The organism is Achromobacter aegrifaciens (assembly GCF_902859735.1).
Classification (GTDB): domain Bacteria; phylum Pseudomonadota; class Gammaproteobacteria; order Burkholderiales; family Burkholderiaceae_B; genus Achromobacter; species Achromobacter aegrifaciens.
Map to the genome: position 1 here is coordinate 397324 of NZ_CADIJY010000005.1, position 55954 is coordinate 453277.

Below are 55954 nucleotides of genomic sequence, written 5' to 3' on the forward strand. Positions count from 1 at the left end.
CCGCCCACCGCCACCGCGGCCAGTGCGCCCAGATATAGCTGGCCCTCGGCGCCGATGTTGTAGAAGCGCGCGCGGAATGCCACTGCACAGGCCAGGCCGGTCAGCATCAGCGGAGTGGCGCGGGTCAGTGTTTCGGACAGCGCAAAGCGCGAGCCGAACGCGCCTTCGAATAGCAAGGCATAGGTGCGGCCCACGGGGGCGCCAGCCCAGGCCACCAGCAGGGTGCAGACCGCCAGAGTGAAGGCGATGGCCGCGAAGGGCGCCAGGGCCAGCGCCAGGCGGCTGGGCTCCGGGCGGCGTTCCAGGATCAGTTTCATGCGAGTAATGCTCGATAGGTAGTGGAGACGCGCGGGACGCAGCGGGTTTTCATCCCTGCGTGCCCGTCATGGCCAGGCCCACCGTGGCGGGCGTCCATTCGGACACCGGCTTCACGGCGATCAGCTTGCCGCCGCACAGCACGGCGATGCGGTCGGCCAGCGCGAAGATCTCTTCCAGGTCTTCGGATACCAGCAGGACGCCTGCGCCACGGGTGCGCGCCGCCAATAACTGCTCACGCACATAGGCGACCGCGCCGATGTCCAGGCCCCAGGTGGGCTGGTCGGCCACGATGAAGCGCGGTTCGCGCGCCAGCGTGCGGCCCAGGATCAGCTTCTGCATATTGCCGCCGGACAGGCTGCGGGTACGCACGTCCAGCGACGCGGCGCGCACGTCGAACTGCTTGGCCAGGGCCTGGGCATAGGCTTTGCCCGCGCCCGCCCGGATCAGGCCCCAGCGCGCGAAGCGCGGGTCCTTCAGGTCTTCGACGATGGCGTTTTCCCACAAGGGGCTGTCGCCGATCACGCCTTCGCCGTGGCGGTCTTCGGGAATGCGGCCGACGTGGGCCGCGGTCCAGCCGGCCGGCGTGGTGGGCGCCGCCGCATGTTCGGGACCCAGGCGGATGGTGCCGTCGGTGGGTTGGCGCAGGCCGGTCAGCACCGACACCAGTGCTTGCTGGCCGTTGCCGGCCACGCCCGCGATCGCCACGATCTCGTGCTTGTGGACAACCAGGTCGAGGCTGTCCAGGCGCGTCGCGCCGTCGCGACCGTCGCGCACCGTCACCTGCGACAAGGTCACTACGGGCGCGGCCTGCTCGGCCGCGGCCACGGCTTCGGCGTGCGGCATGACGACCTTGCGGCCCACCATCAGCTCGGCCAATTCGGCCGGGCTGGTGCTGGCGGTTTCCCGCTCGGCCACCAGCTTGCCCTGGCGCAGCACCGCCACGCGGCCCGACACCGCCATGACTTCGTCGAGCTTGTGCGAGATGAAGATCACGGCCAGGCCTTCATCGACGAAGCCGCGCAGGGTGGCGAAGAGGTCCTGCACTTCCTGCGGCGTGAGCACCGCGGTGGGCTCGTCCAGGATCAGGACGCGCGCGCCGCGATACAGCGCCTTCAGGATCTCGACTCGCTGCTTCTCGCCGACTGACAGCGTGCCGACGCGCGCGTCCGGATCCACGCCCAGGCCGAAGCGTTGGCCGAGTTCAACCAGGCGCTGGCGCGCCTTGCCGCGGCCGGACGCCAGCTTCCACAGCGATTCCGTGCCGACCATGATGTTGTCCAGCACGGTCAGGTTGTCGGCCAGCGTGAAGTGCTGATGCACCATGCCGACCCCGGCCGCCAGCGCGGCGTCGGGCCGGCCGGCCGGCAAGGCCTGGCCAAAGACTTCGATGTTGCCGGCGTCGGCCACGTAATGGCCGAACAGGATCGACACCAGGGTCGATTTGCCGGCGCCGTTCTCGCCCAGCAAGGCCAACACTTCGCCCTGGCGCAGCGTGAGCGATATGTCGTCGTTGGCCGTGAGGCTGCCAAAGCGTTTGGTGATCCCCGTCAGTTGCAGGGCGAGAGGCGCGTGGTTCATCGTGCCGAGGACTTGGGTTCTTTGTCGTTGACCTTGACGCTGAAGCTGCCGTCCAGGATGGCCTTCTGCTTGGCCTGGACCTTGGCCATCAGGTCGGCGGGAATCTTGCTTTCGAAGGTGCCCAGCGGCGCCAGCGAGGAACCCTTGTGCTTCATCAGAGAATACTGGCCGTAGTCGTCGGCCTTGAACGTGCCGGCGCGCACCTGCTTGAGCGCTTCCTCGATGGTGGGTTCCATGCTCCACAGCGCCGAGGCGACCACGGTCTCCGGATACTGCTGCTGCGTGTCGATGACGTTGCCGATGGCCAGCTTGCCGCGTTCCTTGGCGGCGTCCGACACGCCGAAGCGCTCGGCGTAGAGCACGTCCGCGCCCTTGTCGATCATGGCGAAGGCGGCTTCCTTGGCCTTCGGGGGATCGAACCAGGAACCGATGAAGGTCACGGTGAACTCGGCCTGTGGATTCACTTCCTTGGCGCCTTCGATGAAGGCGTGCATCAGGCGGTTCACTTCAGGAATGGGGTAGCCGCCCACCAGGCCGATCTTGCCCGTCTTGCTCATGCCGCCGGCGATCATGCCGGTCAGGTAGGCGGGTTCCTGGATGTAGTTGTCGAACACCGAGAAGTTGGGCTGCTGCGGCTTGCCCGAGGAGCCCATCAGGAAAGCGGTCTGCGGATAGTCCTTGGCCACCTTGCGGGCGGCGGCTTCCACGGCGAAGGCCTCGCCCACCACCAGCTTGTTGCCTTGTTCCGCGTACTGGCGCATCACGCGCTCGTAGTCGGCGTTGGTGACGTTTTCCGAGAACGTGTATTCGATCTCGCCGCGATCGCGGGCCGCGACCAGCGCCTTGTGGATGCGCGACACCCATTGCTGTTCGACCGGCACCGTGTAGATGGCGGCGACCTTGGTCTTGGCGGGCGCCTGGGCCAGGGCGGCGCCCGAGAACATCAGCGCGCCGGCGGCGGCCGCGGCCAGCTTGAGCAGGCCGCGGCGGGCGATGCCGGCGACGGACGGGGTGGAAGAGGCTTTCATGCGGGTGACTCCTGCGAAGGGAGGGAAAGGGATGGGAATTGGAGGCGATGCGCGCTGGCCCGCGCGCGGCTGGCGCGCGCGCGGCCGCGGCCCCGTTCCATATGGCCGCCGCCGGCAGGCGTGCCGGGACTAGCGTACGGAAACGAGGGCGTGGGATCGGTCATCGGATGGGGAGCGCCAGGCGACGCGCCCCATCCGAATGGTCGGGTTCGCAGCCAGCCCTGGCGAAGCAAGTTGTATGCCATGGGGCATTCCCGCGACAAGTCGGGGAAACCTGATGGCCGGGCAGGATTATAGGCACCCTGGCGGGGATTGGTGGCACCAGAGCGGTGCGTGTCTGCCAAGGGGTGGACAGAGTGCGTAACCAGGTCAAAGTTCAGGGAGTCTGAAATTTCATCTGGGCAGGGGGCAAGAATCCTGGCGACGCTTCATTATTGTGCCTTGAACTCTGTTTGCACACTGGCGAAGGAAACAGAGCGGGCAGGTACACGCCAGTCTGAGAGAGTGGCGGCGGTGCGGTCCGACTTGACGTATCGGTCGCACAAATAGGGAGGCCCCACCGAAGTGGGGCCATCGTTCGGACCTAGTTGCATCACCAGCATTCACATCTGGGAGTGGCTTTTCTAGGGCAGCGCGTTGACTGTACCGTTTTTGAGCATGACTTTCAACCAAGCTTTCGGCGATGTGTGCAGGAGCGCCCTGCTTGGAAGGGGAGAATAGGACTAATGGAATGGAAACTGCGGGAAACGGTGTTCTCCGCCCCGCGAATGGGGCGCTATCTGAACAGCTATGGCGGAGACGCGTTGCGGGCGGCCGTTGCCTACGATCACAATGTCCGGTTGGCGCAGGCGCTGATGCCCGCCTTGCAGACAATGGAGATCGTTCTTCGCAACGCCGTCCATCGAAGCCTGAGCAGGTCGATGGGAAGCGCCGACTGGTGGAATGGTCTGCCCTCCCCTGAGTTCGAGTGGCTGCACGTGGCGGTGGGAGACGCGGGGATCAAGATCCGGCGACGCCGGGAACGCGTCACTACTGACAAGATCGTTGCCGAATTGACTTTTGGATCGTGGACGCGGCTGTTCAATGCCCAGCATGGGCGCACGTTATGGGGGCGCCTCCTCCTGGCCTTTCCCACCTGTCCGAAAGCCAAGCGCCGACGTGGCCCGATCAGTTCGTCCCTGAACCGCATTCGGGATTTGCGCAACCGGGTCATGCACCATGAACCGCTGCTGTGGGTAGAGCCTTCGGTGAAGGATATCCATGGCGATATCCAGGAGGTCCTGGATTGGATCGATCCGGGCATCAACCGCTGGCTCGTCCATCACGACTCCTTGCCAGCGAGATGGGCTGAATGCGCGGCGATTTGAACCGTCCAGCCCAGACTGAACGAAATTCGATGCATGGAACGGGCCGTTGCGGCTGCCCACACCCCGATCCAGGGCCCGCGCGCCTAAAATCCCAGGCATGAGCCGCGCGCGTGGCGCGGCAAGCTGGAAGACCCATGCAAGATATACAACTGCTGCTGGAACAGTACGGCGGGTGGCTGGTGTTCGCCAACGTGCTGGTCGAGCAGGCCGGCCTGCCGGTGCCCGCCTATCCCATGCTGATTGCCGCCGGCGCGCTGGCCGGCGCGGGTGGGTGGCTCGTGCCCTGGATGGCGGCTACGGTTGCCTGCCTGCTGGCCGACAGCCTCTGGTACGTGGCCGGCCAGCGCTACGGCTCGCGCCTGTTGGGCGTGATCTGCAAGATGTCGCTGTCGCAGGACTCCTGCATCCGGCAGACGCAGCGCCTGTACCTGCGCATCGGCGTGCGCGCGCTGCTGGTGTGCAAGTTCCTGCCTGGCGCGGGGGCGTTGTCCACCGTGATGGCGGGCCTGACGGGTACGCCCTACCGCCGTTTCCTGGGCTACGACATCGTGGGCTCCCTGATCTGGTCGGGTTCGGCCCTGCTGCTGGGCGGCCTGTTCCACAACGTGGTCAACGATGTGCTGGAAATCCTCGGCACCTACGGTGCGATGGGGCTGGGCGTGCTGGCGGCGGTGCTGGCGCTGTACATCCTGGCGCGCTTCCTGCGGCGCCGGATCCTGCTGCGCAGCCTGCGCGTGATTCCGCGCCTGTCGGTGGACGAGCTGATGCAGTGGCGCCAGGACGGCCGCAATGCGCTGGTGTTCGACGTGCGCCCCGAGGCGGTGCGCGAAGAGCAGCGCATCCCCGGCGCCATCGCCGTGGACCTGAAAGCGCCCTTGCCCCGGCTGGATGCCCAGGCGCTGGAATCCGACATCGTCGTGTACTGCGCCTGCCCCAACGAGGTGTCGGCCGCGCTGCTGGCGTCGCGGCTGCGCGCCGCGGGCTACCCCAAGACCTGGGCCTTGCGCGGCGGTTACCAAGCCTGGCAGGAGCACGAACACCCGCTCCCCCCGCAAGGCGCATAATTCCGCCATGAGCCCGCGCAGACGGCGGGCGGCCTACAAGGAGAGACAGGCATGCGGATTTTGTTCTTGGGCGCCGGCGGCACCGGCGGCTACTTTGGCGGACGGGCGGCCCAGGCGGGCGCGGACGTGACCTTCCTGGTGCGCGAGCCGCGCGCCGCGCGGATCCGCGAACAGGGCCTGCGCATCAAGAGCCCGCTGGGCGATGCCACGCTGCAGCCGCAGCTGGTCACGCAACAGACCTTGCAAGGCAGCTACGACGTGGTGGTGCTGAGCTGCAAGGCCTATGACCTGGCCAGCGCCATCGAGGCCATCCGTCCCGCGGTCGGGCCCGATACCGCCGTGCTGCCCATCATGAACGGCGTGCTGCAGTACGACGTGCTGGACCGCGAATTCGAACCGCATCGTGTGCTGGGCGGACTGTGCCAGATCAACGCCACCCTGGGCCCCGAGGGCGAAGTGGTGCATCTGGGCAAGTACGCCAACATCGTCTTCGGCGAGCGCGCCGGCCCCGCCCGCAGCGAACGCTGCGTCGCGCTGGAACAGGCCCTGGCCGGCGGCGAATACGTCAGCCGCCTGAGCACCGACATCTACCAGGACATCTGGGAAAAATACGTGTTCCTGACCACGCTGGCCGCAGCCACCTGCCTGATGCGCGGCTCGGTCGGGCAGATTGCCTCTACCGACGACGGCATCGACATCATGAGCGGGCTGCTGCAGGAATCGCAGGCCGTTGCCGCCGCGTCGGGCCACGCCGTGCGGCCGGAGGCTGACGCCTCGGCGCGCAAGCTGATTACCGACCGTACCCAGCCCGTCACCGCGTCGATGTTCCGCGACCTGAGCCAGGGACTGCCGGTGGAGGCCGACCACATCGTCGGCGACATGGTGCGGCGTGCCCGCACCCTGGGCGTGGACGCGACCTACCTGCGCACGGCTTACGCGCATCTGCAGGTCTATCAGGCGCAGCGCGCCGCGGCCTGAACGCCGCCCTGTCTGGCGGCCCCCTGTTCAAGCGGGCCCGCCGGGAGCACACTGGCCTGACGGCGGCGAAGACGCCGGCAGGGCTGCCTCTTCGGTTCGTTCCGGGCGGGTTTGCCAGGTATTGGTGCATAAATTGCAAAAAACTCATCCGGCTTTACGGGTTTTTTGATCGGATTTGTACGAATAGTATGGCTTTGCCTGAGCCGGAGCGTTGCGCCGCAAGTTGCGGCGGCTCTGGCTCCCCTACCCAAGGAGCAAGACCATGAAAGTTGCATTGATCGGAATCACCGGCCGCGTGGGTTCGCGCGTGGCGGACGAATTGCTCAAGCGCGGCCACCAGGTCACGGGCATCGCCCGCAACCTGTCCGACGTGAATCCGCAGCTCGGCCTGACCATCAAGCAGGGCGACGCCACCGATCCCGAAGCGCTGACCTCGTTGCTGAAGGGCCACGACGCCGTGATCAGCGCGTCGCGCTTCGTATCGTCGGACGCCAAGCCGCTCCTGAGCGCCGTGAAGGACGCGGGCGTGCCGCGCCTGCTCGTGGTCGGCGGCGCGGGCAGCCTGCTGGTTGCCCCCGGCAAGATGCTGATCGACACCCCCGAATTCCCCGATGCCTACAAGCCCGAGGCGCGCGCCGGCGTGGTGTTCCTGGACACGCTGCGCCATGAAAAAGTGCTGAACTGGACCTTCCTGTCGCCTTCGGCGCTGTTCGAGCCGGGCGAGCGCACTGGCCAGTTCCGTTTGGGCGATGACACCCTGCTGGCCGATGACGAAGGCAAGAGCTGGATCTCGATGGAAGACTATGCCATTGCGCTGGTCGATGAACTCGAGACGCCCAAGCATTCGCGCCGCCGCTATACCGTCGGCTATTGATCCTGGCCGTCCGCGGATCACGAAGGGCCTCGGCAAGAGGCCCTTTTCCATTGGGGGCCTAGGCCCGGAATCCATGTTTTTGTTTGTAAACTGGCGCACCGCCAGCCGGCGTTCCGACACCTGAGTTTGCCCCGTATGCGTATGAAGTTGAAATCGTTGGCCCTATGTCTGCTGGTTGCCGCCACCTGTCTGGCAGCCGCGCCGGCTAGCGCGGCCGCACCCCAGTCCAACAAGGACCTCGTGGTGGCGTTCTTTCGCATGATGTTCCAGGACCGCGACGTCGACGAGGCGGTGCGCCTGTACGTCAGCCCGAACTACGTCCAGCACAACCCCTACATGCAGGATGGCGTTGGTCCGCTGGTGGATTTCTTTCCCGCCTATTTCGAGCAGCATCCGCAGTCCATCGTTGAAATCAAGCGCGTGATCGCCGAGGGCGACCTGGTGCTGATCCACAACCTGTGGCGCGATTCGCCGGAAGACCGGGGTCAGGCCGTCATGGACATCTTCCGCGTGGAAGACGGCAAGATCGTGGAACACTGGGACGTGAGCCAGGAAATCCCCGAGAACCCCGCCAACAAGAACGGCATGTTCTAGGAAGCGCCGCATGTCCAGCATCGAACCCGTAGACCTGTCCCGCGCCTATCTACTGCTGAACCACGGCCCCACGGTGCTGGTGACCAGCGCCCATGGCGATGCGCGCAACGTCATGGCGGCCGCCTGGGCCATGCCCCTGGACTTCAGTCCGCCCAAGATGCTGGTGGTGGTGGACAAGAACACCTACACGCGCGGTCTGATCGAGGCGTCGGGCGAATTCGCGCTGTGCATCCCGTCGCGCGCGCAGGCCCGCGCCACGCTGCGGGTGGGCACCGATTCCGGGCGCGACGAAGACAAATTCCAGGCCAGCGGCCTGACGACCTTCCCCGCCAGCAAGATCGGCGCGCCGCTCATCAGCGGTTGCCTGGGCTGGCTGGAATGCCGCGTCGTGCCCGAACCGCACAACCAGCAGGCCTACGACCTCTTCATCGGCGAAGTCGTGGCCGCGTGGGCCGCGCCTGAAGTGTTTTCCGGCAATCGCTGGCATTTCCCCGACGACGAGCGCCGTTCGGTCCATTACGTGGCGGGCGGCTCCTTCTTCGCCACCGGCGAAGCCTTCAACGTTTCCGATCCGGAGTAACCATGATGCGCAGCGTATATCTGGCGGGTTTCGACGTGTTCCTGCCTGATGCGGCGGCGCACGGCAAACGCTTGAAGGCGCTGTGCGCCACCTACGGTTTCGACGGCCTGTTTCCGCTGGACAATGAAGCGCCGCAGGGCTTGTCCGGCCAGGCGCTGGCCCAATGGATCTATCGCGAGAACGTCGCGCTCATCCGGCGCGCGGACATGGTGATGGCGAACCTCAATCCGTTTCGCGGCGCCGAACCCGATTCGGGCACGGCATTTGAAGTCGGCTACGCCATCGCCTGCGGCAAGCCGGTATGGGCTTACACCGGCCAGGCAGGCTCGTTGATCGATCAGGTGGCGGTGGGGGCTGCGGCAGACGACGGCGCATCGCGCATGGTCGATGCCGAGGGCTACACCGTGGAAGACTTCGGCCTGAACCTGAATCTGATGCTGGCGTGCAGCGCCCGCATCGTCACGGGCAGCGCCGCCGACTGCCTGGCGCAGATGGCCCGCGAACCGGGACGCTGACCGTCCCGAACCATGGCGCGGCTAGCTGCGCGCCGTTTTCGCTGCCTTTGCTGCCTTCGGCGGCGCGCGGCGCGCGGCGGGTTCGCCCAGGTATCCCATCACCGCGTTGACCACGGCCTGTTCCAACTGCTGCGTCGAGAATCCCGCGGGCGGTTCCAGCGCCGCGGCATGCACCAGTGACTCCATGATGCGCAACACCACATAGGTCGCCAGATCCCGGTCCTGCTGCGCGATTTCGGCGCGATGCAGTTCCAGAAGATGGCGCATGCGCCTGTGGATATCCTGGTCCGCGCGGCTGTGTTCGTGCGGCTGGTCGAACAGCGGAAACTCCCTTTCCAGCACGCGGTGCAGCGCGGGTTCCAGCAGGTGGGCGTGCAGCATCGCCTCGACGATGGCCGCGACGCGCTCGCGCAGCGTGGCCGCGGGATTGCTGTCCAGGACCGAGTCGATGACGTCCAGCATCTGGTTGTCGTGGCGGTTGTGCAGCGCCGCGATCAGGGCGTTCTTGTTGGGGAAGTACTGATACAGCGAGCCGACGCTGACGCCGGCTGTTTCCGCGATCAGATTGGTATTGGTGCCCGCATAGCCGTGGGTGGCCAGAACGCGAGCCGTGGCTTGCAAAATCGTCTCTACGGTGTGCTGGGATCTGAGCTGGCGCGGCGATTTCCGGGGCTGTGGAATGGCGGTCATGGGTACTGTGAAAGGCGAGTATCGAATATGAGCAATGGCTCATAAAATTTCCAGCAGGCAATCCGGTTCATCGCCCGCACACGGGGATTATGCCATCGGCGGTTTTCAAACTGGTTCCGGTTTGCGCATCTCTCACTTAAGGAAATTCAATGTCGCATTCATCGACGGCCGGGGCCATGCCCGCGGCCCAGGGGCCCGTGCGCTCTGTCTTCGCGCAAGTGCTGCCGCTCGCGCTGGCGGTATTCGTCGGGTTCTTCATGATTGGCCTGCCCATGCCGGTGCTGCCTCTGTATGTGGACGGCACGCTGGCGCTGGGCGCGCTGGTGGTCGGGGTGGTGGCCGGCCTGCAGTTCGCCGCCGCCCTGTTGTCGCGCGCCTATGCGGGCTCGCTTGCCGACCGCCGCGGCGCCAAGCGCGCGGTGGTGGGCGGTTTTGTGCTGGGCTCCATCGCGGGCCTGTTCTATCTGCTGGCCGATGACCTGTCGGCGCGGCCGCAGGCGGCGCTGGCCGCGCTCTTGGCCGGACGCGCGCTGATGGGCTGCGCCGAAAGCCTGATCGTCACCGGCGCCCTGAGTTGGGGCGTGGGCCGCGTGGGGCCGCAGAACGCGGGCCGCGTGATGGCCTGGGTCGGCGTGGCGATCTACGCCGCCTATGCGCTGGGCGCGCCCGCCGGCATGCGGCTCTACGGCGTCACGGGCTTTGCCGGCATCGCCTGGGCCACGGCGCTGATTCCCCTGGCGGCCCTGGCGCTGGTGCTGCCTTTGCGCGGGGTGCGTGCGGCAGGCGGCGTGCGTACGCCTTTCTACCAAGTGCTGGGTCTGGTGCTGCTGCCCGGCGCGGGCCTGGCGCTGGCCAGCGTCGGCTTCGGCGTGATCACTGCGTTCGTCAGCCTGCTGTTTTCGCAGCGTGGTTGGGATGGCGCAGCGTGGATGTTCACTGCGTTCGGCGTGGGCTTCATCCTGGCGCGGGTGTTCTTTGCCGGCCTGCCGGACAAGCTGGGCGGCGCGCGCGTGGCGCTGGTGTGCGTGCTGATTGAAGCGGCGGGGCAGTGGCTGATCTGGACCGGAACCACGCCGGCATGGGCCTATGCCGGCGCGCTGCTGACGGGCGCGGGCTATTCGCTGGCATTCCCCGCTTTTGGCGTGGAAGCCGTGCGCCGCGTGCCGGCGGCCAGCCGGGGCGCTGCCATGGGGGCGTATGTGGCCTTCCTGGACGTGGCTTTGGGACTGAGCAGCCCGGCGGCGGGCTGGCTGGCCGGCGAGCAAGGCTATGGCGCGGTGTATGCGATGGGCGGCGCGTGCGCGCTGGCGGCGATGGTCGTCGCCATGGCGCTCAGGACGCGTAGGTAAAAAAGGCGGCCGCCGGTTCCGGCGCCGCCTGCTCAAGATCAGACCGTCGCGGCCATCTCCAGCACTTCGTCGTCGATCGCCTCGGCCTGGCCGTCCTTCAGCTGTTGCAGATGGTCGGCCAGTTCCGCGATGGTCAGCGCCACCAGTCCGTGCTGCGCGGCATAGCGCTCAAGCGCGGCGCCGCGCATCATCGTGCCGTCGGCATTCATCAGTTCGCACAGTACGCCGGCCGGGCGCAGGCCGGCCAGCACGGCCAGGTCCACCGAGCCTTCGGTGTGGCCGCGGCGGGTCAGCACGCCGCCCGGCTGGGCGCGCAGCGGGAACACATGGCCCGGGCTGACGATGTCATCGCTTTGCGCCGACGGCGAAATGGCGGCGCGGATGGTGGTGACGCGGTCCACGGCCGACACGCCGGTGCTGACTCCTTCGCGCGCTTCGATGGAAACGGTGAAGGCGGTGGCAAAGCGGCTCTGGTTGCGCTGGACCATGGGGGGCAATTCAAGCCGGTCCAGGGTTTCGCCGGGCAGGCACAGGCAGACGATGCCGCTGCCGTCGCGAATCAGCTGCGCCATCACAGGCACGGTCAGCTTGTCGGCGGCCACGATCAGGTCGGCTTCGTTCTCGCGGTCGAAATCGTCCATGAGAATGACGGGACGGCCCAGGCGCAGATGATGCAGGGCGCGCTGCAAGCGGGCGGCAAAAGGCTGCGAAGCCAGGCTGGGGATTGGGGACTGCGGGGTAAGGGTAACGTTGGACATTTGAAACGCTCTCGCAAGTTGAAAGGGGCGAAAAACGTTTCAGGGCTACTCGACAGCCGAACGCAATACGGCAGTCCGGGCGCGGGTGCGCCCGGTGCTACCGTTGTGCCGGCACATCTTCTCTCATCCGGACTATGACCGTCGGCCCTGGCATCTCACCAGATCTGCTGACCCCGGTGTCCGTGAAGGACGCCGGGCGCTCGCGGGCTCGCCATATTGCATGGCATACCGCCGGTGGGGAATTACACCCCGCCCTGAAGACGTACTGCATGTCGTGTTAACGACCTTGAGGATTGTACGCCTGTCCGGGGCTGGGGCCGGAATACGCTTGCTGCGCCTGGGGTCTTCGGCGGGGCGGGGTCGGACCCCGCTGATGCTCAGGCGCCGGCTTCGACGGCCTCGGGCTCGTCGGCTTTCTTTTTCTTCTTGGCCGGCAGCGCCAGCATGGTGCCGCGGCACGGCGGCGTGCCGCAGAGGCAGCGGTAGCCTTCCTTCAGTTTCTTGGTGATGCGGCCGTCCAGCACCAGGCCGTAGTCATACGACAGCTCGGTGCCGCGCGGAATGTCCTGCAGCGCGACGATGTAGACGCGCTTGCCGTGCTTGCCTTCCTGGGCTTCGCAGTTGGGCTGGCAGGAATGGTTGATCCAGCGCGCATCATTGCCCTGGTCGCCGCCGTCGATCACGCGGCCGGAGCTCAGTGCGAAGAAGAAAGTGTGGAAGGGATCGTCCGGATTGGTCGGATGACGGCGGTCGGCTTCCTTGGCGCTGATGCGTTCGCCGCCGTACTCGATGATGCGCGTGCCCGCGGGAATCTTGCGCGCGGCGAAGACGCCGTTGCCGTGCAGCTTGGAGCGGCGGACGGCATACCAGGGCTTGATCGGGGTGTCTTCGTTGGTCATTGCTCGATGGAAGTGGCGGTGAGACGAAACAGAATTATATCGGCGCGTTTTTGACAGCTTGATGGGCGTATAGTGTGCGCCGCCTTGTTCCTCCGGTTAGCACCATGATTGTCCGTCCGCGTCCTTCCGCGCTGGCTTTGTTCTTTGTCTTGCGCGGGTCCATCATCCCGCGGATCCTCAGCCGCATCCTCGTCATCACGGCGCTGTCCTGCTTCGTGGTGTGGATGTACCACCAGGCATGGTTCTCGCCCGCCCATCTGTCGGCGGTGCCGTTCTCGCTGTTCGGCCTGGCCCTGTCCGTGTTCATGGGCTTTCGCAACAACGTCTGCTACGACCGCTGGTGGGAAGCGCGCAAGCAATGGGGCGAACTGATCGTGCAGGCGCGCAGCCTGGCGCGCGAAAGCGCGGTGCTGCTGGCGGCCAGCACCGCCAATCCGGTGCAGGAACGCATCGTGCGCCGTTGCATCGGCTTCGGCTACGCGCTGGCGGCGCGGCTGCGTCAGGAAGACATGGCTTCTGCCGCGCGCCCCTGGGTGCAGCAGGACGAGGCCGAGACCCTCAACGGCTGCCGCAACGTGCCTGACGCCCTGCTCATGGCCATCAACCGCGACCTGGCGGCCTGTCTGCGGCGCGGGGAGCTGAGCGACATCCTGTACCAGGCCCTGACCCAGCGCGTGGCCGCCTGCGCCGCCATCCAGGCGGCTTGCGAGCGCATCAAGTTCACGCCCTCGCCCTTCGCCTATTCGCTGCTGCTGCATCGCACGGCCTGGCTGTTCTGCCTGTTGCTGCCCTTCGGCCTGGTGGGCACGCTGGAATACATGATGCCGGCGGCCGTCACCATCGTGGCCTACACCTTCTTCGGCCTGGACGCGGTGGGTGATGAACTGGAAGACCCCTTCGGCTCCGACGAGAACGACCTGCCGCTGTCGGCGCTGGCCCGGGTGATCGAGATCGACCTCCTGGAAGGCCTGGGCGTGCGGCCTCTGCCCGAGCCCGCCGTGCCGGTGGATTTCGTGCTGCGCTAGGGCGGAGCCTATTCCGCCAATCCCGTCAACGGCAGCTTGGTTTCCTTCAACCGGCGCAGCACAAAGCAGGATTTGCTGTGCCGGATGCCCGGGATGCGGTAGAGCTGTTCGCGCAGCAGCCGTTCGTAGTCGCGGGTGTCGCGCACGGCGATGCGGATGTAATAGTCGTAGTCGCCCGAGACCAGGAAGGCTTCGAGGACCTCGGGTATCTGCGCCAGCGCCCGGCCGAACTCGTACAGCGTTTCCTCGCTGTGGCTCTCCAGGGTGACGTGGACAATGACCGTGTCCATGAAACCCAGACTGGCCGGATCGATGTCCACCGTATAGCCGCGGATGACGCCTGCGCTTTCCATGCGCTTGATGCGGTTCCAGCACGGCGTGGACGACAGGCCCACCGCCGCGCCGATGTCGTTCAGGCTGGCGCGCGCGTTGTCCTGCAGCACCTTGAGTATGGCGAGATCAAATTTGTCCAGGTTCATTTTCTTTGATTCCTTAAAATCAAAGATAAATTTACTCCGTTCATCGGTTATCCGTGGAAAAGAAGATAAATATTCTTCCGATCTACGAATAAGATAGATAGCATGAACGATCGCCTGCACCCCACCGCCGCCGCCGCGCTTGCCGCCACTGAACGCCCCGCTGACAACGGGGCGAAAATTCTGCTCGATACGCTGATCGCGTGTGGCGTGGATACCATTTTCGGGTACCCCGGCGGCGCGGTGCTGCCGCTGTACGACGCCCTGTACGCCGAGCCGCGCCTGCGCCACGTGCTGGTACGGCACGAACAGGCCGCCGTGCATGCTGCCGAAGGCTATGCTCGCAGCACCGGCCGCACCGGCGTGGTCTTCGTCACTTCCGGTCCGGGCATGGCCAACACCACGTCCGGCCTGCTGGATGCCATGTGCGATTCGATCCCGGTGCTCTGTATCAGCGGCCAGGTTGCCACGGCCGCCATCGGCACGGACGCCTTCCAGGAGTGCGACGCCATCGGCATCTCTCGCTCCGTGACCAAATGGAATACGCAGGTCCGTTCGGTGGACGACGTGGCAGCGGTGACGGCCCGCGCTTTTGAGCTGACCCGCCAGGGCCGCCCCGGCCCGGTGCTGCTGGACTTCCCCAAGGACGTGCAGCTGGCCGTGCCTCGCGACGCGGACGATGATGCCGTGCCCTCGCAACAGAAGCTGGCCGCGCTGCGCGCACGCCGCCAGGCGGGCAAGCTGGCACCCAAGCTGCCGCAGTCGGCCGTGCGCCGCGCCGCCGCCTTGATCGCGCAGGCCAAGCGCCCCATCTTCTACGGCGGCGGCGGGCTGGTGAACGCCGGCCCCGAGGCCTGCGAGGCCTTTACCGACCTGGTGCGCCACACCGGCGCGCCCTGCACCCTGACCCTCATGGGCCTGGGCGCATTCCCCGCATCCGACGCGCAGTTCGTCGGCATGCTGGGCATGCACGGCACGGTCGAGGCCAACCTGGCCATGCATAACGCCGACCTGGTGGTCTGCATCGGCGCCCGCTTCGACGACCGCATCACAGGCAAGCTGTCGGAGTTCTGCCCGCATGCGCGCAAGATCCACATCGACATCGACCCGGCTTCCATCAACAAGGTGGTGCGCGTGGACGTGGCGCTGGTGGGCGACTGCCTGCCGCTGGTGCGCGCGCTGCGCGCCGAACTCGGCGAGGAACCCATGGACGCGGCGCGGCTGGCGCCCTGGTACAAGCGTATCGACGCCTGGCGCGCCCAGGACTGCCTGGGCTATACCCCGGCGGCCGACGCGATCCTGCCGCAGCATCTGATGGCGCGCCTGAACGACGCGCTGTCCGACCGCGATGCCATCGTTTCCACCGACGTGGGCCAGCACCAGATGTGGGCCGCGCAATACCTGCGCTTCGACAAGCCCAACCGCTGGCTGACCTCCGGCGGCGCCGGCACCATGGGCTATGGCGTGCCCGCCGCCATCGGCGCGCAGGTCGCCCATCCGGACAAGACCGTGGTCTGCGTCAGCGGTGACGCGTCGGTGCTGATGAACATCCAGGAACTGTCCACCGCCATGCAGCACCAGACGCCCGTCAAGGTCGTGTTGTGCAACAACGGCTACATGGGCATGGTGCGGCAATGGCAGGAGCTGATCCACGGCGGGCGCTACAGCCACAGCTACAACGCCTCGCTGCCCGACTTCGTGGCGTTGGCCCGCGCCTTCGGCTGGGGCGCGGCCCGCGTGGACGATCCGGCAAAGCTGGATGCCGCGCTCGCCGAATGCCTGGCGCATGACGGCCCCTACTTCCTGGACGTGGCGGTCGCGGCGCAGGAGAACTGCTTCCCGATGATGCCTGCGGGGCACGGGCATCAGAAGATGATGCTGGCCGAAGGCGTCTGGTATCAGGACGAGACGACCTGATCGCCGCAGGGCGGCATGCGCAGCCCAGCGCCCTGCTTCAAAACTGGATCGACAAACCGCCGTCCACCACCAGCACGTGCCCGTTCACATATGACGCCGCGGGCGACGCCAGGAATACGGCGGCGCCCGCGATTTCCTCCGGTTCGCCCCAGCGTCCCATGGGATTGCGCGTGGCGATGCGCGGGCCCACATCGGGGTCCGCCACCATGGCGGCATTGGTCTCGGTGGCGAAGGTGCCGGGCGCGATGGCGTTGCTGGTGATGCCGTGGCCCCCGAACTCTGCCGCCAGCGCGCGCACCATGCCCGTCAACCCCTGCTTGGCCGCGGGATAGACCGCATCGCCCGAGCGCGCCAGCTCGCCCACCACCGAGGTGATGGCGATCAGGCGGCCGCTGCCCTGGCGCACCATGCGCTCGGCGGCAAACTTGGCCAGCAGCATGCCGGCGACCATGTCGGTGTCGATGAGTTCGCGGATCTCGGCGGGACTGGTGTCGCGCAGCGTCTTGCGGTTGCGCGCGCCGACGTTGTTCACCAGGATGTCCAGGCGGCGGTGGTCGCGGTCTATGTCCTGGAAAGCGCGTTCCATGGCGGCGTCGTCGCTGATGTCAAAAGGCAGCGCATGCGCATCCAGGCCGGCGGCGGTCAATTCAGCCGCCGCGGCTGCGACGGCTTCTGCGTTGCGGCCGTTGATCAGTACGCGCGCGCCGCAGCCGGCCAATGCGCGTGCGATACAGAAGCCCAGCCCGCGGGCGGAGCCGGTCACCAGGGCGACTTGTCCCGTCAGGTCGAAGTTGCGCAGATACGGCAGCGTGTTCATGTCAGTCGTCCAAAGTGCTCTATCTCAATCAGGGCCGCGCGGATCCGGCTCCGCCGGTCCGCAGCGGCGCCCCCTGGGGGGAAGCGCGCAGCGCTGCGGGGGGGATTTATCTATTCTCGGAATTCCGGCGCCCAGTGCAGCAGCCGGCGTTCCAGCCAGGTCACACAATAAACCAGCGCGATGCCGACGATGGACAGCAGCGTCACCGCCGCGAACATGTCGGTGGCGTTCAGCGTCGCCAGCGCGGTGATCATCAGATAGCCCATGCCCGTGGTGGATCCGACGAACTCCGCCAGCACCACGCCGATCAGCGCAAAGCTGATGGCATTCGGCAAGGCCGCGAAGGTCCACGCGGCCGCGGTCGGGATGCGCACGCGCCACAGGATCTGGCGCGGCGAGCCGCCCAGCGTGCGGCAGAAATCCACCAGTTCGCGTTCTACTGCGCGTCCGCCCTTGTAGGTGTTGAAGAACACCAGGAAGAACACCACGAACCATGACGTCACCACCTTGGAGGCAAGGCCCAGGCCGAAGAACATGGTGATGAGCGGCACGAAGGCGATGCGCGGCATCGAGTTGAAGGCCACGATGAAGGGATTGAACACGTCGGCCAGGAAGCGGCTGCGGCTGAGCGTCATGCCCACCACGAAGCCGCTGCCCACGCCCACCAGCAGTCCCACCATGGTGGCCTGCAAGGTCAGCCACAGGTGCGGCCAGACCGAACGCGGGCCGGGCTGCAGCCATTCCCACAGGCGCACGGCCACCCGCGAGGGCTGGCTGATGAAGAAGGGATCGAACAGTGTGTTCTGGGCGAACCAGGGGATGCGCGTGAGTATCTCCCAGGAGCCCAGGATGACGGCAAGTATCAGCACCTGCCACAGGGTGATGCGCAGCCGGCGCGCGATGCTGGCGCGGCGGTCCAGCCGCAGCTGGTCCTGCAGGGAATCGGCGGAGTAAGTGGTGGTCATGACGCGTAGGGATTCAGGCGGCGGCGCGGAACTGCTGTCCCAGCACACTCCAGAGGCTTTGCACATGGGTCACGAACTGCGGTGTTTCGCGCAGCGTGAAGACATCGCGCGGATGCGGGATCTCGATGCGCTCGTCCAGCAGCACGCGGCTGGGCGGGCCGGACAGCACCACCACGCGATCGGACAGCAGGATAGCTTCGTCGAGGTCGTGCGTGACCATGACGATGGTCTGGCCCAGCTTGCGCCAGATCTCGATCAATTCGCGATGCAGGTGGGTCTTGGTGTGCGTGTCCAGCGCGCCGAAGGGCTCGTCCAGCAGCAGGATGCGCGGTTCGACCGCCAGGCTCATCAAGAGCGCCACGCGCCGCCGCATGCCGCCCGACAACTGGTGCGGAAAGGCGTCGGCGAACTGGCTCAGGTGGCCCATTTCCAGTAGTTCCGCCACGCGGCGCTCGATCTTGTCGGCGGCCACGCCCTGGAACTTCAGGCCCAGCGCCACGTTCTTCCTCACGCTGAACCAGGGCAGCAGCGTGTCCTTCTGGAAGATGTAGCCCAGGGCCGGCGGCACCTGCCCGTCCACGATCCGCCCGTCCACGTGGATCGTGCCGGTGGTCGGGCGCAGGAAACCCGCGATCATGTTCAGCAAGGTGCTCTTGCCGCAGCCGGACGGCCCGACGATGGAGACGAACTCGCCTTCCGGGATCGTCAGGCTGACCTCGCCCACCGCGTGTGTGGTGGCCTGGCGCGTCTGGTAGGCCTTGCCCACCTTGTCCAGCGTGATCATCAGAGGCCCCGGGCGCGGCGCACGAAGCTCATGTTCACGCAACGGTCGTAGGGCACGGTCTTGATCTCGTCATTGGAGAACTGGCGGCCGTCGCCCATGATGGCCGTCATGCGGTCATAGGCGTCCTGGGTGATGATGTTGTCCTTCAGGAACACCGTTTCCTTGTAGACGCCCAGCGTCTTCTCGATGGCGGCGCGCGGAAAGGCGTTCAGGTAATCGTCGTAGATCGCGTCAGTGACGGCGGCGGCGCTGTTGGCGCTGATGAAGTCCTGCGCGCGGACCAGGGCGGTCACGAAGGCCTGCACCACTTCCGGGCGCTTCTGGATGGTGTCCTGCAGGGTCAGGGCCGCGATGCCGGGCACGTCGCCGCCCATGAATTCGTTCCACGAACTCTCGGTCGTGGCGTCGAAGATGGGCACGCCCCAGCCTTCCTGTTGCGCCTGTTCCATCATGGACATGGTGGCCATGCTGGCGGACACGGAGCCGGTCTTGAGCGCGCCCAGCATGGTGGCCAGGTCGCCCAGCGGGCGGATGTCAACCTTGTCGGCCACGCCGGCCTTCTGCATCAGGTACAGCGCCATCAGCCAGGTGCTGGACTGCGGCTGGGTCGCGCCCACGCGCTTGCCGGCCAGGTCCTTCAGCGATTTGATCTTGCCGCTTTCAAAGTCCTCGCGGCGCACGATGACGTTGGCGTAGGTGAGCTTGCGGTCAAAGCCGAACACCAGCGTGGCGGGCTTGCCGGCCAAGGTGAGCGCGGGGGCGGCCGTGGCGGCGGTGGCGCCGAACGCGATCTGGCCCGCGGCCAGCAGCTGGTTGGTGCGCGGGCCGCTTTGCGAATTCAGGTATTCGACTTCCAGCCCGCCTTCGCCGAAGTAGCCCTTTTTCAGAGCCACATAACCCGCGGCAAAGAACGGGTCGATGCTGCCCTGGCCGTAGACGACGCGGCCCAGCTTGGGCTGGGCGAACGCGACGCGGCCATTGACCAGGCTGATGCTGGCCAACGCGCCTGCGGCGGCCAGCACGCGGCGGCGGGTGGTGAAGTCGGGGCTGTTGCTCATGTCGTCCTCGGAATAGGTCTGGTTGCAGCGGTTTGGCGTAGACAATACCCCAGCAACTGGCGTCCAACAATGGAAAACGCCCGGTTGCCCGGGCGTCGTGCGCGATGGTCGGGAGGCGGCGGCGCCAGGCGCCGCGCCCGTTTTACGCGGCGGTCTTTTTCGGCGCCGCCTTCTTCACCGCTTTCTTGGCGGCCGTTTTCGTGGCCGTCTTGGTGGCGGTCTTCTTCACCGCGGCCTTCTTGGCCGGCGCTTTCTTTGCGGCGGTCTTGGTCGCGGTCTTGGCGGCCGTCTTGGCCGGTGCGCGGCCGGGCTTTTCAGGACGCGGCTCGAACTCGAAGCCGATCTTGCCGTCCGGCTGGCGGACGAGGAAGGCCTTGAACTTGCGGTTGGTGCGGCTGGAGACGAAGCCGTCGAGCAGGTCGGTGCGGCCGTTGGTCAGCAACTTTTCCATTTGTTCGCGCGAGATCTCCTGCTGCAGGATGACCTTGCCCGAACGGAAATCGCAGCTCTTTTCGGGGCCGACGGATTTCTCGCAGACGTAGCTCATGCCGTGCTCGAACACGCGCGACTGGCACTTGGGGCAGGAGCCCACCGGCGTGTGGCCGGAGAAGTCCACGGCCTCGGAGTCGTCCTCGTCGTTCTGGCCGAAGTCGAATTCCAGCTTGTACTCGTCGCTGATGCGCAGGATGGCGGCGAACGGTCGGCCCATCTTGCTGATGAAGCCTTGCAGCGGACCGATTTCGCGCTTGGCCAGCAGCTCTTCCACTTCGGGCAGTTCGAAGGTGCGGCCGCCCGGGTGCTTGCCGATGGAAAAGTCGCAGGCGGTGCAGGCAAAGCGGCGATAGTTTTCCTTCACTACGGCGCCGCACTTGGGGCACGGCGTCTGCAGCGTGGCGTAGTCGCCCGGCACCGTGTCGCGCTCGTATTCCTTGGCGCGCTTGACGATGACCTGCGTCATCTGCGCGATCTCGCGCATGAAGGCCTCGCGGCCCAGTCCGCCCTGCTCGATCTGCTTGAGCTTGTGCTCCCATTCGCCGGTGAGTTCCGGCGAGGTCAGTTCGGTCACGTCCAGGCCGGACAAGAGCGTCATCAGCTGGCGCGCCTTGGCGGTGGGCACCAGGTCGCGGCCTTCGCGGCGCAGGTAGCTTTCGTTGAGCAGGCCTTCGATGATGGCGGCGCGCGTGGCCGGCGTGCCCAGGCCGCGCTCGGACATCGCTTCGCGCAGTTCCTCGTCGTCCACCAGCTTGCCCGCGCCTTCCATGGCCGACAGCAGCGTGCCTTCGTTAAAGCGCGCCGGCGGTTTGGTGGTCAGGCCGACGGCTTCCACGTCCTCGGTGCGCACGGTCTCGCCGTCCGCCACGGGCACCAGGTTGGCGTCTTCGCCTTGGGCTTCCTTGCCGTAGACGGCCAGCCATCCCGGGCTGACCAGCACCTTGCCGTCGGTGCGGAAGCGATGCCCCTGCACTTCGGTCATGCGGGTGGTGACGCGGTATTCCGCGGCGGGGAAGAACACCGCCAGGAAGCGCTTGAGCACCAGGTCGTACAGCTTGGCCTCGGCCTCGCTCAGGTCGTGCGGGATCTGCAGCGTGGGGATGATGGCAAAGTGATCCGACACCTTCTTGTTGTCGAAGATGCGGCGGTTGGGCTTGACCCAGTTCTCGCTGACCACCGTGCCGGCGTGGCGGGCCAGGCCGCCCACCGCGTTGGAGCCGCCCTGCGCCAATGCACGCATCGTCTCCTTGACGGTGTTGATGTAGTCCTCGGGCAGGTAGCGCGAGTCGGTACGCGGGTAGGTCAGCGCCTTGTGGCGTTCGTACAGGGTCTGCGCCAGCGCCAGCGTGGTCTTGGCCGAAAAGCCGAAACGGCCGTTGGCCTCGCGCTGCAGCGAAGTCAGGTCATACAGGGCCGGCGACATCTGGGTCGACGGCTTGGACTCTTCCGTGACGCTGCCGGGCTGTTCGCGGCAGGCGGCCACCACGCTCTGGGCGGCGGCCTGCGACCACAGGCGCGATTCGCGCTTTTCGGGGTCGCGGTCGTCTTTCTTGAATTCCGGGTCGATCCAGCGGCCTTCGTACAGGCCGGCGGCCGCCACGAAGGTGGCGCGCACTTCCCAGTAGTCGCGCGGCACGAAGCGGCGGATGCGCTCCTCGCGTTCGGCCACGATGGCCAGCGTGGGCGTCTGCACCCGGCCGACCGGGGTCTTGAAGAAGCCGCCGTCCTTGCTGTTGAAGGCGGTCATGGCGCGGGTGCCGTTGATGCCCACCAGCCAGTCGGCTTCGGCGCGCGAGCGGGCGGCCGCTTCCAGCGGCTTGAGCTGGACGTCGTCGCGCAGGTTGGCGAAGGCTTCGCGGATGGCGGCTTGGGTCATCGACTGCAGCCAGAGGCGCTGGATCGGCTTCTTCACGCCCGCGTACTGAATGATGTAGCGGAAGATCAGTTCGCCTTCGCGCCCGGCGTCACAGGCGTTGATGATGGCATCGACGTCCTTGCGCTTGGCCAGGCGGACCAGCAGCTTGAGCCGTTCGGCCGATTTCTTGTCGGTGGGGCCCAGTTCGAATTCGGGCGGAATCACGGGCAGGTGCGTAAAGCTCCACTTTCCCTTGACCGGATCGTTGGGCGCGACCAAGCTGAGCAAGTGGCCGATGCTCGACGCGAGTACGTAACGTTCGCTTTCAAAATAGTCGCCCTCGCGCGCAAAGCCTCCCAAGGCGCGTGATATATCGAGGGCTACCGAGGGCTTCTCGGCAATAATCAGCGTTTTATTCATGTGTATCCAGTGGCGGCAGTCCCGCCGTAGTAGCGCGGATAATAAGATCGGAGATTCGCCAGATGCAAGTCGGCACTGAAAGACAAGCGGGATCCGAACTACACGCCTGGCGTCAATTTCTGGCGCGCAGCACCCTCTGGCTAGGTGTTTTGCTGCTGGGCAGCGCCGCGGTTTGCTGGGTTGCCGCCAATTGGCAGGACATGACAAAAGTGCAGCGCTTCGCCGGCGTTCAGGGCCTTCTGGCGGTTTGCGCGCTGGCCGCTGCCTGGACCGGATTGCGCCTGCGGGCCAGTCCAGGGGTGCGGCGCACCATACCGGGCGCCCTGCTCGCCCTGGCTGGCATCCTCCTGGGAGCGCTGCTCGCATTACTAGGCCAAACTTACCAGACTGGCGCCGATACCTGGGAACTGTTCGCCTGGTGGGCGTTGCTGCTGCTGCCCTGGGCGCTGGCCGCCGGCAGCCAGGCCGTCTGGCTGCTGTGGGCGCTGGTGCTGAACGTGGCCGTGGCCTTGTGGCTGGGCGAGCGCGTGTTTTCCTGGATGCTGATATTGGGCGGCCCGGGCGTGCCCGGCCTGATGATGGCCGGCCTGAACCTGCTGCTGCTGCTGGGCTGGGAGCTGGCTGCCCGCCGCTGGCGCGCCAGCACCCTGGTCGGTCCGCGGGTCCTGGCTGCCCTGGCGATCAGCGTGCTGGTGCTGACCCAGATGCTTGGCGACTTCCTGGGCCGCGGCCTGGGCCTCTATAACGGCATCGCCTGGGTCGCGGTGACCCTGGGCCTGGGCTTCTATTATCAGAAGGGCCGGCGCGACCTGATCATCCTGGCCATGTTGGCTGCCGGTGTCATTTGCGTGTCGTTGCGGGTGGCGGGCGAATGGCTGCTGCGCCTGGAGCCCGGTGTCTGGGCCGCGCTGCCGCTGGCGGCGCTGCTCATGGCCGAGGCCGTCTGGGCCGCGCGCTGGCTGCGGCGCCTGGCGGGCGATCCGCAGGCGGCCGTCGCGGCGAGCGCGGACGCGGAGCCGGCCGCCGCCTCGGCCGGCAACTCGGTGGACCCGGCGGACAGCGGGGCGCCCGTGGCGCAGCTGGCGGCCGCTCCGGCGCCTCAGTCGGATCCGCCCTGGTACGTGCAGTGCCTGCTGGGCCTGAGCGCCTGGTTGGCGACCTTGCTGCTACTGGTGTTCATTGCCTTCTCGGGCTTTATCACCACGGAAGGCGGCGCACTGGTGGCCGGGCTGGTGCTGTGCGCGGCCGGCGTGGCGGTGCTGCGCAGCGACGCCGGTCCGTTCTGGCGCCAGTGCGGCACGGCCATGGCTTTCGCCGGGCAGATCCTGATCATCTTCGGGCTGTCCAGTTCGACCTCGTTCGCCAGCGCCTGCGTCTTCGTGCTGCTGATGGCGGCCACGGTCTACGCGGTGGGGCCCGACGTCATCCTGCGTTTTCTCAGCGGCCTGCTGATCGCGGCGGCGGGCGCGGGCCTGATCTGGCGCGTGTTGTCGCCCGACCTGGGGCAAGAGGACCTGCTGGACGCCTGGATGGCGTTCGACGCCCTGCGCGCCACTTTCCTGTGGCTGCCCATTGCCGTGACCGGGGCCTGGGCCACGGCCGTCATCTTTACCGTCAGCCATCGCCTGGGCGGCAAGCGCGCCCATGCCCTGCAGCCGCTGGGCTGGGCCTTCCTGCTGTCGGTGCAAGGCATGGTGTGGCTGGCCAGCGGCATCTCCATCAAGCAGTTGCCCGCCATGTGGCAGCTGAATCCGCATACGGCCGTGCTGGTCGCGGCCGGCGCGCTGCTGCCCGTGGCGGCGGCCTTCGCGGTGCTCTGGCCGCGCCGCCACATGCTGACGGCGGGCGTCACCTGGGGCGTGCCCATCGGCCTGCTGATCCTGGCGCTGTTCTGGCTGCCCAGCCCCGGCGTGGGCTTCGCGCTGGCCTGGCTGCTGCTGGGCTTCGGCTTGAACCAGTCACGCGTGGTGGTGTTCGGCGTGATCAGCCTGTTGGCGTATCTGGGCGTCTATTACTACCAATTGGACGTGGCGCTGCTGCAAAAAGCCTTGTGGCTGGGCGGCGCCGCGCTGCTGCTGTTCGTGCTGCGCGCCCTGGTCTGGCTGGTGCCGCGCCTGATGCGCACCATTGCGCCCAAGCAGCGCGGGGCTCTGCCGCCGGTATCGGCGCCCTTGCGCTGGCGCACGCTGGCCATCCTGGGCGGCCTGGTGCTGGTGCTGGCGGTCACCAACGGCGGCATCTGGCAGCGTGAAAAACTGCTGGCGTCGGGCAAGGTGGTCATCCTGGAACTGGCGCCGGTGGATCCCCGTTCGCTCATGCAGGGCGACTACATGGCGCTGAACTTCGCGGCCAGCCGGGAAGTCACGCGCCTGCGGCTGGGCGGCGAGCGTCCCGAAGCCGAGGACTCCGTCATGGGTTACGAGCCGGACGGCTATGTAATGTTGCAGACCGACGCGCGCGGCGTCGGGCAGCCGCTACGCATCCAGCCCGACACGCACCCGCATACCGATGCCGAAGTGCCGCTGCGCTACCGCATCCGCGACAACAGCGTGCGCATCGTGACCAACGCCTATTTCTTCCCGGAAGGCCAGGCCGAGCGCTATCAGGTCGCCAAGTACGGCGAGCTGCGCGTGGCGGAAAACGGCGAGGCCCTGCTCGTCCGGATGCTGGACCAGGACCTCAAGCCGCTGTAGCGGCGGGCAGCGGGAAACGCCGCGCCCATTGCGCGGTGGCTTCCCGCAGGAAATGGCCGCGGTCCGCGGCATCGATGGGGTCGAAGCCCAAGGCTCGCCAGGCGGCCATCAGCGCCGCCAGGGGCGCCCCGGTGTCGATGGGCGGGGCGCCGTTCTGCTTGGACAGTTTCAGGCCGCTGGAAGCGTCCAGGATCAGCGGTACGTGCAGGTAGCGCACGGGCGGCAGCCCAAGCAGCCGGCCCAGCACGCGCTGGCGCGCGGTGGAACTGAGCAGGTCCGCGCCACGCACCACATCGGTCACGCCTTGCGCGGCGTCGTCCACCACCACCGCCAATTGGTAGGCCCACAGGCCGTCGGCCCGCCGCAGGGCGATGTCGCCCACGGCTTGCGCCACGTTTTGTTCCTGCGGCCCCAGCCAACGGTCAACGAAATGTTCCACGCCTTCCGGCATGACCACGCGCCAGGCGCGGGCCTCGCGGCCTGGTGGCAAGCCGTGGCGGCAGGTGCCGGGATACGGCCGCTCGCCGTCGGCGCCGGGCACGGTCTGGCCGCGCAGCGCCGAATCGGCGATTTCGCGTCGCGTGCAGCCGCAGCCGTAGATCAGCCCGCGCGCGGCCAGCGAGTCGAAGACGGCTTGATAGGCGTCGCCGCGGCGCGACTGCCACATGATGTCGCCGTCCCAATCCAGGCCCAGCGCGCTCAATTGGCCCATGATGACCTCGGCAGCGCCGGGCACCGTGCGCGGCGTGTCCACGTCTTCGATGCGCAGCAGCCAGCGCCCGCCATGGGCGCGCGCGTCCAGCCAGCTGGCCAGCGCGGCAACCAGCGAGCCCGCATGCAGCGGGCCGCTGGGACTGGGGGCGAAGCGGCCGACGTAATTCACGATGGGACGCCCGCGCGGCCATGCGCGCGGGTAAGGAGTAACGGCATCAAGCGACGCGGATGCCGTTCAATGCAGCAAGCGCGTGCCGTCTTCGTCCAGCAGCTCTTCCAGGACCAGGTTGTCGATCTCGGCTTCCTGGCTCCAGAGAACCATGAGGGCGATGATCTTGATCTTGGACAGCGGCACGGGCGTTTCCGGCGACGCCAGGCCCCGGTCGATGACGATTTCGCGCAGCGGCGCGGGCAGCACGCCAGCCGATTCCAGGAAGGCGATGAAGCCGATGGATTCGGTACCGAGCTGCTGGTATTCGTTGTCGGTGTAGATCCGGGTGCCGGTGGCGGGGGCCTGGGCGAGATCGACGCAGCGTTCGGTGGTTTCGGCCAGGCCGTACAGCCAGCCCAGGGCGTCGTCGATGTCTTCGTGCTCGAAACCGGCGGCGGCAAGCCGCTTTGCGAGCACGTCCGCCGCAGGACAGGCTTGCGGCGTGTAGTAATTCTCGTACAGATAAACCAGGATATCGAACATATGGCGCAGTTTTGTGCCTGTTTGCACAGTCGGCCCGCATATCGGCAGACCAGCAAACATGAATTTTACTTTACGCTGATTTATAGGGGTGGGCAACCGGCCGGAGGGTGGAATGTTGTATGAAGTCACCTTGCCTCAAAACGCGCACATTTTTACCCTAAATGCTGCCAATATTCATGATTCGAGGCAAAAAGGGGCAGACCGATAAGGTCCGCCCCTTTTTGTTTTCGGGTGGCTGATCAGGCCGCTTTGGGCGCGTTTTCCAGCTTGAGCTGAGCGATCTGGCGCATGAACACCGGGATGCAGATTGCCAGCCCGATCAGGCCGCTGGTCAGGCCCGGCAGGATGGTCAGCAAGGCGCCGATGGTGCACAGCCAGCGCTCCCAGCTCTTCATGCCCACCAGCATGTAACGCGAGAACGCCGCCGACAGCAGTACCAGGCCGACCATGCAGCCGAACAGCGTCACGAAGAAGTCATACCAGGTGAAGCCCTGCACCGAGATCAGCAGCGACGGCGAAAACACGAACACGAAGGGCACGATGAGCTTGGTGATGCCCAGCCTGAAGGCGGTGTTGCCGGTCTTGAATGGATCGCTGCCCGCCATGCCCGCCGCCGCATAGGCCGCCAGCGCCACGGGCGGTGTAATGTCCGCCAGGATGCCGAAATAGAACACGAAGAAGTGCGCCGCGATGGGCTGCACGCCCAGCTGCACCAGCGTGGGGGCGGCCACCGCCACCATGATCAGGTAGTTCGCCGTGGTGGGGATGCCGCAGCCCATCAGGATGCAAACCAGGCCGGTCATGATGAGCGCGGCGATCAGCGTGAGCGTCTGGGTATTGGCGATGGCATCGGGGATGACCGTTGCCGCGCCGCCGGCGATCGCCTGGGCCGCCGAGATGACGATGTACGAGATCTTGAAGCCCACGCCTGTCAGCGTGACCACGCCGATCACGATACCCACGGTACCCGCCGCGGCGCCCACTGCCAGCGCGTACTTGGCGCCGGTCTCGAAGGCTTCGTACAGGTCGCGCAGGCGCAGCCGCTGGAATGGATTCAGCAGGCCCACAATGATGCAGCCGGTAATGCCCGCGAACGCCGCCAGGTAAGGCGTGCGGCCGCTGGCCAGCACGCCGATCAGCAGGATCAGCGGGATCAGGGTGGGCCAGCGCATCTTGAACGACTGCTTGAGCTTGGGCATTTCTGCTTCGGTCAGCCCGCGCAGACCTTCGCGCTTGGCCTCGAAGTGCACCTGCATGAACATGCCGAAGAAATACAGGAAAGCCGGGAAAATGCCCGCGATCGCGATCTGCTGGTACGGAATGCCCAGGAATTCGATCATCAGGAAGGCCGCCGCGCCCATGATGGGCGGCGTGATCTGCCCGCCTGTGCTGCTGGCGGCTTCCACACCGGCCGCGAAGTGCCGCGGGTAGCCGATGCGGATCATGGCCGGGATGGTCAGCGAACCCACCGTCACCGCATTGGCGACCGAGGAACCCGACAGCATGCCGAACATGGCCGAGCCGAACACCGACACCTTGGCCGGCCCGCCGGCATAGCGGCCGGCGATGGTGGAAGCGACGTCCAGGAACAGCTGGCCCAGGCCGATACGGGTGGCCAGCACGCCGAACAGCACGAAGTGGAACACATAGGTCGCCACCACGCCCACCGCCACGCCGTACACGCCCTGGCTGGTCAGGTACATGTGGTTGACGATCTGGGGCCAGGTGTTGCCCGCGTGTTGCAGCAGTCCGGGGAAATACGGACCGAACATGGCGTAGGCCATGAACACCAGCGCGATGATGGGCAGCGGCCAGCCCATGGCGCGCCGCGTGGCTTCCAACAGGCCGATCAGCAGGATCGAGCCCATGAACACGTCTATGGGCAGCGGATTGCCCACGCGGAAGGCCAGGTCCTCGAAGATATAGGGGATGTACAGCACCGACAGGGCCAGTGCGATCGCGATGATCCAGTCGTACAGCGGAATGCCGCCGGGCGCGTACCAGGTGGACTTGGGCTCGCGCGTGTAGTGCGACTTGGAAAAGCCGAACACCAGGAAGATCAGGCTGAGCACGAAAGCCAGATGCACCCCGCGGTGCGTGGCTTCGCGCAGCAGGCCGAAGCCGGCCGTGTAGTAGTGGAAGATGGAGAGCGTTACCAGCAGGCCGGAGACGATCCAGGTCGCCGTCTTGTCCAGCGGCCGGAAGCGGATTTCCGAATCGTACTTCTCCGCCAGCTGCTGGGTTTTTTCGTGATCAATTTCCATCGCAGTAATTCTCTGGGTGATTCAGCAAGCAGGGCCGCTCGTGGCGGCCCTACTCAAGCGCGGCGCATTGCGCCGCGGACATGCACTGCCATCCCTGCGCCCCATGGCCGCGCGGCACGCTAGTCGCATGACCTCGTCGCCACTGATCGGGGCCGCGTGGATCCGGCTCCGCCGGTCCACTGCGGCGCCCCTGGGGGAAGCGCCGAAGGCGCTCGGGGGGGCCTACTTCAGCAGCCCGATTTCCTTGTAGAACTTTTCAGCGCCCGGGTGGAACGGAATGCCGGCGCCCTTGACCGCGTTGTCGCGGGTGATGAGCTTGCCCTTGGCGTGGCCGTTGTCCAGGGTCTTGCGGGTGGCGTCGCTGTACAGCGCCTTGGTGACGTCGTACACCACCTGCTCCGGCAGCTTGGCCGAGGTGACCATCTGGGCGTTGACCGAAATCGTCTTCACTTCACCCACGTTCTGGTAGGTGTTGGCGGCAATGGTGTCCGGCGTGAAGAATTCCTGCTTGGCGCGCAGCGCGTCGATCTCCGGGCCAACCAAGGGCACGATCTCGATGCCGGCGCCGCTGGACGCCAGTTCCGCGATGGCGCCTGCGGGGGCGCCGCCCACGAAGAAGAAGGCGTCCAGCCCGCCATCCTTGAGCTTGTCGCCGGCTTGGTTGGGCTTCAGGTATTCGGCCTTGATGTCCTTGTCGGTCATGCCGTAGGCGCCCAGGATCAGACGCACGTCCACCAGGGTGCCGGAACCCGGCTCATCCATCGACACGCGCTTGCCCTTCAGGTCGGCCACGCTCTTGATGCCTGCGCCCTTGCGGGCCACCAGGTGGATGCTTTCCGGGTACAGCGTGGCGATCAGGCGCAGGTCTTGCGCCTTGGGCTTGCCTTCGAAGGTGCCGGTGCCGCTATAGGCCCAGAAAGCGACGTCGGACTGCGTGAAGCCCGCTTCGAAGGAACCGCCCAGAATGCCGTTGATGTTGGCCACCGACCCGTTGGAGGCGACCGCCGTGGCGACCAGCTTGCCGGGTTGGGACACCGCGTTGGCGATGATGCCGCCGATGGGGTAGTAGGTGCCGGCCGTGCCGCCCGTGCCGATGCGGAAGAATTGTTGCGCTTGCGCGGTGCCGGCGGCGCCGACTGCGGCGGCCGCGATGGTCAGGGCGGTGATCCAGGTCTTGAGTTTCATGCGAGCTTCTCCGAATTCTTGCTGACGGGTATCAGTAATGTGATTTCTGCCGATGGGCGAATTCCCCCGGCAAAATCTGCCTCCCCTCGGGGGCTTTCTTTATGATGAAATTCTGTCATGCCCGTCCCCTGTAGCCAATGATTACAGGGCTATGGTTTTCCAGGGGGTCGCATCGCCCAAGGTTATGGGCGGTCCCGCTTTGGTTATGGTGTGCGCTTACATCCCAGCAGTGCTGATAACGGAGTTTCCAATATGTCCCAGGAAGTCATACGCGGCATTGCGCTGCCCCCCGCCGCCCAGCCGGGCGATCCCCTCGCCCGCGTCGATACCCCCAGCCTGGCGCTGGACCTGACCGCCTTCGAAGCCAACCTGCGCGCCATGCAGGCCTGGGCCGACCGCCACGAAGTCGCCCTGCGGCCGCACGCCAAGGCCCACAAGTGCCCGCAGATCGCGCTGCGGCAGGTGGCATTGGGCGCGCGCGGCATCTGCTGCCAGAAGGTCAGCGAAGCCCTGCCCTTCGTGGCCGCCGGCATCCGCGACGTCCACATCAGCAACGAAGTCGTCGGCCCGGCCAAGATGGCGTTGCTGGGCCAGCTGGCGCGCGCGGCCAAGATCAGCGTCTGCGTCGACAACGCCCAGAACCTGGCGCAGCTGTCCGCCGCCATGGTGCAGGCCGGCGCCCAGATCGACGTGCTGGTGGAAGTGGACGTGGGCCAGGGCCGCTGCGGCGTGTCCGACGACGCCACCGTCCTGGCGCTGGCGCAGCAGGCGCGCGCGCTGCCAGGCCTGAATTTCGCGGGCCTGCAGGCCTATCACGGGTCGGTGCAGCACTACCGCACCCGCGAAGAACGCGCCACCGTCTCCCGCCAGGCCGCGCGCATCGCCGCGTCCTACGCGCAGCTGCTCCGTGAAAGCGGCATCGCCTGCGACACCATCACCGGCGGCGGCACCGGCAGCGCGGAGTTCGACGCCGCCAGCGGCGTCTATACAGAACTGCAGGCCGGCTCCTATGCCTTCATGGACGGCGACTATGGCGCCAACGAATGGGGTGGCCCGCTCAATTTCCAGAACAGCCTGTTCCTGCTGTCCACCGTGATGAGCACGCCCACGCCCGACCGCGTGGTGCTGGACGCCGGCCTCAAATCGGCCTCCGCCGAATGCGGCCCGCCCGCCGTCTATGGCGAATCCGGCCTGACCTGCACCGCCATCAACGACGAGCACAGCGTGGTGCGCGTCGAACCCGGCGCCACGGCGCCCGCGCTGGGCAGCGTGCTGCGCCTGGTGCCCGCGCACGTGGACCCCACCTTCAACCTGCACGACGGCCTGGTGGTATTCAAGGACGGCGTGGTGCAGGACATCTGGGAAATCTCCGCGCGCGGTTTCTCGCGCTGAATCGTGATGCAGCAGCCCGTCTCCTTCGATTGGAAGATTCCCCTGTCCGACGTGCTGGACACGCTCAGGCAAATCTATTCGACCCGCCACCCGGCGCTTGCATCCGCGCGCCTGGACCTGCTTCGGTCCGTCATGAGCGACGACCGGGCCGACGACTTCCTGCCGGCGCTGGGCCAGGAGCTGGAGTCGTTGGGGCTGGCGCTCATCGAGCAGCGCGAAGAGGATGACGCGATTCGTCTGCTGATCGTGCCGCAGGCCGAGGCAGACAATCTCAAGACGCACATACAGGCGCGGGGTTGGGAGGCCGTTGCACATCGCCAGGAAGGGGCCGCGGCTGGCGCCCAGGCGGCCCTGCCCAAGCCGGCTTCGGGCCCGCTGTGCGGCGCCGAGGACTATCTGGACATTCCCTACGCCGTAGCGGTGGCTCCGGGATGGGCCTGCGCCGCAATGGAGGACTGGGAAGGCCCGATGCTCACCGACCTGCGTGCATGGCCGGCATTGCGCGCGATTGACGGCAAGTTTCCGGCGCGGCGCGGGCTGCTCGCCTCCTGCGTAAGCCTCAGCGGGGTACATGCCTGGATCGAACAGGGTCCGGACGGACTGTCCAGCACGCCTTATGCGCGTCTGCTGCATTCCGGCCAGGTCGAGCTGCCTTCTTCAAACCGGCCCGGCATGCCCCTGCCGCCGCGCGCCGCGCAAGTGCAACGCCGGACGCCGGAATTCAGCCTGGGGTTTGCGGGCGATGATCTGCTGCTGGTGGACCGTGGCATGGTTTTTCTTTATCCCGCCTACGGACGCCAGGAAGGGGACTGCGCCGCGGAGCCGACGCTGCTGCACACGGCGCCCGCGCAACGCCGTCCCGTCAGTGACAGGTCCGCCGTCATTCTTACGCCCGACGGCCGTACCTGCGTGCTGTGCCGCGGCCAACTGCTGGAGTTTCGCGAAGGGCGGCTGCATCCCTTGCCGCTCTCTTATGCCGTGCCATTGTCGGGCGACATCTCGCATCCCGTGGCCTTGGGCGACAGTGCCATTGCGTGGCTGGAGGACGACATGCTTTGCCATGCAGGCCTGGATGCCGGCGCCGTTCATCAACACGAAGTGGGGCATCTGCCTGCCGGCGGCATGACGCTGCAAGCGCTGCAGGGCGGCTGGCTGTTGCTGGGCCACTGGCATGCGCCGCATCGAAGCATGGACCTGGGCCAGCTCTGGCATCCGGCGTCGGGCCAGTTGCTTCGAATCCGCCATGGTGCGCTGGACCTGGATGGCGGGATACAACAGTGGGTCGGCCTGCCAGGCGGCGAGGTCGTGGCGGGCGGTCAGACGCGCTACGCGCGGCTAGGCCGTTTCGACGCCCTGCTGGGCCGCCTGGACGCAAAAGCGCCATAGGACGCAACGCGTAAGCGCAAAAAGGCCGGCGCGCCTTCAGCGCGCCAGCCGTCCAGGCAGGCTACCGGTTCAGGACTTACTGGGCTTTCTGCTGGATCTTCTCCCCGCCACGTTCGATGTCCTTGCCGGCGCCTTCCATCGTGTTGCAACCGGCCGTGATGGCGGTGATTGCCAGCAGCAGCGCAAGCCAGATTCGATGCGTCATTTTTTTCTCCTTTCGGCGTTCATGGGCGTAGCGGGTCATGCCGACAGGCAGCCGCGCTATTTCTTGTTCAGCAAGTCTCGTGCCTGATCCTTGGCTTCGCCCACGTTGCGCTGCACCTTGCCCACGGTTTTCTCCGCTTTCCCTTCGGCTTCGGTCTCGCGGTTGCCGGTCAGCTTGCCTGCCGTTTCCTTGATCGAGCCTTTGACTTCCTTGGCTGCGCCCTTGATGCGGTCGTTATCCATGTTGTCGCTCCTAATTCCAGGTTGCGTGAAACCGCGCTGGAGAGGCCTGTGAAGCCTGGCTCCGGCTGCGGACGAACCCACTATAGGAAGCGCATGGCACGCGCGTAAGAAGCGCGCGCATCAGATCGACTGGTACTTTTCTACCGAATCTTGTGGACCCGTTTTTGAGCCTGCTTGTCAGGCGCTTTCTGCGCCTGCTTGCGCGCCGGCTTTTCATATCCCACGATGCCGCGTTGCCGCGCCCAGATGATGGCGGCGCTGCGCCGGTGCACGTCCAGCTTGCTGTATAGCGCCGCCACATGATTGCGCACCGTGTTGCGCGACAAGTGCAGGCTGGCCGCGATCTCCGGATCCGTGTGGCCCTGGCACATCAGGCCCAGGATCTCGCGTTCGCGCGGCGTCAGGTCGGCCAGTTCGCCTTGCCCCTGCGGCGCGCCCTGGGGCGTGCGGATCTGCGCCAGTTTCTCGATGACGGTGCGGCTGAACCACGAGGTGTCCTGCATCACCGTCTCGATCGCCTCCATCAGTTCCACCTCGTTGCGCTTGCGTTCGGTGATGTCCTGGATCGCGGCCAGCACGCAGGGCTGGTCCTGGATCGACACCGGCGCGGCCGACACCAGGCAGTCCAGCAGTGCGCCGTCGCGCGTGCGCAACGCCATTTCCTGGCTGCGCACGCTGGCGCCCTGCTCAAGCGAGGCCATGGCGCGGTCATAGGCCTGCGGGTCCGTCCATAGTTGCGCCAGCGCATCCTCGTCGCGCGCCAAAGTCTTGGCATCGTAGCCGGTGGTCGCAACGAAGGCATCGTTGACCTCCAGCAGCTTGCCTTCCGTGGTGCTCAGCGTCATGGGCACGGGCGCCAGACGGAACGCCGTGGCGAAGCGTTGTTCGCTATCGCGCAGCGCCGTCTCGGCCTTGCGGCGCGGCTCCAGGTCGTTGAAGGTGAATAGCATGCAGGGCTGCTCCGCGACTTCGATGGGCTGGCCCGCCACGATCACCAGCTTGCTGCCGCCGCCCTGCACCGCGATGATGGTTTCCGTCTGCGGAATCGTCGTCCCTTCCGCCAGCCGGTGCAGCGCATCCTCGCGTTGCGGCGTATCGCCCAGCACGTCCAGCTGGCGCAGCGTCTTGCCCAGCACCTGTTCGCGCGTGTAGCCCGTCATCGCCAGAAAACCGTCATTGACCTTGATGTGCCGCAGATCCGCCAGCGAGCAGATCACGGCCGGCGCGGGGTTGGCGTTGAAGGTGCGTTCGAAACGCTCTTCCGCGCTATAGCGTTCGGTCACGTCCAGCAGCACCAGCACCATGCCTTCGGCAGCGCCCTGCGCATCGCGCAGCTCCAGATTTCGTACCTGATGCATGCGGCTGAAGTCCGGATCGCGGCGGCTGGTCACTTCCACCACCACGTCCTTGTAGGTCTCGCCCGCCAGCGCGCGGTCCAGCGGATACTGCGCCGCGCGCAGCGCGCGGTGATTGCGGTAGCGCAGCACAAACGCCTTGCGGTAGCCGGCGGCGGTGCCGCCCAGCGCGGCCAGATCCGTCACGCCATGCATGGCCAACGCAGTGTCGTTGGCCCAGACGATGCGCCGGTCCTGGTCCAGCAGGATGATGCCTTCGATCAGGCCGTCGATGATTTCCAGCAGATGGCGGCGCTCCGTAGTGAACGCCGTGGCAGTCTTCTTCATTCCGGCTCCTGGTTGAGCAAGAGATAAGAAGAAAGTACTAGATAAAGTCGTCCTGCGTGATCTGGGCGAGCGCGAACCTGGCTTCTATCGTGGACTTGCACGATACGCGTGCCGCTGCGCGTGAGCGCTACACGTGAATCTTCAGGAGACATCCATGAACACGAACCAGAAGCCCGGTGATCCCGCCAACCAGACCGGCATCGATCCGTCCCAGCGTCCCGGACAGGAGCCGGGCGGTGCGCCCGAAAAGCAGGCTCCCGGCCGGGTACCGGGCCAGCCCGGCCCCGATGATACTGATCCGGGCCGCATGCCGCCGGAAGTGCCCGGCAACCCCGGACAGCCCGCAGAAAAGCCCAGGCAGCCTGGCGAGCCCGGACGGCCGGGCCAGCCGGGTGATCCGGCCTAAGCCGCCATAGCTTTACCTCAGCCCTTCATGCAAACCGCCCCGGCGATGCGGGGCGGTTTGCTGGGAGCATGACGTCTTGCGCGTCCGTCAGTCGACCTGAGCGCCCGACTGCTTCACCGCCTCGCCCCACTTCTTCACTTCGCCGGCAATGAAAGTGCCGGTCGCATCAGGCGTCAGCGGCATCGGCTCTGCGCCGCGGTCGCGGAAGAACTTCTGCATGTCCGGCGAATTCAGCACCTGGCCGATCTGCTTGCTCAGATAACCCGTCACCTCTGCCGGCGTATCGCGCGGCGCCAACACCGCCGCCCAGCCGATCGCCTCGAAACCCGGATACCCCGATTCCGCCACGGTCGGCACGTCCGGCAGCTGCGGCAGCCGCTTGGCCGTCGTCACCGCCAGCGCCACCGCCTTCTTGCTCTGCACATGTGGCAGGCCGGCAGTCACCGAGTCCACCATCAACGGCACCTGATGCCCCAGGAAATCCGCCTGCGCCGGGCCGCTGCCCTTGTACGGAATGTGGCGGATGTCGATGTTCGCCGCCGCCTTGAACATCTCGGCCGACAAATGCTGCGTGCCGCCGATACCCGCGCTGGCATAGGCCAGCTCGCCCGGATTGGCGCGCGCCTGCGTCACCAACTGCTTGAGCGAGGTAATGCCCGAAGCCGGCGTCGCCAGGAACATCAGCGGCACCGAGAAAACCCCCGACACCGGCGCGAAATCCTTGGTCAGGCTGTAATTGATGGTCTTGTACAGCGTCTGGTTAACTGCCGCGGCAGAGCCCGCGATCACCAGCGTATAGCCGTCCGGCGTCGCGCGCGCCGCCTGCTCCATCCCGATATTGCTGCCCGCGCCCGCGCGGTTCTCCACCACGATGGGCTGCTTCACGGCTGCGCCCAGCTTTTCGGCCAGCGCGCGCGCAAAGATGTCGGTCGCCTGTCCGGGCGGGAACGGCACGATCAGGCGGATGGGGCGCTCGGGATAATCGGCATGCGCGGTCGCCGTGGCCGCCGCCAGCGCCAGGCCGGCGGCAAGACTGGAAAGAATACGTTTCATGATTGGTCAGTAAAAAGCGACAAAGGGCTGCGCGCGGGGGCGCGCCTGTTGCATAAAATAGAGCGCCCGCGTTGTCTGCCCTTTTGAGGCGGCCCGGGGCGGATCGGCTGGGGGTACGTCACAATAGCATCCCCCCGTCGGTGCTAAATTCGCCTATTGGCATCGTCCAATTACTTTCTCACCCCCTGTTCTCTCATTCCGCAGGAACCGCCATGGAATTCAGCCAGTTCAAGACCAACGCCCTCATGGAGATCACCTCCCGCCCGGACCTCGTGTTCGTGCGCGGCCAGGGATCCTGGCTGGAGGATCACGCGGGCAAGCGATACCTGGACTTCGTCCAGGGCTGGGCCGTCAACACCCTGGGCCACAGCGCCCCGGAAATGCAGAAAGCCCTGCTTGACCAGTCCAAGCTGCTGATGAACCCCTCGCCGGCGTTCTACAACCTGCCCTCCATCGAACTGGCCGAGCGCCTCACCGGCGCCTCGGTCTTCGACCGCGTCTTCTTCGCCAACAGCGGCGGCGAAGCCAACGAAGGCGCCATCAAGCTGGCGCGCAAATGGGGCCAGGTGAACAAGAACGGCGCCTACAAGATCATCACCATGAACCACGGCTTCCACGGCCGCACGCTGGCCACCATGTCCGCGTCCGGCAAGCCGGGCTGGGACAAGATGTTCGCCCCGCAGGTCGAAGGCTTCCCCAAGGCCGAAATCAACGACCTGGAATCCGTGCGCAAGCTGATCGACGACCAAACCGTCGCCATCATGCTCGAACCCGTCCAAGGCGAAGCCGGCGTCATCCCGGCCACCAAGGAATTCATGCAAGGCCTGCGCAAGCTGGCCGACGAGCACAAGCTCTTGTTCATCGTTGATGAAGTGCAGACGGGCATGGGGCGTACGGGCACCATGTTCGCTTACCAGCAATCGGATGTCGTGCCGGACATCATGACGCTGGCCAAGGGTATTGGCGGCGGCGTGCCGCTGGCTGCATTGCTGGCTCGTCAGGAAGTGTGCGTGTTCTCGCATGGTGACCAGGGTGGTACGTACAACGGCAATCCGTTGATGGCTGCTGTTGGCGTCGCTGTGTTTGATGCTCTGGCTGCGCCGGGGTTCATGGAATCGGTCAATGCTCGCGCTAAGCAGCTGTCCGAAGGCCTGCTGGCTCTGTCGGCCAAGTGGGGCATGAAGGGTGAGCGTGGCATGGGTCTGCTGCGTGCGTTGGTGATGGATCGTGATGATGGTCCTGCCATCGTTGAAGCTGCGCGGAATCTGGCGCCTAACGGCTTGCTGCTGAATGCGCCGCGCGGAAACCTGCTGCGCTTCATGCCGGCCTTGAATGTGACGGCTGAGGAAATCGATACGATGCTGGCGCAGTTGGATGGCTTGATTGCGCAGGTGCGCAAGGCGTAATTGAAGCGATACGTTAAGCAGTAACGATGAGGGCCGCGATTAGCGGCCCTTTTCTTTGGTATGTCCATGAATGCAGGACGTGGACTATCATCAACCGGCATTCATGTGTGTACATCGCAGTATCGACCCATTGTTGAACTAGCCAGATATTGGAGGTTTCCATGAGCGGTTACTACGAGTTGAAGCGCAGCGGCGATCAGTACATGTTCAATCTGAAAGCTGGGAATCATGAAGTCATTTTGACGAGCGAGCGGTACACCACCAAAGCTAGCGCTCAGGATGGAATTGCATCCGTTCGACAGAATTCGCCGATCGATGAGCGCTATCAGCGCAAGACGGCCACCAACGGTTCGCCTTATTTCTCGTTGAGCGCGGCGAATGGGCAGTCCATTGGACGCAGTGAAATGTATTCGAGCGCCGCGGCTCGGGACGCGGGGATTGCGTCTGTGAAGACCAATGGGCCAAGCACTGTGGTGAAAGACAATACCTGAGTGGTTGGGGGTGTAAGCCCTGATTCACATCTATCGGTGTCGGGACTAGAGAGCCGCAATGTTTGCGGCTCTTGTTCCACTGGTTTGCATCAGTGCGGCCGCCCGGCCTCGACCCATTGTTGGACTAGGTCCATCGACAAGCGATAGCGCGCGCAGTTGTACACATCCAGTATGCGCAGTTCTTGCGCCAGTATCGGGCGGAATAACTGGACATCGTCTTCGGACATGCCCAGCATCGCCGTCGCGGCCTCGGCCGTTTGCTGCTCATGCAGCACCCGGCCAATCGCTTCGTTCAGTTTTTCCCGGAATCGGAATCGCACCGGATCCGGCACGCCCGCAGCGTTGAGTTGCACGGCGTACTTGCGGATCGAGCGCCGATAGGCCCAGGCGAACAGCTCCGCCGTCAGCGTCACGTCGCCGTATTCATAGACCCCCAACATGGCGTAGACGTAGTCCTGTACCTCTACGTCCAGGAAGGACAGCGGCGCGCAGTTGTAAAGCATCAGTGGAATGTTGGCCGCCAGGCGGCTGGTCCGCTTGTTACCGTCTTCGAACGGCTGAAGATAGGCCAGGTTCACCCACAGAAAGAATGCCGCCTCGACTGGGTTCTTGATAAGCCGCGCTTTCTCCACAATCTGGTCGGACATTTCCTGCAGCAACAAGGGCGCCTGGAGCGGCACGTAAGTCGTGTCCCCGATGTTGACCACGATCTGGCGGATGCGGCCCAGGCCGTCGGTATTGGCCAATAGTTCCTCCAGCAGGATCGCGTGAAGGTTGCCGATCACGGCGGACGTCAGGCCATGTGCGGGCACCGCATCGACCAGGAACTCCATGGCCCTCTTATGGTTGAGCAGCATCACTGCATCCAGATCATCCCCAGCCATTCCGTGCTTGAAGAGTTCCTGCGTGGCCAACAAGGAATACCGGTTGCCCTCCAGTCGAGAGGATGACCAGGACAGGTCGAGCAGCAGCGGCTCCAGTACGCGACGCGCGTAAGTCCCGGCTGGCGACTGACCTGGCATGCGGCCTTCGTCTGCCAAGTCTTGAGCCAGCGAAGGCGGCAACAGGGAGCTCTGGTTTGGCACATAGCTTTCCACGAAGGCGCGTTCGTATCCCACGGGCGTCCGGGCGGATAACGGCTGCCGGAGTCGGGCCAGCAGGGATTGACCACGCTCAGACCAGATCATCCCGACGGCCTCGGACGCCGGCTCCGCCAGCCGCGTGGCAATGGTCGTCGGGAGTGTCGATGCGGTTGTTTCGTCCGCAATCCGGTAACGGGTTGCTCGACCCTGGCCCTCGCGCAGCACCAATCCGGCCTTGCGCAGGTTTTCCAATTGGCGCTTCACCGTGGACCAACTGACGCCGGTTCGGTAGGCCAGTTCGCTGGAACTCACCCAGGGCAGGTTCTCATGCTGCTGGGCGCGCAGAAACTGAAGAATGTCTTCGCGGACGGTCATGGCAAGAGCCGGAGATGTTAAATCAGCTCAATTTAGCAGTAATCAGCTCAAGAAATGAGCTGATTTGGTCTGATTTTGAGCTGATTCCCAATCCGTCCGTCCGAGGAAATCGATTGCCACGATTTCGTCATTCACCATCAACGCCAAAACGAGTGCTTCGTCGTCAACAGAGATGATTACGGCATTCTGAGGTGGTTTATCGGGGTACGGTTGGCCCGATACGTCACCACGGTGGCCCAACTGCTGTAGCGGTGATGGAGCGCACTTGTATGCGCGCATCACTCCGCCCATGTACCAAGCATTCAGCGAGCCGGCGGAAAATTGTAGTCTGACACCATTATTTTGTACGACACACGCCAGCGATCGCTAATGACCGCTTTCGGCCAAAAACGGTCATTGGAGCTCGGAGTGAAGAATGTCCGACGTCAAGTTCCAATCCGGAAGTGATGTAGGATTTTTCATCAGTCGTTGCCGTAGTCGGGTTCGTACTCAATCTCGACCTCTTTGGTTTCAATGAATTCCTCATTGATCCCGGCAGCATTCACCGCGGCATCCCCGACGAGTGACAGGCCGCAGGTAGGGCAAAAGAATTCAGATGGTGAAAAGCCTCTTTCTATAATTTCATAACCATAATCGGCTTCGTCCTGGTCTTCGGCTTTGTCTTCCCATGTCATGTCGCCTGCCGCCGCTCCCCAAGTCTTGCAGGAGGGGCACTCGTGACGCCAGATTTGTGAGTACAGGTAGTGAAAATCTTTGTGATCGACTGGTCGTTGCAGTGTCTGTGCCTTAAAGAGCTTGAATTTGTCGCGGCCCAGCTTCCCGCTCTCGGTCTTCTTGAACTCGGAGGAGTGATGGATCACCCGTTGTTTCGCCGCGTTGATTTCAGCCTGGCGGTGAGCCTTCAAGAGAGCTTTGGGGGCTTTGGAATCGGCCCCCAGCCACTCTTGCAGGTCCATGTCCATGCTTTTGAGGATGAGGTCTGCGGCGTTCCAAAAGTCGCCCTCCCACGCCTCAAACGGCATGGCAGCACAGGCGGCCTCTCCTGAATGCAGCTCCGCATTCCTGCGGTCAGCCAGCTTCTTGCATCCCTCCATCACGGGCGTCGAAAAGTGCGGCACAGTATGGTTGAGTCTCGCGTAGGCCACCGAAGCATTGATGGTGCGCACCCTCGTGCTGGTGTGTATGCCGCAGGCCTCTAGAAGACTATTGGTGTTTTCGGCTTCCACCACGAGCGAGGGGTGAATGCCCGAGAGCTGCGCCTTAGCCAGAAGCTCCAATGCGCCCGCTGCCCAAAGCTGGCACTCGGTGTCCATGCCAGATTGCTTGGCGTCCACACTGCGCTTGGCCATGAGCCTGGACTTGGCGAGCAGCGTTTCGTGAGCGACCGCAACGGGCGGCGGAAGCCTCTTGCCCTTCTTCGAGATTTTGAAGAAATCCATCTTGGTATTGCTGCTCATGTAGCGCCTCCCATGACGCTGACCCGATACAGGGTGCGATTGATATATGCGGTGGCGTCTGCTCTCCGGTGGAGCATCTTCCAGTTGTCGATCACCAGCACGGCCCCCGGTGTCCATTGATGAACGTGGGTGGGCGCCAGGGTGCGGTTCAAGAGTTGCTGCATCAGGGCCTTGGCACGCGCTGTTGTGCCATGCATGCAGCCTGGGTCAAAGCGCACAAAGGGAGCTCCCTTGACTTTGATCGTTGCGTAGAACGACTGGGCTCCTGTGCGGAACAAGAAGGGCTCTGCAAGCGCTTCCTCGTAAAGGTCTGTGGGGACCAAGGTGGAGGCGTCCAAGAGCTCGGTGTCTGCAGTTCTCGCGGGACACTCGTGCATCCCCATCACTAGGTAGCGCGCGGGCTCAACGCGATGGCTCATGTCCATGTGCCACGGCTGCTGACCAGTTCCCGACATCCGGCTCAAAGAGTGCGGGTGCGCCATGTCAGCTAGCTTTGGCGTTAGCCTATCCACGAGACGTCGGGTGCGGGTTGTAATTGGAGTCCCGAGAAATTGTCCGAGGGACAGCACAGCCTGCTCAAAGACGTCTGCATCATCCGCCATGTGTTGGGTGGCAACCCAGCCGCACTCTTTCAGCATCCTGCATTCATTCGGGTTGAGTGGCTGATTTGTCGGTGCCATTCGATCGGATTAGCTGCGCTTCTGTCGAGTTAAGCTGTGTTTTACCGCACTTTGACTGACGCAGATTCGCTCTGCTTTCGCTTCATACAGCGGGTTTTTGATTTGGTAGGGGGTCTTTTGGAAACAAAACCATCGTCGGTCTTGCACACGATTGCAGAGCATTTTCATAGAGATGCAAATGATTTTGCGGCTCGATTTGATGCACTTTGGGAACATGATCACTTATACACAAGATGGGGCGGGTGCCCGGCAGAATGCCAGCCAAGAACAGCCAGAGCTGTACCAAGCGGAATAGAGTTCAGGGCAGTTCTTTAGTTTGCTCGCGTTGAGCGACGCTAGCGAGACACTGCTCGATGAACTCAAGCTCCTGCCCAAGCTCGGCGGCGCGCTTTTCCAGAGCTTTCAACGCGGCTTGGTGCTCCTCCTGCACGTCTGCTGGCGCTTTAGCGAGCCCCGCCAACTTCCTCTGGCTTCTCTCAATTTTCTCGTTAAGTTCGGCAAGGTATTTTTGCCCGGACTCCTTCTTCCTCATCGGAAAGAGCTGGCACTCCAGAAAGCGGATGGCATCGTAGATTCTCAACACCTCACCGCTGGTTTTCGAGTGCACGAAGTTCAGGCTGCCCTCGTCGAAGGCGTGATGCTCCTGGTTCTGACCACCCCAGTTGACCAAGTCATTTTTGATGAAATTGAAGTACGACAGGTCGTAGTTAATGAAAGGCTCCACCAACGAGAAAGTATGCTCCAGGCTGACCTGCAAGTACATGCTCTTCTTAAGCTGCGACTTGTTGAAGTTGGCCGTGACTCTAACGCGGTTTTCGATGCAAAACTCAAGCACTATGGATTCGAACCAGATGCGGCAATAAAGCAACGCCTGGCGGACGTCGAAGACCGACAACGCCAGATAGACTTTCTTCTGGAAGCCACCCGCATAATCAATCACCACAATGCCCTTATTCGTGTAGCTGAGCACATGACTGGCGTGCTGATCGCACTGAGGGTGACGGTCCGCGATGTTGCAGAATCGCTCCCAGAAGAGGCGGTCATGGGTGGTTACTACCATTTGGATGCGGCGTAAGTAGGCATCGCTGAAGAAGAGATCGATGATGTTTGATCGATGATCTGTATCGATGGCGTTGACCACGTCATCGAACACGATGAGCGGGAAATTGTTTTTCTCAGCCATCGCCAGGAGGATCGACAAACCCAACGTTCTCAGATGCCCTTCACTGAGCACAGCAAACGCATCGAGCGATGATCCGTCTAGGTTGGTGATCTTGATCCGGTAGCTTTCAGCCTGACGTTCGAAGCGCAACGACGTGATTTGCTCATGGTCATCGTCGTGGTTGTTGATAGCTCGATAGTACTCGGCAGCTTTGGCTTCGATCCCGATGATTCGCGCTTTTTCCAGCTCCAGCTTGTAATCGAGCAAATTGCGATAGAGTGTTCGATACTCTGTCTCCAGATCCTCGAGCAGCTGGTTGAAGCGGCTGTTGTCCACTGCATCGTTCAGCAATGCCACTTTCTGCTTTACCAGGTCTGCCATCTGATCGTTGGCGACTTTGAACTCGCGTTCCGCTATTTTTTTGCCGTCGAACTGCAGCTTCAGCGATTCATCTATTTCTTTCAACTGCATCACCCGCGCGTCGAGTCGGGCTGCCTGGGCCGCTGCATGACCGACCTCCCGACGCTTGCGCTCGCAGGCAATTAAGTAGACCTCCATCTGATCTGCACTTCGGGCGCAAAGATCCAGAAACGAGTCGAGGACGGCGGGTGCCACTTCCGAACGATCGGTAGTGGCATGGAACTTTGCAAGCACCTCATCCAACGCGCACATATTCAACGTGCAGGGAACGTCGGCATGCTCGTTGTTCTTCACCCCGCTGATTCCCGTGGCGACTTTCGAAGCCCAGAGCACAATCCGGGCGTCGTTTCGCAGCTTAGATTGTTTGAGGGACTCCAGTGCACACAGTGCTTTGATCTGCAGTCGCGCCCTCTCGAACGGTCTAACTACCACTTGATCGAGGGGAGTCAGGCATGCAGGACAGGTTTCACCGACCTGTAAATGCTCGATTGCTTCTAATGCCTCAAAGAAGGCGCGATAATCGACGTCGCTGGCCCTCTGCAAAAATGCCGCTTCGATATTGGCTCTTCGGTGAAGCAAACGCTGAGCGACGGCACAGATGCGCTTCACCTGCTTCAGCGGGATAGCGAGCGGGGCCCTGGAGGCGCGCAGGCGCTCGGCACCACGAATGTGCATTTCTATTGTGTCTCGCAGCCGCAAGACCTTTCGTCGAACATCGAAGTCCTGGTTGGGCCTCAGCCCCAGCAGCCTACAACTCTCGGATATCGATTTTTGGAGGTCTGCCCTATGCTTACGTCGCAGTTGGCTCAGGCTGACGCGGGTGCGTTCCAATAGGTCCAGTGCGCCGGCTCGATCCGCACGCACAAAGGCCTTAAGCGAAAAGCTTTCAGGCCGAACGAATCTAGAAATGACCTCCTGGAGCTCTTCCAAGCCGAACAAGGTGGCTAGGACATCCCTCTCTGCACTGCCAGTATCCTTGGAGCCCAATAGCGAAAATTCTTGAAGGCGATTGCGGTCGATGAAGCAGCCCGACCAGCTGATGCTCCGTTTAACTTGTAGCCGGTCTGTTCCCATGAGCATTAGCTTGGGCTTGGTCTCTCCTCGTGCGATGTACTGAGTGACCTTGGTCTTGCGCCTGGCCGCTTCTTTGATATCGCCGGTGGTACCAATTTCCAACGCCTCGCACAGCGATGATTTGCCGCCGCCATTGGGTGCGTAGAAGATGTTTTTGAGCTTGCTGAAGCGAATGAAGGTGCCAGTGTCGTCAGGGCCAATTTCTCCGAAGCCTCGGAAACTTTTCACGCGAAGGTAGTCCAAAGTACCGAGGCCGGACGGCGGTATACGATCCAGTTCCGGCCTACTGTCGAGCACCTTTTTGAAGCGTGCGGCCATCCGTTGGTAGTTGCGACCCAGTAACTGGTCAGCTGCCACGGTGATATGTGCTTTGATATGGTCGGAATAGCGGCCCTTGTCCTGGTTGGCCTGGTACATACACCAGAGCAACGCAAGGTATGCGTCAGTGCGCCCTTCAAGATTCTGCCTTGCAAAACTCAAAAGGTACTGGCTCATTACACCTCCTCCGTGATGCGCATGATCGTATTCAGACTGAGAGCAGAAAACTTTTACCCCAATTCAAGTGTCGAGGCCTTCGCAATTGTTGCAATCTGCCGATCTGAATCTGGTGCGTCATCTGGTTCAGCTCGGCTTATGCACATCAAAAATCTACCGACCACGCCCCATCTCATCATAATCAAGGACACGAACACCGTAGATGCAGCCTGCAAGAGCGAAAGGGGCATACTCTGTGATGCGCGCCGGAGCGCAACGGAGGGCACCAACAGCGAAACTGTTGGCGTCAGCTTAACCAACCGGTTAGGCTGGTGACAGATGCTTGAGCGATTGCGTTACTCACGGCGTTGCGTTTGCTGTATGAATTTAAGCCTCACCGCGGGTGAATGCTTTCGACAACTTCAATGCCCAGCATATTCTTGAGTGGCTTCAGTCTTGCGGGGAGCGCGCACCCCAAAACGAGGACAGCACGAACATCGCGCTCTGCACCAGCCGCCTGGGCCTGAGCCTCCATCACGGCCCGGTACTTGACGCACTGAAACAGTCCTCGCTGAATGTCCAGCTCCGAAGAGATATGTGACTTAACTTCAGCACCCAACCAAAGCCGGCGATGCTGAAAGGAAACGTCCAATGCGTCTCCCGATAAGAGGCACTCCTCCATTGTTCCGTGCGGAGCCATTTCTGGTAAGCCAACGATTGCTGGATTAGCCGCCACATATGCTTTAAGCCGCTTGTGCTCCGGTCCTTCACCGCCACCGCCGAAATTCGGAAGCGCCTGCACTGCAATGCCAGCATGACGTCGCAAACCCACTTCTTCGAGAACTTCAGTCCAGTAGGGGTAGCCGAAGACTCCGGCCAATTCCGCCTTTACCACTGCGCGCTTTTTATCCGCAGGGAGAGACGTATAGTTGTTCTTCTTCACCAAGAACCATCCAATGCCCTCGCCGGGTAGGCCGGTGTTTCCATTCACCACTACGCACTGAATCGGAGGCACCTTCTCCTTCCACTTCCGAGAAAGACCCTCCATCGTCCGGCCCACACTGCCGAGCACGTAATTCAAGTTCCTTGGGTTCGGCATCCCAAGTTCGAAAGCAAGGTCCGAGTACGTGATGGTGTTCCTGGCCTCAGCCTGCCGAACCAGTAGAGGCAGAGCTTCACGAGCACGAACCTGATAAAGCTTGTCGCCAGCTATTGGGGCCGATACGAGCGCAGTTGCCATTCTTGTTCTCTTGTCGATGAGGACTAACGATTGAATTCAGCGGCTGCCGTAGGCTGTCCGCTGTGGTAGCAAAGGTGTCAGACTGCATTTCTCCGAGATCGCGGCCGCGACAGCAGCGAGGGCTAGGCTCTCTCTTCCGCGTTGAACTACAAATCGGCGAACGGCATGCAATCCAGCAGGGTACGTAGCTGAACCTCCCACTCTTCGGCGTCCTTGATGTCGGTAGTCGGATCCTCACCGAGATCCTGCCAAGCCTTGCTTAGCTCAAGACCACCAAAAGTCCCGCAGCCGCCATACCGGAAGAAGTTCACGTGACGCAAGAACGCTCGTCGAGGGGGCTGTACGAGATGATGTTAACAGTTGTATCACGTTTTCTTAGGACTGCAGCAGGTATGCGCTGACGGTGCTCAGCTTAGAAATGGCTGGTCTATCTGACGGGAAAGCCCATTGAATAGCTTCGGTGATTGCAGTCGCGTTTAGCCTAGTGGAATCTTGGCCGCCACTTGGCTATCAGGCCCCGCATGCCGCAGCGCTTTGTAACCTGTGGGAGGGGAATACGAAGGGAACGCCGCTTAGCAGACATTCCTAAACGGACGTGGAGTGACCGCAACGGGTCGAAAGCGGACATTCTGCCGTGATATGAACATCGCCTTCTCGTAGCGAATTTGTCTCCCAGCCCAATTCGCATTCCCCCTTACCGTATACTCGCTCTACTACCGCACCACCGGTAGCCCGGTTTGGAAGCCGGCAATGTCTTTGGCGGACAGCCGCCGCTCAGGCGGCATTTTCACGTCCGTGCGCCTCTGCACGTCCCTATGGGTGGGCCTTGGCGAGGGTGCGTTCGCGCACGCCGGTTTCCAAAGACGCCGGTCTTCCAACCTTGCCATGTGCCCGCCCACCCCATTTGGAAGTGGGGAGCAGGTCTAACTTGTCTTTGGAGCCTGTCATGCAATCCCACCCCCTCACCCAAAACCCCTGGTCCGTCGAATCCGACCCCGAACTCGGCCCAGTCCCCCTCGCCCATCTCCACCACATAGACCGAGCCCGCCACGCCATCGAGGCCATCGCCCGCATGGTCGGCAACAGCGCATCCGAACCCGACGCAACTGGCGGGCAGCCGTTAGACGCGTGGACGGTGGCGGCATTGATGGGCGGAGTGGAAGGCTTGTGCGATCACCTGGGCACCTTGACCGATGCCATGCTGGCGCAGGCGCGCTTTTGCGAAGCGGATGCGGATCTTGGCGACGTCACGCACGGCGCACCGTCGTCGATCCAGTAGCCAAACCTAGCAGCCAGAGGGCGGCGCTCGCGCGCCCGCCTTATTCAGCAATCGACCGAATCACCCTGGCCGGATTCCCGCCCACCAGCGTATTCGCGGGCACATCCTTGGTGACCACTGAACCCGCCGCGACCACCGAGTTCTCGCCCACAGTCACGCCACCAATAACGGTCGCACCCGCCGCAATCCAGACATTCCTCTCGATCACAATGGGCTTCGCAGTGACGCAATCACGACGCCGCGAAGGTTCGATCGGATGGCCAGACGTAATGAGGCTGACGTTCGGCCCAATCATCACATCATCGGCAATGCTCAACCCGCCCAGGTCATAGAAAGTGCAGTTCTGATTGACGAAGACGTTGCGCCCGACGCTGATGTCGGGGCCGCCGGTCGTATAGAACGGCGGGATCAACAGAAAGCTCTCATCGACCGCCTTGCCGATCAGTTCGCTGAACAAGGCGCGGACTTCGGCGGCGTCGTTGAAGGTCAGGCGGTTGAGGGCGGCGGTGATCGTCATCGCGCGTTTGATGTTGGCCGTCATGGCTGCTGATTCGGGCGTTCTTCTGGGAATGATCAGAGTGCGGTCGTCATTTGCCATCTGCGGCTTTCCTTTGAGGGTTCGGCGTAGCGGGCGGTTGACTGGCCAACCGCATGTTGCGAAATCGTAGCCTGACGTCTTTATCCCGGACGATCTTCCGGAATTCCGGAAAGCCAAAAGCGGGTAGAGACGCTTACGGCATCACGCGCGGCGTTGCATGCGATTGCCTCGGGACATTCCCCCTGGGGAGAGCCCTGCCCAGGCACTGTGATTGCTGACGAGTGGCGGCCATATACACCCACCCGCCGTCCGCAACCCAAGGAGCCTCCCATGACCGCCCCTGTCGAGCACCGCCGCATCCCCGTCGACAACATCGACACCTTCTACCGCATCGCGGGTCCTTCCGATGCGCCTGCCCTCCTGCTGCCTCACGGCTATCCCTGTTCTTCCTACGAGTTCCGCAACCTGATGCCTCGCCTGGCCGATCGCTGGCGCCTGGTCGCGCCCGACTATCCCGGCGCCGGCTACAGCGCCACGCCCGAGGACTTCGATTACAGCTTCGACGGCTATGCGGCCTTTCTGGATCGCTTTGTCGCGGCCCTCGGGTTGGACAGCTATGCGCTCTACCTGCACGACTTCGGCTCGCCCATCGGGGCGCGGCTGGCGATCCGTGCGCCTCATCGGGTGACGGCGCTGATCATTCAGAATGGCGACGTTCCCTATAAGGACGCCCTGGGGCCCAAATATGCGGACATCGAAGCCACCTGGGCGTTGTCGTCCGCGGAGATGCGCCACGCCATAGGCGACAGCATTACTGAAGCAAGCTTCCAGGAGGAATTCCTGAACCATGTCGGGCCGGAGGTTGTCGACCGCATTTCGCCGGATCTATGGAAGCTGCATTGGTCGCTGATGACGCCGCGCCGCAAGGAGGTCGCCATCGATTTGATTGCTGGCCTGAAGCAAAACCGGGCGTGGTTTGCGGAGCACCGGCGGTATCTAAGGGATCACCAGCCGCCTACGCTGATTGTCTGGGGACCGCAGGATCACTACATGCCGGAGGCTTCCGCCCGCGCCTATCTGCGGGATTTGCCGGATGCTGAACTGCACCTGTTGGAGAGTGGCGGCCATTGGTTGTTGGAGACGCATCTGGATGAGGTGGCTGCGTTGATGCGGGGATTTCTGCAAAGGGTGCTGGCGGCATGATGTCGCTGCGCTCAGCGCGGCTTCCAATTCACCCCATCCCTGGACTGATACTCCGGCGTCCCCGTGCAGCACCCGCCCGCCCCAAACGCCTGCCGCCCGATAAAGGCAGTCACCACGCCCTTGCTCTCGGTCAGCGATTGACGGATGCAGCTGGTCGGCAGCGGATACAGGTCGCCTTCCAGCACCAGCGTCCACTTCAGGTTTTCACCTTCGGCCGGCCCGACCATGTACACCTTGCATTTATGCATTAGCAGATGCACGGGCTTCCCGGCCAGCACGCCCTTGAACTGATGCTCCGGAGGGGTGTCGCGCGTGGCGATGGCTTCAGCGTTGAGTTTCGACCCGGGCGGCGCGGGCTCCAGCGCGGAATCGCAGCCGGCCAGCGCGCTCGCGGTGGCCAAGGCGGTGAGGAACAGGCGAGCCAGGCGCATCATGCCCATGAACCCCTGTCAGGCTACGTTGGCGAAGCGTTGTTCGAGGTAGGCGATGATGTCGCTGGACTCGTACATCCAGCGCGTGCCCGCTGCATCGTCGATGCGCAGGCACGGCACCTTCACCTTGCCGCCGCCTGCCTGCAGTTGCGCGCGCGCTTCGGGATCGCCCTTGGCGTCGCGCAGCGCGATGGGCGCGTTGAGCTTGTGGATGGCGCGCCGCGTCTTCACGCAGAACGGGCAGGCGTGGAACTGGTAGAGCGACAGCTTGGCCGCTTCGGTGTTGACCGTGGCCTGGCCTTGCGCGGAGCGCTGTTGCGGGCGGGGCCGCGTGAGCGCGTCGCCCAGCACGATGATTTGACCCAGGCCGACACGTAGGGCTTTGACTAGCATGGAGTAGGACTCGATACAGATGGACAGGCGGCCAGTCTACTCTGTGCGGCGTGTTTCAGTATCGCGAGTGCCGTCAGCTGCGCAGGCCCGTGGTCACCCCGTGTCACGTCATGGGTCGGTAGTTGAAGCCCGCGCGTTATTGAAACCGCACCGGGTAGCTGCAGCCCGTATAGAAGGTCTTGCAGGAGGTCTGCGTGGCTTTATTGCAGGTTTCCATGCCCAATGCTTCTGCCTGTTCCTTGGTCTCGGCGCTGGCGGAATTCATCAAGACGCCCTCGCCTTTGGGGGAAGGGCCGTACACCACCGCCACGCATTGGTTGTAGTAGGTGATGTTGGTCTTGCAACCCTTGCCGCCCTTGGACGCGCAATGCTCCAGCGCGGCCTGTTCGGCCTTGACCTTGCTGGTCTTGTCGGCGGCGATGCCGACGGAGCCCGAGGGCGGGTCGTATGCGATTGCGCCCCAGCGGGTGGTCCAGCGCGGTTGGTCAGGCGCGGTTTGCGCGCCGGTGCCGCCTTGTGGCCGCGACAGGCCTGGGATCGGCACGCACTGCTGGCCCGGCGTGCCGGCGGCGTTGGGCATAAAGCCGTCCGGGCAACCTTGTTCGGCCTGCGCCGAGACAGCGACGCCGAGGTACAGTATCGCCAGCAGGAAAGCCGCTTTTAAAGCACGCATGTGTCGTCTCGCAGTTGTCGTGTTCTTCAAGCCGGATGCCGTGGGTCAAGGCCGGGTAGGCAGAGAGTCCGAGGCAAGGTGTCAGGCTGTGAAATTGCCCCGGAAAGTGTAGTCCGAAATTCTTTCTACGAACGATTCTCCCAGCCACGCCCCAACCTTAAAACGTGTACTTCGCCGTCAACAAAAACGACCGCGGCGCGCCGAAGTGGTTGTTGTCCTGGTTGCTGCCAATCGCTTGGTAGTAGTACTTGTCGAACAGGTTGTAGACGTTCAGCCGCAGATCCAGATTCGGGCTGGCCCGATAAGCCACCACGGCATCCCATATGCTGTAGCCGGGTTGGCGCACGTTGTAGGCGGGCAAGCTGATCGCGCTTTGCACGCGCATTGCCCCGCCCACGCGCCAGGCATTCAAGGAGCCAGGCAGGGTGTACATGGTGGATAGCTTGAACAGATGGCGCGGGGTTTGCGTGTCATACGCCGCGCCAGCCCGAAGGTTGCCCGAGTCCTCCAGATACTTGGATTGGTTGTAGGTATAGCCGGCAGACACCTGCCAGCCCGGCGTGATTGCGCCTGCCACTTCGAATTCGACGCCTCGGCTTTCCACCTTGCCGGAGGGCGCATAGCATTCGATTACCCCTGGGCCGCACGCGGATGTGGTCAGGGCGATTGGACGGTTGCGCTGGCGGATCTGGAATACCGCCGCGCTGGCGTTGAGGCGGCCGTCGAAGTACTCGCCCTTGATCCCTGCTTCCAGATTGGTGCCGATGACCGGATCCAGCGGTGCGCCGCTGGCTGATTGGTAGTTTTGCGGCTGGAACACGCTGGTCCAGCTGGTGTAGACGGAATGGTGGCGGTCCAGGTCGTAGATCAGGCCCGCGTAGGGTGTCAGTTCGTGGTTGACCTTGTAGGCCGCGGGCGGGCTGACGTAGTCGCCGGACTTCAGCGTCATGTCGTATTCATACCAGTCCAGCCTGGCGCCCAGCATCAGCGTCAGCGGGTCGGCGAGGCTTAGGCGCGTGGTGGCGTAGCCGCTCATCTGGCGCTGGAATCCCTTGCGCGACCAGGGGTAGACGAACGTGGGCTTTTCGACGGCGCTGGAGTCCCAGTGTTCGGGGTCGACCGTCATGTCATAGCCCAACGGCCATCCGCCAGGACCGTCGTCGTCCTTGTTCTTCAGGAAGCTGCCGCCCAGCACCAGTTCATGCGTGCGCCCCAGCAGCGTGAACGGGCCGCTCAGGTAGCCGTCGACGCTGTACTGGGTCTTGTCGTAGTTGTACTGGCCCAAGCCCTGTCCGAAGAACGTCGAGTTCTCCAGCGGATAGAGGTAGCTGCCCAGCATGTTCATCTTGGCGCGCAGCGTGCGGGCGGTCAGCTTGCCGGACCAGCCGTTGTCGAAGCGATGATCGAGTTCGGCGAAGAAGCTGGTGTTTTCCTTGTTCCAATAGGCCCAATCCGGCGACAGGCGGGTCGACCGCTTGAAGTCGTAGAAGCTGCCATCGCGGCGGGTCGGCAGGCCGTTCCAATCCGCGCCGGGATTGTCTTCGCGGTTGTAGTAGCCGCCGATGCTGAGCGTGGTGTTTGCCGTGAGGTCGGCTTCGATGGTGCCGTAATAGAGCTGGCGCTGATGCTCGTAGGCTTTCTTGAAGGTATCCGAGTCCTGATAGGCCACGACGCCGCGTGCGCGCAGGGTGCCGCTTTCGTTCAATGCGCCCGACCCGTCGACTTCGCCGCGATAGTTGTCCCAGCTGCCGGCGCTGGCGGTCACCGAAAACTGCGGCACCGCCGTCGCGCGCTTGCGCACCAGATTGATGGTGCCCGAGGGATTGCCTGCGCCGGTCATCATGCCGGCCGCGCCGCGCAGCACTTCGATGTGATCGTACATGGCCAGCGTCGCCACGCCCTGGGTGTCGTAGTCGTAGGCCAGCGGCACGCCGTCGGCCAGGAACGAACTGATCTCGAATCCGCGTGAGAAGAACTGCGTGCGCTCGCCGCCGCCAATCTGGCGCGTGGTCAGGCCGGTGGTGTCGCGGGCCACATCGTCCAGCGACTGGAAGCCTCGGTCCTCGATCTGCTGGCGGGTCACCACGCTGACCGATTGCGGCGTCTCGCGCGGCGAAAGCGCGAACTTGGTGGCCGTGGCCATCACCGGCGTGGTGTATGAATGCGTGCCCTCGGTCACACCCAGCGTGGCCGCCTCGACCGTCACCGGCGAGAGTGTCGTGGTGCCTGATGGCGCCACGGTCAGGCTGCCGTCCGGTGTGCGCCGTAGTTCCAGCCCGCTTCCGGTCAGCGCGCGCGCGGTGGCTTCGTCGACGGTCAACCGGCCGGAGATGGCCGGCGCGGATTTGCCTGCTACCAGTTCGGCGCGAAACGAGATGACCGCGCCCGCGATGCGCGCGATCTGTGTCAGCGCGACATCCAGCTGGCCCGCGGGCAAATCATACTGGCGCAGCGCCTGGGCATGGGCGCTGCTGGCGGCGGCTGCGATGACGCAGGCAGCCGGAAACCTGAGGGAAAGCATGGAACACTCCGTGGATGCGTGAGCACGCGTTCCATGTATGTGCATCGGCGCCGGCAAAAAAACACCTGGCGCAGAAAAAATTTTCAGGCGAGGTCGATCATGACGTACCAACTGCTCAGCCGTTGCAGCCGGATGGGCAGGGTATGCGTGAGCGCCGCCAGGGCGCGGTCGCTATCGTCCAGCGGGAACAGGCCGGTGACGCGCAGGCGGGACGCCTGGGGTGAGGCTCGCAGCCAACCTGGCCGATATCGGGCCAGGGCATCGATCACGGTCTGCAGGGGTTCGTCATGGACTTCAAGCTCGCCGTTGCTCCAGGCGGCGGCGTACTCCTGGTTGTCCTGCACCGCATCGATCTGCTGCGCGTCGAACCAGACGCTTTGGCCAGGCGCCAAGTGCCGGCGGATACCGGCAAGTGTGGAGACCTCGGCGGCTCCGCTCAGGGCCAGACAGAAGCTGCGTTCGGACGCGCAGCGCACCATGGCGCGGCCTTGGGCGAGGCGGACTTCGCCATGGGGCAGACGTACTTGCAGCCCCTGGCCTGCCGCCACCTCAAAGATGGCGGCACCAGAAGACACGTGTATGCCGTGTTGCCCGTCCAGCGTTGCGGCGCTGCGCGCGTCCAACTCCATCATGTTGCCGTCAGGCAAGGCCACGCGCCGGCGTTCACCGGTGCGGGTCACATAGCCCGCCGCCAGATGCCGCAGCGGCACATAGCGGTCCGCGACACCGGCGCCGAGCAGCACGGTCCCGCCCGCCAGGACGAGCTTGCCCAGCCTGCGGCGCTGCGCGAGTTGCGGCCCGACCAGCGAACGCCGCAGCGGGTTGCCGTCGGCAAGCAGTCCGGGCCGCAGGCGATGCAGCGTGCCGTCCAATGCCGAGTTCAGCCGCTGCCAGGCCGCGCCGTGGCTCGGGCTTTCCGCCAACCACCGATCGAAGGCCTTGCGATCGGCATCGCTGGCCTGACCGCTGGACAGACAGACCTGCCATTCGATAGCCGCCTCGCGGCTGCGCATGTCCAAGGGCGTCATACGCCAAACACCTCGCAGCAACGGCGCAGGGCCTGGACGATGTATTTGCGGACCATGGTGGGAGAAACCTTCAGCCTTGCGGCGATTTCCACATGCGTCATGCCGTCGAGCTGGCTGTAGAGAAAAGCCATCCTGGCCTTGGAAGACAGACCGTCCAGCGCCGTGTCGAGCGCCTGCAAGGACTGCAGGGTCTGTACCCGCTCTTCGGCCGAGGGCTCCAGGGGTTCCGGCTGCAGGCGCAGCATCTCCAGCCACGCTTGCTCGAGTTCACGCCGGCGCCACAGCCGCCATGTGATGCGCCGCGCGATGGTGATGAGCATCGCGCGAGGCTCGTTCAATTGCTCCAGCGCAGGAAGGCAGAGCAACTGGGTGAAGGTCTCGCCTGCGACATCCTCGGCATCCTCGCGATTGCGCAGGCCGTTCTGAAGACGGCGCTCCAGCCAGGGATGGTCGCTCTTGTAGATGCTGGAAAAGCAGGTGTCACGCGTTGAGTCCACGGCTTGTGCTGTGAATAAATGGGAATCGTTATCAATTATGGCATGATGGGTTCTGGAAAGCCAAAGGGGATGGAGACTTCATCGTCACCCGCTCCACCGGCAGAGCCCATTTTGGATCTCTCCTGATGGATTAATCCTCGTTCAGACCGCGCGGGATCGTTATTAAATGTGCGGCAAGCTTCACTATCCCGTTCAGGTGGTTGAATAAAGCGAGGTGTACCCATGCCACACTCTCGATTCATCCAGCACGCGTTGGCCGCCACCGGGGCGTTGTTCATGGCGCTGGGCGCCACTGCTCAAGCACAAGGCACTGGGCAGAACGCCCCGGTTCCAACGCCGCTGGCACCAGCGAAATACTGCGAATGCCGCTTCTCATCCGGGCAATACGAGGCCTATAGCGTCAACGGGACCTGCACCGTCCAGCGCTATGCCGGCGGACGCAAGTGCGAATACGGCTTCTCGGGTATCGGGGCCAATCCGGCGGTTCTTACTTCCATCCTTGGACAGGACGCGTACCAAGCGCAGCTGCAATCCGCGGCGCAGATCTTCCCCCGCTATCTGGCGTTTGCGCAGTCGGGAGACACGTCGGCCTTGAGCGAGAGCGGTTTTATCGAGAGCGCCCTGCCGGTCCTGGCGCGAGGCAGCTTGTTTCGACAGGCCGTCGTCATCGCGGAGTTGCCCGTCAAACAGATTGACAACGAGATCGTCATTTTTTCCAGGAAATACAGCAACGTCATAGCGGAAGTATTCCAAGGAAAAATGCAGCCCTTGTCGGTGAAGTGGACGGATGACTTCCAGTTCGAGATCGGGCGGGGCTACGTACTGATGGACTACAAGCAAGCGTCGCAATTGCTGGTGCTTTTCTTCTCTGATGCGAAGAGGTGATCGGCCATGGATCTCACCTGCATGCGAGAACTTCCCGGATTGGATTGGGCCGTGCTGCTTGTTGCCGTCGTGGTGGCCCTGATCTTGTTCGTGCTGGGGATCTACTTGTTGCTTCGACCCAGACCCTCCCCTACGCCAAACACCAAGCATGAGGTGGAAACGACCATCGACAAATATGGTTTGAAAGGGCCTGCCGGCGTGTTCTTGATACTTCTCTCCATCGCCTTGGTTGGAGGGCTTTACTGGCAGTTGAACAACAGGTTCCCGGCCAACGCGGAAGAATTCTCAGGGGCGCCTCGCACACTCGGTTCCATCGCCGAAGGGTTAC

53 protein-coding genes and 1 riboswitch (2 of these 54 running past the window's edge) are annotated in these 55954 nt (G+C 64.0%); of the genes, 20 read left to right on the forward strand and 33 right to left on the reverse strand.

Annotated features, from left to right (window positions below; genetic code table 11):
• The 3 genes in view from HV766_RS17950 to HV766_RS17960 are tightly spaced (at most 49 nt apart) and all read right to left on the reverse strand, a layout consistent with a single transcriptional unit that may run on beyond the window.
• A protein-coding gene (locus tag HV766_RS17950) for an ABC transporter permease (protein ID WP_054455738.1) crosses the window boundary here: on the reverse strand, window positions 1–317 show its beginning. The gene continues 757 nt to the left of window position 1, outside the view; 317 of the gene's 1074 nt are visible here — the first part of the coding sequence; it begins with the start codon at window positions 315–317; its stop codon lies off the left edge, out of view.
• A 49-nt stretch (window positions 318–366) separates the two neighbouring features.
• Entirely contained in the window at window positions 367–1896 is a 1530-nt protein-coding gene (locus tag HV766_RS17955) for an ABC transporter ATP-binding protein (RefSeq protein ID WP_175181616.1), read from the reverse strand.
• The gene (locus HV766_RS17960; protein ID WP_082401099.1) at window positions 1893–2924 is read right to left on the reverse strand and encodes a BMP family protein; all 1032 of its coding nucleotides are present in this window, start codon (window positions 2922–2924) and stop codon (window positions 1893–1895) included. Before HV766_RS17960 ends, HV766_RS17955 begins: the two co-directional genes overlap by 4 nt.
• A gap of 725 nt (window positions 2925–3649) precedes the next feature.
• Here HV766_RS17960 and HV766_RS17965 point away from each other — a divergent pair.
• The 7 genes from HV766_RS17965 to HV766_RS17995 all read left to right on the forward strand — a co-directional run bounded on the left by HV766_RS17965 (window position 3650) and on the right by HV766_RS17995 (window position 8896).
• A complete protein-coding gene (locus tag HV766_RS17965) occupies window positions 3650–4291 on the forward strand; it encodes a hypothetical protein (protein ID WP_175181617.1) in 642 nt (213 codons plus the stop codon).
• A gap of 134 nt (window positions 4292–4425) precedes the next feature.
• Window positions 4426–5355 carry a DedA family protein/thiosulfate sulfurtransferase GlpE gene (locus HV766_RS17970; RefSeq protein WP_054455735.1) on the forward strand — a complete coding sequence of 310 codons (930 nt, stop codon included), beginning with the start codon at window positions 4426–4428 and terminating at the stop codon, window positions 5353–5355.
• Window positions 5356–5406: 51 nt separating this feature from the next.
• Entirely contained in the window at window positions 5407–6333 is a 927-nt protein-coding gene (gene panE, locus HV766_RS17975; protein ID WP_054455733.1) for a 2-dehydropantoate 2-reductase, read from the forward strand.
• A 262-nt stretch (window positions 6334–6595) separates the two neighbouring features.
• Window positions 6596–7207 (forward strand): NAD(P)-dependent oxidoreductase, encoded by a 612-nt coding sequence (locus HV766_RS17980; RefSeq protein WP_054455731.1) that lies wholly within the window; start codon window positions 6596–6598, stop codon window positions 7205–7207.
• A 135-nt stretch (window positions 7208–7342) separates the two neighbouring features.
• On the forward strand, window positions 7343–7801 hold the full coding sequence (locus HV766_RS17985) for a nuclear transport factor 2 family protein (RefSeq protein ID WP_082401097.1): 459 nt from the start codon (window positions 7343–7345) through the stop codon (window positions 7799–7801).
• 10 nt (window positions 7802–7811) lie between these two features.
• The gene (locus HV766_RS17990; RefSeq protein ID WP_054455727.1) at window positions 7812–8381 is read left to right on the forward strand and encodes a flavin reductase family protein; all 570 of its coding nucleotides are present in this window, start codon (window positions 7812–7814) and stop codon (window positions 8379–8381) included.
• 5 nt (window positions 8382–8386) lie between these two features.
• Entirely contained in the window at window positions 8387–8896 is a 510-nt protein-coding gene (locus HV766_RS17995) for a nucleoside 2-deoxyribosyltransferase (RefSeq protein WP_054455939.1), read from the forward strand.
• A gap of 21 nt (window positions 8897–8917) precedes the next feature.
• Here the strand turns inward: HV766_RS17995 and HV766_RS18000 are convergent, their stop codons facing one another.
• On the reverse strand, window positions 8918–9586 hold the full coding sequence (locus HV766_RS18000) for a TetR/AcrR family transcriptional regulator (RefSeq protein WP_054455725.1): 669 nt from the start codon (window positions 9584–9586) through the stop codon (window positions 8918–8920).
• A 149-nt stretch (window positions 9587–9735) separates the two neighbouring features.
• On the opposite strand from HV766_RS18000, the gene HV766_RS18005 reads away from it, so the two are divergent.
• Window positions 9736–10935 (forward strand): arabinose transporter, encoded by a 1200-nt coding sequence (locus HV766_RS18005; RefSeq protein WP_175181618.1) that lies wholly within the window; start codon window positions 9736–9738, stop codon window positions 10933–10935.
• 38 nt (window positions 10936–10973) lie between these two features.
• Here HV766_RS18005 and ribB read toward each other — a convergent pair whose 3' ends face one another.
• Both ribB and HV766_RS18015 read right to left on the reverse strand, forming a co-directional pair.
• On the reverse strand, window positions 10974–11693 hold the full coding sequence (gene ribB / locus HV766_RS18010) for a 3,4-dihydroxy-2-butanone-4-phosphate synthase (RefSeq protein WP_013390820.1): 720 nt from the start codon (window positions 11691–11693) through the stop codon (window positions 10974–10976).
• 111 nt (window positions 11694–11804) lie between these two features.
• Window positions 11805–11959, reverse strand: a riboswitch (FMN riboswitch).
• 111 nt (window positions 11960–12070) lie between these two features.
• Window positions 12071–12592, reverse strand: a complete 522-nt coding sequence (locus HV766_RS18015; protein ID WP_054455721.1) for an SET domain-containing protein — start codon at window positions 12590–12592, stop codon at window positions 12071–12073.
• 104 nt (window positions 12593–12696) lie between these two features.
• Here HV766_RS18015 and HV766_RS18020 point away from each other — a divergent pair, with 104 nt between their 5' ends.
• Window positions 12697–13617, forward strand: a complete 921-nt coding sequence (locus HV766_RS18020; protein ID WP_054455719.1) for a bestrophin family protein — start codon at window positions 12697–12699, stop codon at window positions 13615–13617.
• Window positions 13618–13625: 8 nt separating this feature from the next.
• Here the strand turns inward: HV766_RS18020 and HV766_RS18025 are convergent, their stop codons facing one another.
• The gene (locus HV766_RS18025; RefSeq protein ID WP_013390823.1) at window positions 13626–14096 is read right to left on the reverse strand and encodes an Lrp/AsnC family transcriptional regulator; all 471 of its coding nucleotides are present in this window, start codon (window positions 14094–14096) and stop codon (window positions 13626–13628) included.
• 93 nt (window positions 14097–14189) lie between these two features.
• Here HV766_RS18025 and ilvB point away from each other — a divergent pair, with 93 nt between their 5' ends.
• A complete protein-coding gene (ilvB, locus tag HV766_RS18030) occupies window positions 14190–16010 on the forward strand; it encodes a biosynthetic-type acetolactate synthase large subunit (protein ID WP_119449794.1) in 1821 nt (606 codons plus the stop codon).
• A 37-nt stretch (window positions 16011–16047) separates the two neighbouring features.
• On the opposite strand, the gene HV766_RS18035 is transcribed toward ilvB, so the two are convergent.
• The 5 genes from HV766_RS18035 to HV766_RS18055 all read right to left on the reverse strand — a co-directional run bounded on the left by HV766_RS18035 (window position 16048) and on the right by HV766_RS18055 (window position 22401).
• Entirely contained in the window at window positions 16048–16827 is a 780-nt protein-coding gene (locus HV766_RS18035; protein ID WP_175181619.1) for an SDR family oxidoreductase, read from the reverse strand.
• A gap of 110 nt (window positions 16828–16937) precedes the next feature.
• Window positions 16938–17792 (reverse strand): ABC transporter permease, encoded by an 855-nt coding sequence (locus HV766_RS18040; RefSeq protein ID WP_054455713.1) that lies wholly within the window; start codon window positions 17790–17792, stop codon window positions 16938–16940.
• A gap of 13 nt (window positions 17793–17805) precedes the next feature.
• Window positions 17806–18576 (reverse strand): ABC transporter ATP-binding protein, encoded by a 771-nt coding sequence (locus tag HV766_RS18045; protein ID WP_054455711.1) that lies wholly within the window; start codon window positions 18574–18576, stop codon window positions 17806–17808.
• A complete protein-coding gene (locus HV766_RS18050) occupies window positions 18576–19634 on the reverse strand; it encodes an ABC transporter substrate-binding protein (protein WP_119449796.1) in 1059 nt (352 codons plus the stop codon). Before HV766_RS18050 ends, HV766_RS18045 begins: the two co-directional genes overlap by 1 nt.
• Before the next feature lie 142 nt (window positions 19635–19776).
• Window positions 19777–22401: a DNA topoisomerase III gene (locus HV766_RS18055; protein WP_119449797.1), complete on the reverse strand. Its 2625-nt coding sequence runs from the start codon at window positions 22399–22401 to the stop codon at window positions 19777–19779.
• A 62-nt stretch (window positions 22402–22463) separates the two neighbouring features.
• Between HV766_RS18055 and HV766_RS18060 the strand changes: the two genes are divergently transcribed.
• Entirely contained in the window at window positions 22464–25094 is a 2631-nt protein-coding gene (locus tag HV766_RS18060) for a GDYXXLXY domain-containing protein (protein WP_175181620.1), read from the forward strand.
• Here the strand turns inward: HV766_RS18060 and gluQRS are convergent.
• From gluQRS to HV766_RS18080, 4 genes are all read right to left on the reverse strand, one after another.
• A complete protein-coding gene (gene gluQRS, locus HV766_RS18065) occupies window positions 25081–25977 on the reverse strand; it encodes a tRNA glutamyl-Q(34) synthetase GluQRS (RefSeq protein ID WP_175181621.1) in 897 nt (298 codons plus the stop codon). The two genes, HV766_RS18060 and gluQRS, sit on opposite strands and share 14 nt — an antisense overlap.
• A gap of 66 nt (window positions 25978–26043) precedes the next feature.
• Entirely contained in the window at window positions 26044–26502 is a 459-nt protein-coding gene (locus HV766_RS18070; RefSeq protein ID WP_042795808.1) for a Smg family protein, read from the reverse strand.
• Window positions 26503–26741: 239 nt separating this feature from the next.
• Complete coding sequence (locus HV766_RS18075) at window positions 26742–28766, reverse strand: TRAP transporter permease (protein WP_054455701.1); 2025 nt, start codon at window positions 28764–28766, stop codon at window positions 26742–26744.
• Between the two features lie 222 nt (window positions 28767–28988).
• Window positions 28989–29951 (reverse strand): TAXI family TRAP transporter solute-binding subunit, encoded by a 963-nt coding sequence (locus tag HV766_RS18080; RefSeq protein ID WP_054455699.1) that lies wholly within the window; start codon window positions 29949–29951, stop codon window positions 28989–28991.
• A gap of 252 nt (window positions 29952–30203) precedes the next feature.
• Between HV766_RS18080 and HV766_RS18085 the strand changes: the two genes are divergently transcribed.
• On the forward strand, window positions 30204–31343 hold the full coding sequence (locus tag HV766_RS18085) for a DSD1 family PLP-dependent enzyme (protein ID WP_054455697.1): 1140 nt from the start codon (window positions 30204–30206) through the stop codon (window positions 31341–31343).
• A 6-nt stretch (window positions 31344–31349) separates the two neighbouring features.
• The gene (locus tag HV766_RS18090) at window positions 31350–32729 is read left to right on the forward strand and encodes a DUF6630 family protein (RefSeq protein ID WP_254593333.1); all 1380 of its coding nucleotides are present in this window, start codon (window positions 31350–31352) and stop codon (window positions 32727–32729) included.
• A 76-nt stretch (window positions 32730–32805) separates the two neighbouring features.
• On the opposite strand, the gene HV766_RS18095 is transcribed toward HV766_RS18090, so the two are convergent.
• The 3 genes from HV766_RS18095 to HV766_RS18105 form a co-directional block, all read right to left on the reverse strand.
• Window positions 32806–32934: an entericidin A/B family lipoprotein gene (locus HV766_RS18095; RefSeq protein WP_013390837.1), complete on the reverse strand. Its 129-nt coding sequence runs from the start codon at window positions 32932–32934 to the stop codon at window positions 32806–32808.
• Window positions 32935–32990: 56 nt separating this feature from the next.
• Window positions 32991–33176: a CsbD family protein gene (locus HV766_RS18100; protein ID WP_013390838.1), complete on the reverse strand. Its 186-nt coding sequence runs from the start codon at window positions 33174–33176 to the stop codon at window positions 32991–32993.
• 140 nt (window positions 33177–33316) lie between these two features.
• Complete coding sequence (locus HV766_RS18105) at window positions 33317–34858, reverse strand: helix-turn-helix transcriptional regulator (RefSeq protein ID WP_175181623.1); 1542 nt, start codon at window positions 34856–34858, stop codon at window positions 33317–33319.
• A gap of 154 nt (window positions 34859–35012) precedes the next feature.
• Between HV766_RS18105 and HV766_RS18110 the strand changes: the two genes are divergently transcribed.
• Window positions 35013–35264: a hypothetical protein gene (locus HV766_RS18110; RefSeq protein WP_175181624.1), complete on the forward strand. Its 252-nt coding sequence runs from the start codon at window positions 35013–35015 to the stop codon at window positions 35262–35264.
• Window positions 35265–35351: 87 nt separating this feature from the next.
• On the opposite strand, the gene HV766_RS18115 is transcribed toward HV766_RS18110, so the two are convergent.
• A complete protein-coding gene (locus tag HV766_RS18115; RefSeq protein WP_175181625.1) occupies window positions 35352–36317 on the reverse strand; it encodes a Bug family tripartite tricarboxylate transporter substrate binding protein in 966 nt (321 codons plus the stop codon).
• 212 nt (window positions 36318–36529) lie between these two features.
• Here HV766_RS18115 and HV766_RS18120 point away from each other — a divergent pair, with 212 nt between their 5' ends.
• The gene (locus HV766_RS18120) at window positions 36530–37723 is read left to right on the forward strand and encodes an acetylornithine transaminase (RefSeq protein WP_175181626.1); all 1194 of its coding nucleotides are present in this window, start codon (window positions 36530–36532) and stop codon (window positions 37721–37723) included.
• A 161-nt stretch (window positions 37724–37884) separates the two neighbouring features.
• Complete coding sequence (locus HV766_RS18125; protein ID WP_088143618.1) at window positions 37885–38214, forward strand: YegP family protein; 330 nt, start codon at window positions 37885–37887, stop codon at window positions 38212–38214.
• 89 nt (window positions 38215–38303) lie between these two features.
• Here the strand turns inward: HV766_RS18125 and HV766_RS18130 are convergent, their stop codons facing one another.
• The 6 genes from HV766_RS18130 to HV766_RS18155 all read right to left on the reverse strand — a co-directional run bounded on the left by HV766_RS18130 (window position 38304) and on the right by HV766_RS18155 (window position 46498).
• Window positions 38304–39671 carry a Fic family protein gene (locus HV766_RS18130; protein ID WP_175181627.1) on the reverse strand — a complete coding sequence of 456 codons (1368 nt, stop codon included), beginning with the start codon at window positions 39669–39671 and terminating at the stop codon, window positions 38304–38306.
• Window positions 39672–40132: 461 nt separating this feature from the next.
• A complete protein-coding gene (locus tag HV766_RS18135) occupies window positions 40133–41128 on the reverse strand; it encodes a hypothetical protein (RefSeq protein WP_054438619.1) in 996 nt (331 codons plus the stop codon).
• Entirely contained in the window at window positions 41125–41466 is a 342-nt protein-coding gene (locus HV766_RS18140; protein WP_159070651.1) for a TauD/TfdA family dioxygenase, read from the reverse strand. Before HV766_RS18140 ends, HV766_RS18135 begins: the two co-directional genes overlap by 4 nt.
• 640 nt (window positions 41467–42106) lie before the next feature.
• Window positions 42107–44959 carry an AAA family ATPase gene (locus HV766_RS18145; RefSeq protein ID WP_175181628.1) on the reverse strand — a complete coding sequence of 951 codons (2853 nt, stop codon included), beginning with the start codon at window positions 44957–44959 and terminating at the stop codon, window positions 42107–42109.
• A 373-nt stretch (window positions 44960–45332) separates the two neighbouring features.
• Window positions 45333–46178, reverse strand: a complete 846-nt coding sequence (locus HV766_RS18150) for a hypothetical protein (protein ID WP_054438611.1) — start codon at window positions 46176–46178, stop codon at window positions 45333–45335.
• A gap of 146 nt (window positions 46179–46324) precedes the next feature.
• Complete coding sequence (locus HV766_RS18155; RefSeq protein ID WP_175181629.1) at window positions 46325–46498, reverse strand: hypothetical protein; 174 nt, start codon at window positions 46496–46498, stop codon at window positions 46325–46327.
• Window positions 46499–47124: 626 nt separating this feature from the next.
• Here HV766_RS18155 and HV766_RS18160 point away from each other — a divergent pair.
• Window positions 47125–47457 (forward strand): hypothetical protein, encoded by a 333-nt coding sequence (locus HV766_RS18160; protein WP_175181630.1) that lies wholly within the window; start codon window positions 47125–47127, stop codon window positions 47455–47457.
• 40 nt (window positions 47458–47497) lie between these two features.
• Here the strand turns inward: HV766_RS18160 and HV766_RS18165 are convergent, their stop codons facing one another.
• Window positions 47498–48055: a sugar O-acetyltransferase gene (locus tag HV766_RS18165; RefSeq protein WP_175181631.1), complete on the reverse strand. Its 558-nt coding sequence runs from the start codon at window positions 48053–48055 to the stop codon at window positions 47498–47500.
• A 270-nt stretch (window positions 48056–48325) separates the two neighbouring features.
• Between HV766_RS18165 and HV766_RS18170 the strand changes: the two genes are divergently transcribed.
• A complete protein-coding gene (locus HV766_RS18170) occupies window positions 48326–49198 on the forward strand; it encodes an alpha/beta fold hydrolase (protein WP_175181632.1) in 873 nt (290 codons plus the stop codon).
• An 11-nt stretch (window positions 49199–49209) separates the two neighbouring features.
• Here HV766_RS18170 and HV766_RS18175 read toward each other — a convergent pair whose 3' ends face one another.
• The 6 genes from HV766_RS18175 to HV766_RS18200 all read right to left on the reverse strand — a co-directional run bounded on the left by HV766_RS18175 (window position 49210) and on the right by HV766_RS18200 (window position 54741).
• The gene (locus tag HV766_RS18175) at window positions 49210–49632 is read right to left on the reverse strand and encodes a hypothetical protein (protein WP_175181633.1); all 423 of its coding nucleotides are present in this window, start codon (window positions 49630–49632) and stop codon (window positions 49210–49212) included.
• 15 nt (window positions 49633–49647) lie between these two features.
• The gene (locus HV766_RS18180; RefSeq protein WP_013390852.1) at window positions 49648–50022 is read right to left on the reverse strand and encodes a glutaredoxin family protein; all 375 of its coding nucleotides are present in this window, start codon (window positions 50020–50022) and stop codon (window positions 49648–49650) included.
• Between the two features lie 136 nt (window positions 50023–50158).
• A complete protein-coding gene (locus HV766_RS18185; RefSeq protein ID WP_119449818.1) occupies window positions 50159–50695 on the reverse strand; it encodes a DUF4189 domain-containing protein in 537 nt (178 codons plus the stop codon).
• A gap of 157 nt (window positions 50696–50852) precedes the next feature.
• Entirely contained in the window at window positions 50853–53216 is a 2364-nt protein-coding gene (locus HV766_RS18190; RefSeq protein ID WP_175181634.1) for a TonB-dependent siderophore receptor, read from the reverse strand.
• 83 nt (window positions 53217–53299) lie between these two features.
• Complete coding sequence (locus tag HV766_RS18195) at window positions 53300–54244, reverse strand: FecR family protein (protein WP_175181635.1); 945 nt, start codon at window positions 54242–54244, stop codon at window positions 53300–53302.
• Window positions 54241–54741, reverse strand: a complete 501-nt coding sequence (locus tag HV766_RS18200; RefSeq protein ID WP_042795790.1) for a sigma-70 family RNA polymerase sigma factor — start codon at window positions 54739–54741, stop codon at window positions 54241–54243. Before HV766_RS18200 ends, HV766_RS18195 begins: the two co-directional genes overlap by 4 nt.
• A gap of 222 nt (window positions 54742–54963) precedes the next feature.
• Between HV766_RS18200 and HV766_RS18205 the strand changes: the two genes are divergently transcribed.
• Window positions 54964–55626, forward strand: coding sequence for a hypothetical protein (locus HV766_RS18205; RefSeq protein ID WP_175181636.1), 663 nt, complete (start codon window positions 54964–54966; stop codon window positions 55624–55626).
• A gap of 6 nt (window positions 55627–55632) precedes the next feature.
• Window positions 55633–55954: the 5' portion of a hypothetical protein gene (locus tag HV766_RS18210; RefSeq protein ID WP_125471036.1), read on the forward strand. Its footprint extends 176 nt past the window's final position; the window shows 322 of its 498 coding nt (coding positions 1–322); its start codon is at window positions 55633–55635; its stop codon lies beyond the right edge, outside the window.

Excerpts from the sequence above, each read along its gene's own strand:
- HV766_RS17970 (WP_054455735.1), top strand. The coding sequence starts at position 4,426 with ATGCAAGATATACAACTGCTGCTGGAACAGTACGGCGGGTGGCTGGTG.
- HV766_RS18090 (WP_254593333.1), top strand. The coding sequence starts at position 31,350 with ATGCAGCAGCCCGTCTCCTTCGATTGGAAGATTCCCCTGTCCGACGTG.
- HV766_RS18045 (WP_054455711.1), bottom strand. The coding sequence starts at position 18,576 with ATGATCACGCTGGACAAGGTGGGCAAGGCCTACCAGACGCGCCAGGCC.
- HV766_RS18080 (WP_054455699.1), bottom strand. The coding sequence starts at position 29,951 with ATGAAACTCAAGACCTGGATCACCGCCCTGACCATCGCGGCCGCCGCA.
- HV766_RS18035 (WP_175181619.1), bottom strand. The coding sequence starts at position 16,827 with ATGAACACGCTGCCGTATCTGCGCAACTTCGACCTGACGGGACAAGTC.
- HV766_RS18195 (WP_175181635.1), bottom strand. The coding sequence starts at position 54,244 with ATGACGCCCTTGGACATGCGCAGCCGCGAGGCGGCTATCGAATGGCAG.
- HV766_RS17955 (WP_175181616.1), bottom strand. The coding sequence starts at position 1,896 with ATGAACCACGCGCCTCTCGCCCTGCAACTGACGGGGATCACCAAACGC.
- HV766_RS18095 (WP_013390837.1), bottom strand. The coding sequence starts at position 32,934 with ATGACGCATCGAATCTGGCTTGCGCTGCTGCTGGCAATCACCGCCATC.
- HV766_RS17985 (WP_082401097.1), top strand. The coding sequence starts at position 7,343 with ATGCGTATGAAGTTGAAATCGTTGGCCCTATGTCTGCTGGTTGCCGCC.
- HV766_RS18185 (WP_119449818.1), bottom strand. The coding sequence starts at position 50,695 with ATGCGTGCTTTAAAAGCGGCTTTCCTGCTGGCGATACTGTACCTCGGC.
- HV766_RS17995 (WP_054455939.1), top strand. The coding sequence starts at position 8,387 with ATGCGCAGCGTATATCTGGCGGGTTTCGACGTGTTCCTGCCTGATGCG.
- HV766_RS17980 (WP_054455731.1), top strand. The coding sequence starts at position 6,596 with ATGAAAGTTGCATTGATCGGAATCACCGGCCGCGTGGGTTCGCGCGTG.
- HV766_RS18070 (WP_042795808.1), bottom strand. The coding sequence starts at position 26,502 with ATGTTCGATATCCTGGTTTATCTGTACGAGAATTACTACACGCCGCAA.
- HV766_RS18075 (WP_054455701.1), bottom strand. The coding sequence starts at position 28,766 with ATGGAAATTGATCACGAAAAAACCCAGCAGCTGGCGGAGAAGTACGAT.
- HV766_RS18180 (WP_013390852.1), bottom strand. The coding sequence starts at position 50,022 with ATGCTAGTCAAAGCCCTACGTGTCGGCCTGGGTCAAATCATCGTGCTG.
- HV766_RS18165 (WP_175181631.1), bottom strand. The coding sequence starts at position 48,055 with ATGGCAAATGACGACCGCACTCTGATCATTCCCAGAAGAACGCCCGAA.
- HV766_RS18005 (WP_175181618.1), top strand. The coding sequence starts at position 9,736 with ATGTCGCATTCATCGACGGCCGGGGCCATGCCCGCGGCCCAGGGGCCC.
- ribB (WP_013390820.1), bottom strand. The coding sequence starts at position 11,693 with ATGTCCAACGTTACCCTTACCCCGCAGTCCCCAATCCCCAGCCTGGCT.
- HV766_RS18120 (WP_175181626.1), top strand. The coding sequence starts at position 36,530 with ATGGAATTCAGCCAGTTCAAGACCAACGCCCTCATGGAGATCACCTCC.
- panE (WP_054455733.1), top strand. The coding sequence starts at position 5,407 with ATGCGGATTTTGTTCTTGGGCGCCGGCGGCACCGGCGGCTACTTTGGC.
- HV766_RS18025 (WP_013390823.1), bottom strand. The coding sequence starts at position 14,096 with ATGAACCTGGACAAATTTGATCTCGCCATACTCAAGGTGCTGCAGGAC.
- HV766_RS17960 (WP_082401099.1), bottom strand. The coding sequence starts at position 2,924 with ATGAAAGCCTCTTCCACCCCGTCCGTCGCCGGCATCGCCCGCCGCGGC.
- HV766_RS18160 (WP_175181630.1), top strand. The coding sequence starts at position 47,125 with ATGCAATCCCACCCCCTCACCCAAAACCCCTGGTCCGTCGAATCCGAC.
- HV766_RS18060 (WP_175181620.1), top strand. The coding sequence starts at position 22,464 with ATGCAAGTCGGCACTGAAAGACAAGCGGGATCCGAACTACACGCCTGG.
- HV766_RS18130 (WP_175181627.1), bottom strand. The coding sequence starts at position 39,671 with ATGACCGTCCGCGAAGACATTCTTCAGTTTCTGCGCGCCCAGCAGCAT.
- HV766_RS18190 (WP_175181634.1), bottom strand. The coding sequence starts at position 53,216 with ATGCTTTCCCTCAGGTTTCCGGCTGCCTGCGTCATCGCAGCCGCCGCC.
- HV766_RS18050 (WP_119449796.1), bottom strand. The coding sequence starts at position 19,634 with ATGAGCAACAGCCCCGACTTCACCACCCGCCGCCGCGTGCTGGCCGCC.
- HV766_RS18105 (WP_175181623.1), bottom strand. The coding sequence starts at position 34,858 with ATGAAGAAGACTGCCACGGCGTTCACTACGGAGCGCCGCCATCTGCTG.
- HV766_RS18125 (WP_088143618.1), top strand. The coding sequence starts at position 37,885 with ATGAGCGGTTACTACGAGTTGAAGCGCAGCGGCGATCAGTACATGTTC.
- HV766_RS18115 (WP_175181625.1), bottom strand. The coding sequence starts at position 36,317 with ATGAAACGTATTCTTTCCAGTCTTGCCGCCGGCCTGGCGCTGGCGGCG.
- HV766_RS18015 (WP_054455721.1), bottom strand. The coding sequence starts at position 12,592 with ATGACCAACGAAGACACCCCGATCAAGCCCTGGTATGCCGTCCGCCGC.
- HV766_RS18055 (WP_119449797.1), bottom strand. The coding sequence starts at position 22,401 with ATGAATAAAACGCTGATTATTGCCGAGAAGCCCTCGGTAGCCCTCGAT.
- HV766_RS18170 (WP_175181632.1), top strand. The coding sequence starts at position 48,326 with ATGACCGCCCCTGTCGAGCACCGCCGCATCCCCGTCGACAACATCGAC.
- HV766_RS18175 (WP_175181633.1), bottom strand. The coding sequence starts at position 49,632 with ATGATGCGCCTGGCTCGCCTGTTCCTCACCGCCTTGGCCACCGCGAGC.
- HV766_RS18100 (WP_013390838.1), bottom strand. The coding sequence starts at position 33,176 with ATGGATAACGACCGCATCAAGGGCGCAGCCAAGGAAGTCAAAGGCTCG.
- HV766_RS18040 (WP_054455713.1), bottom strand. The coding sequence starts at position 17,792 with ATGACCACCACTTACTCCGCCGATTCCCTGCAGGACCAGCTGCGGCTG.
- HV766_RS18020 (WP_054455719.1), top strand. The coding sequence starts at position 12,697 with ATGATTGTCCGTCCGCGTCCTTCCGCGCTGGCTTTGTTCTTTGTCTTG.
- HV766_RS18000 (WP_054455725.1), bottom strand. The coding sequence starts at position 9,586 with ATGACCGCCATTCCACAGCCCCGGAAATCGCCGCGCCAGCTCAGATCC.
- HV766_RS18110 (WP_175181624.1), top strand. The coding sequence starts at position 35,013 with ATGAACACGAACCAGAAGCCCGGTGATCCCGCCAACCAGACCGGCATC.
- HV766_RS18145 (WP_175181628.1), bottom strand. The coding sequence starts at position 44,959 with ATGAGCCAGTACCTTTTGAGTTTTGCAAGGCAGAATCTTGAAGGGCGC.
- HV766_RS18150 (WP_054438611.1), bottom strand. The coding sequence starts at position 46,178 with ATGGCAACTGCGCTCGTATCGGCCCCAATAGCTGGCGACAAGCTTTAT.
- HV766_RS17990 (WP_054455727.1), top strand. The coding sequence starts at position 7,812 with ATGTCCAGCATCGAACCCGTAGACCTGTCCCGCGCCTATCTACTGCTG.
- HV766_RS18135 (WP_054438619.1), bottom strand. The coding sequence starts at position 41,128 with ATGAGCAGCAATACCAAGATGGATTTCTTCAAAATCTCGAAGAAGGGC.
- HV766_RS18205 (WP_175181636.1), top strand. The coding sequence starts at position 54,964 with ATGCCACACTCTCGATTCATCCAGCACGCGTTGGCCGCCACCGGGGCG.
- HV766_RS17965 (WP_175181617.1), top strand. The coding sequence starts at position 3,650 with ATGGAATGGAAACTGCGGGAAACGGTGTTCTCCGCCCCGCGAATGGGG.
- HV766_RS18085 (WP_054455697.1), top strand. The coding sequence starts at position 30,204 with ATGTCCCAGGAAGTCATACGCGGCATTGCGCTGCCCCCCGCCGCCCAG.